Source organism: Janthinobacterium sp. SUN100 (assembly GCF_030397705.1).
In the GTDB taxonomy this organism is placed as follows: domain Bacteria; phylum Pseudomonadota; class Gammaproteobacteria; order Burkholderiales; family Burkholderiaceae_D; genus Janthinobacterium; species Janthinobacterium kumbetense.
The window spans coordinates 230,686-288,356 of sequence record NZ_JAPUBU010000005.1 but is presented as its reverse complement, the minus strand read 5'-3'; the positions used below and the strand labels follow the sequence as shown (position 1 = coordinate 288,356).

Genomic DNA, 57,671 nt, shown 5'->3' with positions numbered 1-57,671 from the left:
GATCTCGTCCGCGCTGCTGGTCGTGTCCGTCCTGCTGATGCGCGCCACCACCCCGGCGCCGCAAGTGGTGAAACGCGAACCCGTCAGCTGGCATACCCTGCTCGAAGGCTTGCGCTTCGTCTGGTCGAAGCCCATCGTGCTGGGCGCCATTTCGCTCGACCTGTTTGCCGTGCTGTTCGGCGGCGCCACAGCCCTGCTGCCGGCGCTGGCGCATGACGTGCTGCATGCCGGACCCAGCGGCCTGGGCCTGCTGCGCACGGCGCCGGGCGCGGGCGCCGCCCTGTGCTCGATCGCGCTGGCCATGTTTCCCATCACGCGCCGCGTGGGCGCGTGGATGTTCGGCGGCGTGGCCGTCTTCGGCCTGGGCACCCTGGTGCTGGGCAGCACCAGCTATTTCCCGCTGGCCCTGGCGGCGCTGTTCCTGATGGGCGCCGGCGACATGGTCAGCGTCTACATCCGCCACCTGCTGGTGCAGTTCGAGACGCCGGACGAGATCCGCGGCCGGGTCAGCGCCGTGAATGCCGTCTTCATCGGCGCCTCGAACGAGCTGGGCGAATTCGAATCGGGCTTGACGGCCGGCTGGTTCGGCCTCGTGCGCGCCGTGCTCTTCGGCGGCGCCGCCACCCTGGCCGTGACGGGTATCTGGGCCGTGCTGTTCCCCGTGCTGTCGCGCATGGACCGCTTCCCCCACCACGAGAAGGAAGCAGCCGCCAGGACGGCCACCACGGCGAGCGCATAGGGTCTAAGATGCGCTATCGCCACTGACACGAATCCGCACCATGAAAATCACGCTTCCATTCCACGGCTTCATCCGCAGCCGCCCCCACCTGAGCATGGCCACGGCCATCGGCGTGGCGGCCGGCCTGCTGCTGCCCGCATCCTGGCAACAGATGACGCGCCTGCTGACGGCGTGGAATGTCGCCGTCTGGTTCTACCTGGCAACGATGGCCTGGATGATGATGCGTGCCAACCACCACAAGGTCAAAGCCATGGCGGCGCGCCAGGATGAGCGGGCGGCAACCGTCCTGTCGGCCCTGTCCGTCGCATCCGTGATGAGCCTGGTAGCCATTGTCTCGCAGCTATCCTCGATGAAAGACATGGCGCCGGACGAGCGCGCGCTGCATTACGGCCTGACGATCCTCACCCTGGTCGGTTCCTGGTTCCTCGTCGGCACCCTGTTCTGCTTCCACTATGCCCACCTGTACTACCAGGCCGATCCCGCGCTGCGCCCCCTGAAGTTTCCCGACGACGAGCAAAGCCCCGATTACTGGGATTTCCTGTATTTCGCCTTCACCATCGCCGTCGCCGTGCAAACGTCGGACGTTTCCGTGCAGACACGCATGATGCGGCAAATCGTGCTGGGACAATCCGTGCTGAGCTTTTTCTTCAACCTGGTCGTGCTGGGGCTGTCGATCAATATCGCGGCCGGTCTCATCAATGGCTGAGGGTAAATAATTTCGTAGTGGAAACTTGACCTGGCTGAAGGGTTAAGCTCATCTTAATCGTGCGCACCCTCTTGAAATACTGGAAAGAGGAGTAAGATAAGTCATGCACAGGGATCAAGTGCATGAGGCAAGAACCAGGCGCCGACGCGCCCTGGCAGCGGATTTGACCACTGCCATGCAAGGCGCCTGAGATGGGTTTTTTTTGAATTGACAGGAGTAAGCATATGCAAATCAATATTCATACCGACAGCACCATCGCCAACACCGCTGGACTGAACGAACATGTGCAATCCGTACTTGAAAGCGCACTGAACCGCTTCCGCGACAACCTGACCCGCATCGAAGTCCACATCAGCGACACGAATGGCCCGAAAGGCGGTGCCGACGATATCCGCTGCGTTATGGAAGCACGCGTTGCTGGCTATCAACCGATCGCCGTGACCGAACAGAACGCCACCGTGCATCAATCCGTTGCCGGCGCCACCGACAAACTGAAACGCGCCATCGATAGCGCCCTGGGCCGCCTGCAAGACAGCAAGCGCCACGCCACCGGCAAGAATGCCGTGATCGATACGGCCGAAGCGGAAGAAACCGCCGAGTAATCCCCACCTGCAGGATTTCCAGAGACCAAGGCAGCCGTTCAAGGCTGCCTTTGCACATCCGGCCCGCCTTTCGCGCGCGGCAACATCCATAACAAAACCGCAAGCATTCCTGCGTATTGACGCGGCAATGAAATAATTGTCGTATTTCTCACAGTAAGTGACCTCAAGCAAGCCTTTGGCGTTACAGCCAAGGCCGCTTTACGCTATCATGAAGCTACCGGCCCCCTGCTCGCGCGCCGGCTTTTTGAAAGTGTGATTGTGGAACAGATCGGCAACTTCGGCGCTTCAGGCTGCAACATCGGCGATTTACAGCTATTTCGCGATGGGGCGGATAGCCAGACGGCCGCCATGCTGGCGCCCTGCCCCGTGATGCGCCTGGAAGCGGGCGAAGCCATTGCCGACACGCAAGGCGCCAGCCTGTACATCGTCCTGCGCGGCTCGCTGGCCGTGGCCGCCGACACCCACACGGGCATGGATGACGGCACCGTCAGCAAGGTCTTGCCCGGCGAAAGCGTGGGCGAACAATCGGTGCTCGATGAAGCGAGCAACCTGGCCGCCATTTCCGCCCTGGAAGAAACCGATTTGCTGGTGATCGACGCGGCCATCGTCTGGGAATTGATCGAACAGTCGAACGGCCTGGCGCGCAACCTGCTGCGGCTGCTGTCCTTCCGCATCCGCGCCGCCAATGCCTTGCTGCGCCGGCGCCAGAAACTGGGCGAATTCTACCGCCAGCTGTCGATGGTCGACAGCCTGACGGGCTTGTACAACCGCGCCTGGCTGACGGATTTACTGCCCAACATGATCGTCACGGCCCACGCCAGCGGCTCGCCCCTGTCGCTGGTGATGATAGACCTCGACCATTTCAAGCGCTTCAACGACACGCACGGCCACCAGGCGGGCGACCAGGCACTGCGCATCGCCGCGCAAGTGCTGGGCGCGGCCCTGCGGCCCACGGATTTTGCCGTGCGCTACGGTGGCGAGGAAATGATGGTGATCTTGCCCGACACCAACGAACACGTGGCCTTGCGGGTGGCCGAGCGCTTGTGCGAGCGCATGCAGCTCGCCGTCATCTTCGCTGACATGCGCAGCGCCTTGCCGCACATCACGGGTTCCTTCGGCGTGGCCAGCCTGGCGGCCGAACAGGACGACCATGCGCTGATCGCCGCGGCCGACGCGGCGCTGTATCGCGCCAAAGCATCGGGCCGCAACAGGGTCATGCTGTAGTTCAGGCAGCCTTGCTGTCGGCCGGCTTGCTGGCATCCGGCTTGGCGGCATCATCCTTCTTGCTGCTGTGCGCGGCGATGAAGTCGGCATAGCCCTTTTGCACCAGCTCGTACGTCTTGTCGATATTGCCGGCGATGTCGCCATTCAGCACTTTCAAGCCGCCGAGGATGTCGCGCGCTTCCTTGAAGCCTTTTTCCATGCCGCCGCTGATGGTGTCCATGAACTTGGTCAGGGCCGTATCGTCGTCCAGGCCGGGATTTTGTTTCTTGAAGGCATCAAAAAATCCCGTCGACAGCGATACAATGCGGTTCGCCGTCGCTTCGGCGCTGTTATCCTGCGAAGCCGCGTTCTGGATCGCATCCTCGCCGTACTGGCCCTTCAGCGCTTCATTGATGTTGGTGATGGCCGTCTTGTACAGCAGCGCCAGCGGCTCGTTCTCGGAACCGATCGACACGTTCAGCGACGCCTGCATGATGGAAGCGTTCAATTGCAGCTTGGTGCGGTCATTCACGCTCATTTCAGCGTTGACGCCGTCCTTTTGCTGGACTTTATCGTCCTTGCCGGCAACGCCCGTACTGACGGAAGTCACGGAAGGGGTGGAATTGCCGCTTGCGGCGATGGGAATTGACACGATAGACCTCCTTGAACGGGCAATGTATGCCACCATGCGGGAAACGCGATGATGACCATCCTCTCGTGTAGTATCGGCAGGTTTTCAGAAAACTGTAGCAGCGGCCGCTTTTGGCGGCCCGGATAACCAATCAAGCAACGACCATCAATGACTAACCAGACCTTTCTTTGGCACGACTACGAAACCTTTGGCGCCCAGCCGCGCCGCGACCGCCCGGCCCAGTTCGCCGCCATCCGCACGGATGCCGACCTCAACGAGATCGGCGAACCCATCATGCTGTATTGTCAGCCTGCCAATGATTTCCTGCCCGACCCGCAATCGTGCCTGATCACGGGCATCACGCCGCAGCAGTGTCTGCAGCTGGGCGTGCCCGAACACCAGTTCGCCGCCACCATCGAAGCGGCCTTTTCGGAGCCGGGCACCATCGGCGTGGGCTACAACACCATCCGTTTCGACGATGAAGTCACGCGTTTCCTGTTCTGGCGCAACCTGATCGACCCGTATGCGCGCGAATGGAAGAACCATTGCGGCCGCTGGGACATCCTCGACGTGGTGCGCATGACGCACGCGCTGCGCCCGGAAGGCATCGAATGGCCAAAGCGCGACGATGGCCAGACCAGTTTTAAACTGGAACACTTGAGCAAGGCCAATGGCCTGGCCCACGAAGCGGCGCATGATGCACTCTCCGACGTGCGCGCCACCATCGCCCTGGCGCGCCTGATCAAGGAAAAGCAGCCGAAACTGTTCGAATTCTGCCTGGCCCTGCACAAGAAGGACAGGGTCGCCAGCGAAATGGGCATGCACCTGGCCGCCGGCGAGCGCCAGCCTTTCCTGCACGTGTCGGGCATGTTCCCCGCCGAACGGGGTTGCCTGGGCGTCGTCTGGCCGCTGGCCACGCACCCGAGCAATAAAAATGAAATCCTCGTCTGGGATTGCGCCTACGACCCGCGCGAACTGTTTACCCTGGCCGCCGACACCATCCGCACGCGCCTGTTCACGCGCAAGGACGCCATGCCGGAAGGCATGACGCGCCTGCCCGTGAAAAGCGTGCACCTGAACAAGTCGCCCATGCTGGTCGGCAATTTAAAAACGCTGTCGCCGGCCATGGCCGCGCAGTGGGGCATCGATCTGGACGCGGCGAAGGTCAACGCGCAATTCGCCGCCGCGGCGCCGAACATGGATGCCGTCTGGGCCGAAGTGTTCCAGCGCCCGGGCGCGAATGCCGCGCTGGACGTGGATGAGGATTTGTACAATGGTTTCGTCAGCAACGACGACCGCCGCCTGCTCGAATCCTTGCGCCGCGACACGCCGGCCAAGCTGGCCACGGCCCGCCCCTCGTTTGCCGATGAGCGCCTGCAGGAACTGCTGTTCCGCTACCGCGCCCGCAATTTCCCGCAAACCCTGAGCGAAGCGGAAAGCCTGCGCTGGGAACAGCACCGCGCCGCCCGCCTGTTCGACGGCGACGCCGGCGCCCGCACCATCGAAATGCTGTTTACGGAAATCGACGTGCTGTCGGAATCCGTCGATGAGCGGGGCGAGGAAATTCTGGGCGAGCTGTACGACTATGCGGAGATCGTCGCACCACAACGCGACTAAATGCAAAATGCCGGGCTAGCCCGGCATTTTTTATGGATGACAAACAACAGTCATCACGGTGCCTGACAGAAGCGTAGCGAGCGGATGGGAGTTGCGGCCGAGAAGCGCAACTGTGCTATAGCACAGTGAGCATCGCCGGCCGCAAATCGCGACGCGCAGTAGCTTATGTCAGCCACCATCAGACGCGCGGTGCGCGTTGATGGCATCGCGCGTTTCAATGGCCACGCGGCGCGCCGCGTCGGCGAAGTCTTCGCCCGCCTGCGGCGTGGCGTAGATGATGGCGCGCGACGAGCTGATCATCATGCCCATGCCGTTCGCCGTCTGGCCCGCGCCGACGGTGGCGGCGATGTCGCCGCCCTGGGCGCCGATGCCCGGCACCAGCAGCGGCATGTCGCCGACGATGGCGCGCACCTGCGCCAGTTCTTCAGGGAAGGTGGCGCCGACGACGAGCGCGCACTGGCCGTTTTTATTCCACTTCTCGGCCACCAGGCGCGCCACGCGCTGGTACAGCGGTTCGCCGTCCGTATTCAGGAATTGCAGGTCCGAGCCGCCCGGGTTCGACGTGCGGCACAGGATGATCACGCCGCGGTCTTTCCACGCCAGGTAGGGATCGAGCGAATCCTCGCCCATGTACGGATTCACGGTAACGGCGTCGGCGCCGTAGCGCTCGAACGCTTCGCGCGCGTATTGCGTGGCCGTCGCGCCGATGTCGCCCCGTTTCGCGTCGAGGATCAGGGGGATGTGCGGATAATTCTCGCGCACGTAGCGGCAAATGTCTTCCAGCTGCTTTTCCGCGCCCAGCGCGGCAAAATACGCGATCTGCGGCTTGAAGGCGCAAGCCAGGTCGGCCGTGGCATCGATGATGCGCGTGCAAAAGGTGGTGATTCCATCAGGCAGGTCGCGCAGTTCGGCCGGCAGTTTCGCCAGGTCGGGGTCCAGGCCCACGCACAGCAGGGAATTATTGGCCGTCCACGCGGCGGATAATTTATTGATGAAATTCACGGCACACCTTCTCTATATTCAGTTGCAAACCCCGTATTGTAACGCGGCGCAGGCTTGCCACGGCGTCTCTAGGCGGTCGGGGCCGGCGGCCGACGCTTATTAAACCGACATTACGGGCCGTTTCAGGTATATTTGCCTCACCTCCCTTACTCTGCACGGAACCCATCATGCAAATCACCAATCAATTCACCAAATGGCTGCGCCTGGCGCTGAGCGTCACCGTCCTGGCCGGCATCCTGACGGGCTGCGGCTACAACGACTTCCAGAGCAAGGATGAAGCCACCAAGGCCGCCTGGGGCGAAGTGGTCAACCAGTACCAGCGCCGCGCCGACCTGATCCCCAACCTGGTGAACACCGTCAAGGGCTACGCCACGCATGAAAAGGAAACACTGGAAGCGGTGACCAAGGCGCGCGCCGCCGCCACCAGTTTCCAGATCACGCCCGAAGTGCTGAACGACCCGGCCGCGTTCGAAAAATTCCAGCAAGTGCAGGGGCAGCTGTCGTCGGCCCTGTCGCGCCTGATGGTGGTGTCCGAGAAATACCCGGACTTGAAGGCCGACACCAGCTTCCGCGACTTGCAGTCGCAGCTGGAAGGCACGGAAAACCGCATCACCGTGGCGCGCCAGCGCTACATCGTTGCCGTGCAGGATTACAACGTGCATGCGCGCAGCTTCCCGAACAACCTGACGGCCATGGTCTTCGGCTACAAGGTCAAGCCATCGTTCACGGTGGAAAATGAAAAAGCCATCTCGACCGCACCGACCGTCAACTTTGGCAAATAAGATGAAAGCCTGGTCCTATCTCGCGGCGCTGGCGACGGCGCTGCTGCTGTGGTCGATGCCGCCAGCCGGCGCACAGGGCTTGCAGCCCGTGCCGCCGCTGGCCGCGCGCGTGACGGACAACGCCGGCATGCTGGACGCCAAGCAAAAGGCGGCGCTGGAAGGCGTGCTGGCCGATTACGAAGCCAAGACGGGCAGCCAGATCGCCGTGCTGCTGGTCAAGAGCACGGAACCGGAAGCCATCGAGCAATACAGCATCCGCGTGACGGATGCCTGGAAGCTGGGCCGCAAGGGCGTCGATGACGGCGTGCTGCTGATGGTGGCGAAGGACAACCCCTCGTCCCTGCGCCGCCTGCGCATCGAGGCGGGCCGCGGCGTGCAGGGCGTGCTGACGGATGCGCAATCGAAACGCATCCTGCAAGACGTGATCGCCCCCCATTTCAAGCAAAACGATTACTACGGCGGCCTGGTGGCCGGCGTGGGCTCGATTGCCACCCTGCTGAACCAGGAGCAATTCCCCGCTGCGGCGCAGCAGAAGGCGCCAGCCACCGTGGAAGCGGGCGGCATGACCTTTTGGCTGCCGCTGCTGTTCTTCGGCTTCCTCGTCGTGCTGACCCTGTTCCGCTCGCGCGGCGGACCGACGCGCCTGCAGCGCGGCAGCAACTGGTCCAGCGGCGCCACGGGCGTCGTGCTGGGCAGCATCCTCAGCCAGGCGCTGAACAACCGCGGCGGCGGCGGCTTCGGCGGCGGCGGTGGTGGTTTTGGCGGTGGCAGCGGTGGCGGCGGTGGTTTCGGTGGCGGCGGCGGCGGTTTTGACGGCGGCGGCGCCTCGGGAGATTGGTAATGACGAAACAACTGACATTCGGACAACGCTGCGGACGGGCATTGAAACATTTGCGGGGCACGCCGGCGACGGCGCGCCACGCCTTTCCGGAACGTACACTGAAAGCCATCGAGACGGCCATCGCCGGCGGTGAAGCGATGCACCAGGCGGAAGTGCGCCTGATCGTCGAAGCAGCCCTGACGCCGGGCATGGCGTACCAGGGCGTGAGCAACCGCGAGCGGGCGCGCGAACTGTTCGCCCAATATGGCGTGTGGGATACGGAAGACAACGTCGGCGTGCTGATCTACATCAACCTGGCCGAGCACCAGGTCGATATCGTGGCCGACCGCAACGTGGGCCGCCGCGTCACGCCGGAACAGTGGCAAGCCGTGTGCCGCACCATGACCAAAGGGTTCAAGGATGGCAATTACCACGACAGCACCCTGGAAGCGCTGGCGCAGCTCAATACCCTGCTGCAAAGCCACTTCCCCGCCAACGGCACGCGCGGCAACCAGTTGCCGAACGAGCCCATCCTCCTCTGATTCCTGCCCAGGGATTAAAATCTGCCCATTGCCGCGCGGGCCGGTGTCCCTGGCAGCGCGGCCCCCATACCTCGCCGAGGAGCACACATGAAATTAGTCAATAAAACCGCCATCGTCACGGGCGCCACGCAAGGCATCGGTCTGGCTTGCGCCACCCGCCTGATCGCCGAAGGGGCGCAAGTGATGCTGGTCGACATCAAGGAAGAAGGCGCGCAGGCGGCCGCTGCCCTCGGCCCGCAGGCGCGCTTCTTTTGCGCCGACGTCAGCCAGAAGGCGGACGTGGACGCCATGCTGAAGGAAACCCTGGCCCAGTTCGGCCACATCGATATCCTCGTCAACAATGCGGGCGTCACGCACGCGGCCGGCTTCCTCGACGTCTGCGAAGACGATTTCGACCGGGTCATGCGCATCAACCTGAAATCGATGTTCCTGTGCGGCCAGGCCGTGGCGCGCGAAATGGTCAAGCGCAACAGCGGTTGCATCATCAACATGTCCAGCGTGAATGCGGAACTGGCCATTCCGAATCAGGTACCGTACGTGGTGTCGAAGGGCGCCATCAACCAGCTGACCAAGGTCATGGCCCTGAACCTGGCCTCGCACGGCGTGCGCGTCAACGGCATCGGGCCGGGCACCATCCTGACGGAACTGGCCAAGCAGGCGGTGCTGTCGAGCCCGGAAGCGCGCCACACGATTTTGTCGCGCACGCCGCTGGGCCGCTGCGGCGAACCGGAAGAAGTGGCCGGCATCGCCGCCTTCCTGGCCAGCGACGACGCCACCTACATGACGGGCCAGACCATCTATGTCGATGGCGGGCGCATGGCGCTCAATTACACGGTGGCCGTGAAGGAATGAAGGCAGGCGCGGTAAGTTATATCAAAAAAGAATAATAGTTATCCGAAAAGATCATTAGACACATATCGTGCAACGCAGCATAATGCACCTGTCTCCACTATTCTCCTCCAAGAAAATAGTTTTAAGCCCGCTTTCACCAGCGGGCTTTTTTTTCGCTATCAGTCTTGAAACATGGCTATTCTTGCCATGCTCCACACTCTTTCCGACAATTTGCGCTGCCGCAAAAAAATGTTGCGGCGTGTCATCAGGCCGTCATCTTCGCCCCCTATACTTGCTTCATCTGCTGTACAGGCAACCGATATGCCTGACTACAGACAGGTGTGCCGCGATGGCACACCACTCCCCTTTCATGACCGTGGCGGGCGCCCGCAAGGCGCGCGACATGGTAAGTACCGAGCAACTCTCAACTCTTGACCCATTTCATTTGGGTTTTTGGCCCGCGCCCCCGCGGGCCTTTTTTTTGCCTGTCCAGCAAGCTCTTGCGCAAAAACACGGTGGCCCGCCCTGCCCATGATATTGTGGCGTCCTTTCCACCTGTCCTGACGCCTCATGCCCGTACCCTTGCCCGAACTGTGTTTTGCCGACCGCTACGAACGCCTGCGCTACCGCACCGCGCTGGTGCTATATGTGCTGGTGATCCTGATCGGCGACATTCCCGGGGTGCGCGCGGACGTGGGCCAGTATGCGTCGGGCGGCGTGCTGCATTCCTTCGGTTATGGCGTGCTGGCCCTGATCCTGTTCAGCGGCACGGGCGGCGGCATGGCGCGCCGGGCGCTGCTGTCGGTGCTGATGGTGGCGGCCATGGGGGCGCTGGACGAATTCATCCAGAGTTTCCTGCCCTACCGCCATGGCGCCGTCAGCGACTGGGTGGTCGATGTCACGGCCGCCGCGGCGGTTTGCCTGCCGCTGTATTTCCTGTGGCCGAAAATGGTCGCCGCTGCCCTTGGCAAGGACGCGCCGCTGCCCGAAGCCTGAACGGGAGATGGCTCGCGCCCGTCAGGCGCGGTCCGCTTCGCTATCCTGCAATGCCAGCCGCAACTGTCCCTGGCCCCGCTTGCCCAGGCGCCGCATCAGGGCGCGCGTCTCGCGCCGGCTGCCGGCCCCCATGGCGCGTGCCGTATCGCGCTGCATCTCCAGCAACTGTTCCGAACGCGCCAGCCGCACCAGGCCATGCAAGGCCTGGGCCAGCACATGGCGCGCACGGACATCGTGCGCAGTGCCGCCGATGGCCAGCACCAATTCATCGATCAGTTTTGCTGTAGGGCCAGATGACATTTTTTCTCCCGATTGAACAGTGAGGAAACGTGCAGCCGCACGAAGTGGTAATTGCCAGCATCGTTTATACCAAGCACGGCAATTAGACACTTGATCTAGCTCAATCGACAATGACGGCCGCCGAACATCCCTGTTCCGCCATGCTCTTACATGCAGCAATCGCCGCCATCCGCATCACCGCGGGTGCCGATCCTGAGTGTGCGACCATGAGGAGACCAAGATGAGATCAAAAACCACCCTGCTGCTGACCGGCCTGACATGCGCCTTGCTGGCAGCCTGCCATTCCACGGACAAAACCAGTCTGGCGCGCAGCAATAGCGGCGAAACCTATGCCGCGCCGGCCAGCACGACGCCGCAAAGCAGCACGGCCAGCAGCACGGCCGCCGATACCAGCAACGCCCAGAGCAGCATCAGCAGCGACATGCGCAACGACGCGAACCAGTCCACCATGAACATCAGCTCGGCCACGGTGCAGTCGATAGAAACCGTGCCGCGCAGCATGGAGCAAGGCAGTGGCGACATGCAGGCGGGTACGTCGGGCACGGCCGGCAGCACTTCGGGGGCGGCGGGCAACATGCTGTACCGCGTCACCTTGCGCCTGGACGACGGCACGACGCGCACCTTTGTGCAAAACACCCAGCCCGCCTTCCAGATCGGCGACAAGGTCAGCGTGCAAAAAGGCGTGATGCAGCGCTATTGATCGGTATATTGATCGATATCAACGCTGGCCGGCGCTGGCCGATTTTCTTCACGCCTGGCCGCATTTGGCACGCATTTGGCACGCACTTGATACGCATTTGGCACGCAGTTGCCACGCAGTTATCATTTTCAAGCCAAGGCCAGGGTCAGCGGCCGGCTGCGCCCCTGCACCAGGGCCGAGGGCCAGGCCGGGTCATGCGTCAGGTTGTGCAATTGGCTGCCGTCGAGCAAAAACGTGTCTTCCACCGTACTGCCGGGCAGGCTGGGGTGGAAGGCCAGCGCCATGCCCCGCTTGAGGATGATTTCCGTGTGCGCGCCGGCCGCCACTTCGGGCGCCAGGTAGCCGTGGATGCCGCCCTGCCGGCTGGTGCGCACCGTGTCGGGCTGGCCTGCATACGCGTAGGCGCTGTCGAGCGCGTGATACACCATGCTCAGCGCATGACCCGTTTCGCAAGCGTCGAGCGCCACCGCTTCCAGCGCCAGCATGGCCGCATCGGCATCGTCCATGACGACCGCCGCGCCATCGGCACGATGCTGCGCCGGGCCGAAGCGCCGTTGACGGCTGAGGCTAGCGCACAGGCCGAAACGCCGCGCGCACAAGGCCAGCACGGCTTGCGGGCCCAGCTCCACCTGGGCTGGCGGTGCGCGCCGGTAACGCTGTTGACGCTCCGCCCCGCTGACCAGCACGTGCACGGCCTGCAAGCCCCGCAGCCACAACGCCCGCGCGCAGGCGGCAGCCAGTTCCAGCTCGCTCCAGTCGGGGCGGGCCTGGCGCAACGCATCCGCGGCCGCGCGGGCAGCCAGCTGCCCCACCTGCCGGTAGCGCAGCTGTTCCGATTCCAGCAGCACCAGGCGCTCTTCGCGCAAGGCCACGGGCAGGCTGCGTTCGTGCAAACCCGGCCGGTCGGACAGGACCGGCGCGCCACCGGCCGCATGCTGCACGAAATGCTCGCGCAATTCATACAGCTGCGGCTGCATCCAGGGCGACACTTGCCACGTCCATGGCCCGCGCACCTCTTCCTCGCGCATGCGCATGGCTTCGGCTTCGTCCGTCAAGATATAGGCGGCGTCGCGCGTCACCAGCACTTCCGCGCAGCCGCACTCGGCGGTATGGTAGTGGCTGTTCGACGCGCCCGCCGTGGCCCACGCAAACCAGTCCCCGCCGCGCAGGCGCACGGCGCCGGCACGCTGGTCTTCCAGCCAGCCCCGCATCTGCGCCAGCTTGTGCGCCACTTCCAGTTCCAGCGGCCAGTTCATGACCGCCCCTCGTGCGGGCGCCGGCGCGGCGCCACGCCACCTGCCCTGCCTGGCGCCAGCCGGGTCTCCTGTTGTGCATGCATAGCTGCTCCCTTCCTACATGGAAACGTAAGACCGGCGCCCCCATCAAAAGTTCAGTGCCCGGATGCGTCTCAGGCTTGCAGTCTATGACTTCCCTCTGTTTTTGCAAGCCGCTATTTCGCCAGCTCGATCAGGACAGCCGTGTACATCTGCAGATTCAGCAGCAGCTGTTTTTCCGTGATGAACTCGTGTTCGGAATGCCCCGTGTACACGGTGTGCGGCATGGCCGGGCCGAAGCTGACGGCGTTCGGGAACAGGCGCGAATTGGTGCCGCCGCCGATGGCGACCGGTTGCGGATGCGCGATGCCCGTGTAGTGCCCGAACACGGACAGCAGGGTGGGAATCTGCGGCGCGTCCGTCTGCAGCCACGGTTCGCCGATCTGCACCTGCAGGGTAGCGGGCACCTGGCGCCGCGCCTTCCAGCCATCGAAGGCGGCCGTCACCTGCTGCTGCAGCACGGCCGCCGTCTTGCCTTGCGGACGGCGCAGGTTGATGTTCAGTTCCAGCGCGCCGCCATCTTGCTTGAGCACGGTGGGCGCTACCGTCATCGGCCCCATGAAGCCGTCGCGGTAAGCGATCTGGCCGAAGCGCTCGCCGTAGATGCCGGTGCCCACCAGTTCATTCAGGAACGACAGCATGTCGGCCGCCTGCGTGCCCTGCCAGGGCTGCACGGCCAGCGCGTCGGCCAGCATGCTGATGGCGTTGACGCCGTCTTCCGGCTTCGACGAGTGGGCCGACACGCCCAGCGCCGTTACCGTCAAGGTATCGCCAGTGCGCGCGTAGCTGTAGCGCACGCCCTGCTGGCCCTGCGCGCGGGCGCGGATGGCCGCTTCCAGCGCTGCTGGCGCGTGGTCGATCACGGCTTGTGCGTCTTCCGGGATCTGGCTGCCGAAAAAGCCGCCCGCCAGCTTCGCCAGCACGGGTCCGCCCTTGGCCGGCAAGGCCGTGCGCGGCGGCAGGGTCAGCTTGATGGAACCGTAGCCCTTCTCGGCCGTCACCACCGGGTATTCCGCATCGATGGTGATGTTGACCTGCGGCGGCGTATGCGTTTTCAGGAACTGTTTCAGCGGTTCCCAGTCCGATTCCTCGGCCATGTACACGTACAGCTCGATGCGCTTGCTCAGCGGCACCTGCTTGTCCTGGATGGCTTTCATCGCGTACAGGGCCGTGGCGATGGGCCCCTTGTCGTCTTCCGTGCCCCGTCCCAGCAGCTTGCCCGGTTCGCTGCTGCGGTCCAGCTCGAACGGCGAACGGGCCCATTTCGCGGGGTTCACAGGCTGCACGTCGCCATGCGTGATCACGCCCACCCGTTCGCTGCCACTGCCCATACCGATGATGAGCACGTGGCCGTGATCCTGGAAATCGAATCCCAGGCGCTGCGCCTCGGCCGCCAGGTAGCGCTTGAAGCCCGTGTGCTGTGGATTGTCGGCAAAGGGCACGGCCGGGTCGGCCACCGTGTTGTAGCTGATCATCTTCGCCAGGCTGGCGATCAGCGGTTCCGGATAGGTGGCCAGCGCGTAGCGGGCCGTGTCCTGCGCCTGCTGGCTGACGGGCGCGGCGTGAACGGAGGGCTGCAGCAGCAGGCTCATCAAAGTCAGCAGGATGGGTTTCTTGAACATGGCGGGACGCATAAAGTGGGGAGGCCAACTCTAGCATCGCCCGCGCCGATTTCCAATCGATACGAGTTTTTTACCGATCAGTACGCAAATTCCCGATTCGCATTATCATGTGCACAGCCTGTCATCCCTGCCGCTTCCAAGGCCGACCCTACTGGGGTCAGGGGATAGACAAATCGTCCATTGTGATTTTCCACCACGTCCCGATATCGCTACCATGATTCCATTTTCCATACTCGACCTGGCCCCCATCGCCGAAGGCAGCGACGCCAGCCAGTCGTTCAAGAACACGCTCGACCTGGCGCAGCACGGCGAACGCTGGGGCTACAACCGCTACTGGCTGGCCGAACACCACGGCATGCCCGGCATCGCCAGCGCCGCCACGGCCGTCGTGATCGCCCATGTGGCGGCCGGCACGACCAGCATCCGCGTGGGTGCGGGCGGCGTGATGCTGCCGAACCACTCGCCGCTGGTCATCGCGGAACAGTTCGGCACCCTGGAAGCGCTGCATCCAGGCCGCATCGACCTGGGCCTGGGCCGCGCGCCCGGCTCCGACCAGACGACGGCGCGCGCCCTGCGCCGCGACCTGCAATCCGATGCGGAACAGTTTCCGCAAGACGTGCTGGAATTGATCGACTACATGTCCGACGAGCCGCGCCAGCGCGTGCTGGCCGTACCCGGCAAGGGCGCGAAAGTGCCCGTGTGGATACTCGGGTCCAGCCTGTTCGGCGCCCAGCTGGCCGCCCACCTTGGCTTGCCGTACGCATTCGCCTCGCACTTCGCGCCGCAGATGATGATGCAAGCCGTGGCGTATTACCGCGAACACTTCAAGCCGTCAAAACAATTGGCGAAACCATACGTGATGCTGGGCTTTAACGTGTTTGCCGCCGACACGGATGAGCAAGCGCACCTGCGCGCCACGTCGATGCAGCAAGCGTTCGTCAACCTGCGCACGGGCCGCCCGTCGCGCCTGCAGCCGCCCGTGCCCGGTTATCTGGAGCAATTGGGTCCGCAGGAACGCGCCATGCTCGATTCCGTCCTGTCGTGCACGGCCATCGGCGCGCCGGACACCGTCAAGGCGAAGATGGCCGCCTTCATCGCCGAAACGGGCGCCGACGAGCTGATGATCACTTCGCAGATCTTCGACCACCAGCACCGGCTGCGCTCGTATGAAATCACGGCGCAGGTGCATGCGGAGCTGGCGAGCGCTCGTTAAGTTTTAACTCTCCCCCGGTATATCCCCCTATACCCTTTTCCCGGCCGTCGGCAACGATCGCCGGGATTTTTTTGCCTGGCGTGTTTAGCTGCCGTTTTGCCTGCCGTCTTGTCTACCCACTGCCGCAAAATCGGCCCTGCCCGGCAGGAAATGTGCAGCCCCGCTATCATGCTCATCCAAAAGCATTATTCCAAGAAAGCTGTACCGCATGAAATCTGCAAGCTCTTCCGTCGATGCCAGCACCCTGCTGAGCTCCACCCGCATCCTGTTATTCGCCCTGTCCGCCGGCGTGCTCGTCGCCAGCCTGTATTACGTGCAGCCGCTCACGTCCATGCTGGCCGCCTCGTTTGGCGTCAGCGTGCCGCAAGCCGGTTACCTGGTCACGGCCACGCAGATCGGCTACGTGCTGGGCATCGTATTCCTCGTGCCCCTCAGCGACGTGCTGAACCGCCGTCAGTTGCTGACGTGGATGCTGATCGCCAAGATCGGCGCCCTGCTGTTGGCCGCTACCAGCCAGAATATTATCGTCTTTGCCATCGCCAGCGTCTTGATGGGGATCACGTCCAGCGCATTGATGGTGGTCACGGCCATGGTGGCGTCGTATGCGCCGGATCACAGCCGGGGCCGCATGGTGGGCACCGTCATGACGGGCTTGTTGCTGGGCATCTTGCTGGCGCGTACCGTGTCCGGCACGGTGTCGCAGATCAGCGGCGGCTGGCGCACCGTCTACGTGCTGGCCGCCATCGTCGTGGCCGCCCTGCTCGTCATGCTGCGCCGCATCCTGCCGAACGAGGCGCCACGCGGCAAGCTGCAATACGGAAAATTGATGGCCTCGCTGGCCGACATCATCCGCCAGGAACCGCTGCTGCGCCAGCGCGCCCTGTTCTCGGGTCTGGGCCTGGGCACCTTCAGCGTGTTCTGGACAGGGCTGACCTTCTTGCTCAGCGGCGCGCCGTATCACTACTCGGAAATGCAGATCGGCCTGTTCGGCCTGGCCGGCGCCACGGGCGCCTTTGCGGCCAACACGGCAGGCCGCATGGCCGACCGCGGCTATGCGCGCCAGGCCACCTGGCTGCTGGCCGTCGCCTCGATCGCAGGCTGGGCCTTGATCGGCTTTGGCGCCCATTCGCTGGTGCTGTTGTTGATCGGCATCGTCCTGCTGGACATGGGCGTGATGGGCCTGCAGGTAACGCACCAGTCCATCATCTATAAACTGGCGCCGCATGCGCGGGCAAGGGTCACCACCGTCTTCATCGCGGGCGGCTTCATCGGCGCCTCGGCCGGTTCGGCCCTGGCCAGCGCCAGCTTTGCCGCCGGCGGCTGGCCCGCCCTGTGCATGGTGGGCGGCGCCATGCCGCTGCTGATGCTGCTGGTGTGGAGCAAGTATCGCCACACGCAGCGCAGGCTGGAACGGGCAAGCGCCACCTGAACCAGCGCGAAAAAAAACCGCTCGGCCGAGCGGTTTTTTTACGTCCCTATTTCGCCGGCGCGCGCGCCTTGCCGAACGCATCGCCCGCCTTCCAGGCCGGCATCTTCGCGCCATTTGCCACGGCTTGCCCCAGGTTCAGCGTAAATTGCGCCTGCTGCGTCATGCCGGACAAATCCCAGCTGGCGTCGTACTCATCGGTGACCTGATGGTAGCGGGGACCGTAGGCGGCCGCCTTGACTTTCGATGCCTCGACATCCTTGATGTACTCGCGTCCGCCATTGATGGAAAACGCGGGCACGCCCGCCTTGGCAAAACTGAAATGGTCGCTGCGGAAATAACCGCCCGCCAGGTCGGGACGGGCTGCCGCGATATGCATGCCCATGGCTTTCGCCACCGTGGCGGCGATCGCGCCCAATTCCGTGCGCTCGCTGCCCTGCGCGCCGATGTCGCGCGTGGCGCCCACGAAATTCAAGCTGTCCAGGTTCAGCGCGGCCGCCGTCTTGTCCAAAGGCCACAGCGGGTCGGCCGCGTAGGCGGCGCTGCCCAGCAGCCCCTGTTCTTCGGCCGCCACCCACAGGAAAATCTGCGTGCGCTTCGCGGGTTGCTTGACGGCTTCCTGCGCCATGGCCAGCAAGCCGGCCGTGCCCGACGCATTGTCGACGGCGCCGTTGTAGATGGTGTCGCCCGCTTTTTCGTCATCCTTGCCCTGCTTGCCCAGGTGGTCCCAGTGGCCGCTGTAGATGACGGCTTCATCCTTCAGTTTCGGGTCCGTGCCCGGCACCATGCCGGCGATATTGAATTGCTCCACCTTGCGCACGGCCGATTTCATTTCGCCCGACAGTTTGGCGTTCAGCGCGACGGCCTTGAAGTCCTTGTTTTCCGCCTGCGCGCGCAAGGCGTCCAGGTCCTGCCCGCCAGCCGCAAACAGACGGCGCGCCGCGTCTTCCGCGATCCAGCCCTGCAGCGGCGTGCCGGCAGTGCGGTCCGCCAATTGGAAGCGCTCGCTGCCGCTCCAGCTGTTCTGCACCACGCTCCAGTCATACGAGGCGGACGGTTTCGTGTGGATCAGCAACACGCCCGCGGCGCCCTGGCGCCTGGCTTCCTCGAATTTGTACGTCCAGCGGCCGTAATAGGTCAGCGCCTTGCCGGCGAAACGGTTCGGATCAAGCGCGGTCGGTTGCGGGTCGTTGACCATCATGACGACGATCTTGTTTTTGACATCGACACCCTTGAAATCGTTCCAGCCTTCTTCCGGCGCCGTGATGCCGTAGCCGACGAACACGAGCGGCGCATCGAAGGTATGCGCGGCAACGGAGTCGCCCGTGGCCCACACCCAGTCCGGGCCGAACGCCAGCGGCACGGCCTTGCCGCCCGCCACGGCTTGCAGGCTGCTCTCTTGCGGCAGGGATTTCACGCCGGCAATTTGCACGCTCTGGCGGTAGCTGTTGCCGCGCACGGGTTTCAACCCGGCCATCTGCGCCTGGGTTTCCAGGTAAGCCACCGTCAGGTCGGCGCCGCGCTGGCCCGTGCCCCGGCCTTCCAGCAAATCGTTGGACAGGAAGGCCAGGTGGGCGCGCAGGGGCGCTTCCTGCACGATGGGCAAACCACTGGCGGCTTGGGCGGAAAACGCCAGCGCAGTCAGGGCGAGGGAAGAAAACAGCTTCTGCATAATATCCTTTGGGTAAGAGGAGGAAAGCGGTCCGGCGGATGGCCGAGCCGGCGATTGTATGCCATGGGGAAAGATGGATCAAAATGCGGACGAAAAAAATCCCCGCGGCAAGGGCGGGGATGGGCGATGGAAGCTGCGTCAGACCAGCAATTACACGAGCAAGGCCGCCGCCAGCGATTCGATTTCCTCGGCCGATTCGTCGAGGATGGTGTGCAAGGTGCTGCCGCCGATGCCGAAATCGATCTTCGCGGCCGCCTGGCGCCGCGCGGCGCTTTCCGGCGGATGCAGGGGCGAGCCGACAGGCGACAGATCGTTGGCCAGCACCAGGGTCGCGCCCAGGGTGCGGGGCGGGAACGGGCTGCCGCCATGCCACATGCCTTCCACGGCCTGCAAGACCATGTCCGGCACTTGCAGCTGGCGCAGCACGCCGCGGCCGATCAGCTTTTCGCCGTATTCGATCCAGTCTTCCGTATTGTCGTCCAGCAAACCAGGATATTCCTCGGCGCGCGACAGCAGATAAAAGCCGCCCACTTCGTGCACGATGGCGGCGAACATGGCCGTTTCCACATCGACATGCGTGACTTTCCGCGCGATCACCTGGCTCAGCGCGGCCACGTGGGCCGTGTGTTCCCACAGCTTGGCCGCCTTGGCGCGCAATTGCGGGTCCGTGATCTGGCTGCCCAGCTGGCGCACGATGACGGACGCCACCATCGATTTCAAGGTGGCAAAGCCCAGGCGCGAGACAGCCGCGCGCACGTTGGCGATTTCATTGCCGGAACGGTTGTAGGCGGCCGAGTTGGCCAAGGCCACGACCCTGGCCGACAACAACGGCTCGGCCATGACCATGCGGGCGGCCGCTTCGATATGGCAATCGGGGTCGTCCAGCGCTTCCTGCAGCTTCAAGGTGGCCTTGACGTTGGCGGGGAACGTCAGCTCGCCCTTGCTCGCTTGCAGCGCGATAATCTTGAATACTTCCAGTCTATCCATGGGTCAATCTCCGGTACGGGCTTGTTCAAGCTCTGCTCTGTGGGTGGGCCGGGAACGCGCATGTATCCCCGGCCCTGCTCCCGTTTCCGGCAATATTACAGCAAGTTTATACTCAAACCTATTACTTTCCGGAAACTTTCCCTGCCACGCCTTCGACAAAATAATCCATCTTCGTCAGCGCTGCATCGTCCAGCACGCCTTTGTCCAGGCGCACTTTGCCATCGTTATCCTTGATCGGCGCGCTGAAAGGATTGAGCTTGCCAGCTACCAAGTCTTTCTCGCGCGCCAATACAAACTGTTTCACGTCGGCGGGCACGGCGGCGTTGATGCCTTCCAGCTTGACCATGCCATCCTTGATGCCGCCCCAGGTGCTGCTGGACTTCCACGTGCCGTCCAGCACGGCTTGCGCCTGCTTCGTATAGTAGTCGCCCCAATGGTGGGTGACGGCGGCCAGTTGCGCCTTCGGACCGTACTTTTTCATGTCCGAGTGGTAGGCGATCGCATACTTGCCCTTCTCTTCCGCCGCCTGCACCACGGCGGTCGAGTCCGTGTGGTGGGTGACCACGTCGGCGCCCTGGCCGATCAGCGTGATGGCCGCGTCGCGCTCCTTGCCCGGGTCGAACCAGCTATTCACCCACACCACTTTCACTTCCGCCTTGGGGTCGACGCTGCGCATGCCGCGCGTGAAAGCGTTCACTCCCTGCAACACTTCGGGGATCGGGAACGCCGCCACATAACCAGCCACATGGGTCTTGCTCATCTTGCCCGCCAACACGCCTGCCAGGTAGCGGCCTTCATAAAAACGCGCATTCGTGTTGGCCACGTTGACGGCGGTCTTGTAGCCAGTCAGGTGGATGAACTTCACATTAGGAAATTGCTTCGCCACTTTCAAGGTGGGATTCATGTAGCCGAACGAAGTCGTGATGACGAGCTTGCTGCCCGTTTGCGCCAGGTCGCGGATCACCCGTTCCGCATCGGCGCTCTCCGGCACGTTTTCCACATACTTGGTGGTGATCTTGCTGCCCAGCGCCTTTTCCATTTCCTTGCGGGCCAGGTCATGCTGGGTGGTCCAGCCCGCGTCGCCGATGGGGCTGATATACACGAAGCCGACATTCAGCGGCGCCGTCGCGGGAGCGGCGGCCATGACGGGCATCAAAACAGCACTGCAAACGGCGGCGCATACTAGTTTCTTGGACATGGTTTTCCTTGTGGTGAGTGATTAATTTCCGGGATTGAAATTTTTCCCCAACGAAGCGGGCATGTTGAGCTTGATGTAATTGGCATTGCTGGAAATGAGCACGAGCACGACGATGGCCGCCAGGTAGGGCAGCATCGACAGCAGTTGCGACGCGATGGGCACGCCCAGCGCCTGCGCGTGGAAGGTCAATATCGTGATGCCGCCGAACAGGTAGGCACCGCCCACCACGCGCGCCGGTCGCCAGGTGGCAAAGGTGGTCAGCGCCAGCGCGATCCAGCCCCGCCCCGCCACCATGCCCTCGACCCACAGGGGCGTGTAGACGAGCGACAAAAAAGCACCGGCCAGGCCGCAGCAGGCGCCGCCGAACAGCACGGCCGCCAGGCGGATGCGCCGCACGGGGTAGCCGAGCGCATGCGCGGAAGCGGGCGACTCGCCCACGGCGCGCAGCACGAGGCCCGCCCGCGTGCGGTACAGGAACCAGGCGATGGCCACGCACAACAGCAAGGACAGATACACCATGGCATGCTGGCGGAACAGGGCCGGTCCCAGCACGGGAATGTCTTCCAGGTAAGGGATGCCGAAGCGACCGTTCTGCAAGCTGTTGCCCACATATTTCAAGCCGATGTACGTGGACGCGCCCGCGCCGAACAAAGATAAAGCCAGGCCCGTCGCATACTGGTTCGTGCCCAGCCATACGGTCAGCCAGGCAAAGAAGCCCGACAGCACCATGCTGGCGCCTGCCCCGGCCAGAAAGCCCAGGGTGGGACTGCCTGTATTGACGGCCACGGCAAAGCCCGTGATGGCCGAGACCAGCATCATGCCTTCCGCGCCCAGGTTCACCACGCCCGCCTTTTCATTCACCAATAAACCGAGGGCGGCCAGCATCAGCGGCGTGCCCGCATTGATGCTGGCGGCGATCAGGGGCGCGATGGTGAAAGCCAGGTTATCCATGTTTCCTCCAGCGCAATTTGTATTGGATCAGCACGTCGCAAGCGAGCAAGGCGAACAGCAAGATGCCCTGGAACACGCCCGTGATCGCGCTGGGCAAGCCCAGGCGCGATTGCGCCAGTTCGCCGCCGATATAGAACAGGGCCATGACGAAGCTGGAAAAAATCACGCCCACGGGATGCAAGCGCCCGACGAAGGCGACGATGATGGCGGCAAAGCCGTAGCCGGGCGACACCGTGGGCGTCAGCTGCCCCATCGGTCCCAGCACTTCGCAGGCGCCCGCCAGGCCGGACAGGGCGCCGCAGATCAGCAAGGACGACCACAAGGTCTTGCGCGAGGAAAAGCCCGCATAGCGGGCGGCGGCAGGCGCCATGCCGCCCACGCGCAGGCGGAAGCCGGCAATGCTTCTGGATAAGTACAGCCAGCCGCCCAGCGAGGCCAGCAAGGCAAACACGATGCCCACGTGCAAGCGCGTGTCGCTGATCACCATCGGCAACAGCAAGCCGTCGGACAGCAGTTTCGACTGGGGAAAATTAAACCCTTCCGGGTCGCGCAGCACGCCATACACGAGATAACTGAGCAGCAATTGGGCGATGTAGACCAGCATCAGCGAGACGAGGATTTCGCTGGCGTTGTAGCGGTCGCGCAGCCAGGCCACCAGGCCCGCCCACACCATGCCGCCCGCCATGCCGGCCAACAAGGACACGCCGATGATGGCGGTACTGCCCACGCCGTCGTCGAGGTACAGGGCGGCCGCGCCGCCGCAGATGGCGCCCAGGGTCAGCTGCCCTTCCGCGCCGATGTTATAGATGTTGGCGCGCAAGCAGATGGCCAGGCCCACGGCGATCAAGAGCAGGGGCGCCACCTTGATGCCCAGCTCGGACCAGCCGTGCGCGTCGCGCAAGGGTTCCACGAAGAAGACGGCAAGACCGGCCAGCGGATCGTGTCCCAGCGCAAGAAACAACAGCGCGCCGCACAGCACCGTGAGCAGCACGGCCAGCACGGGCGACAGCCACGACATCAACCGCGACGGTGTGGGACGGGCTTCCAGCCGCAAGGCGAACTTAGCCATGGATGGCCTCCTGCGGCCACAGCCCGCTCATCCATTGTCCCACCTGCGCCACGCTGGCTTCGCCCACGTCGACGGACGGTGAAATTTTCCCCTTCGCCATCACCAGCAGGCGGTCGCTGATGTCGAACAATTCATCGAGCTCCTCCGACACGACCAGCAGCGCGCAACCCGCGTCGCGCAAGGCCAGCAATTCGGCGCGGATTTGCGCGGCAGCGCCCACGTCCACGCCCCAGGTCGGCTGCGCCACCACCAGCACGGTGGGTTCGCGCATGACTTCGCGTCCGACTATATATTTCTGCAAGTTGCCGCCCGACAGGCTGCGCGCCAGCGCCTGCGGCCCGCCCGCCTTCACCTGGAAGCGGGCGATGATGGCGGCCGCCCGCTGCGCGATCGCGTCACGGCGCAGGAAGCCGTGGCGGATGGTGGCGGGCGTCTGCAAACTCAGCAGCACATTGTCGGCCAGCCCCATGTCGGGCACGGCGCCCCGTCCCAGCCTTTCCTCCGGCACGAAGCCGAAACCCAGGGCGCGCCGGCGTCCCGGCGGCAAGCGGCCCGCCGGCGTGCCGTTCAGCACGATGCTGCCGGCGGCCGCGCGCATGTCCTCGCCAGACAAGGCCGCCAGCAATTCCTGCTGGCCATTGCCGGACACGCCCGCGATGCCGACGATCTCGCCTGCGCGCACGTCGAAATTGATATCCGTCAATTGCGTGGCGAACGGATGGCTCTTCGGCAGATCCAGATGCCGCACGCTCAGCATGGCAGCGCCCGGCGTGCGCGCCACGCGCGTGACGGCGGGCGGCTCGGCGCCGATCATCATGCGCGACAGGCTGGCCGCCGACTCTTGCGACGGGTCGCACACGCCCGCGTTCTTGCCGGCGCGCACCACCGTGCAGGTATGGCACAGGGCGCGGATCTCGTCGAGCTTGTGGCTGATATACAGGATGCTGCAGCCTTCCGCCGCCAGTTGGCGCAAGGTGGTAAACAGTTTTTCCACGGCGCCCGGCGTCAGCACGGACGTCGGTTCATCGAGGATCAGCAGTTGCGGCTTGGCCAGCAAGGCGCGCACGATTTCCACGCGCTGGCATTCGCCGACGGAAAGCGTGTGCACGTGGCGCTGCGGTTCCAGGTCCAGGCCGTACTGGCGCGCCGTCGCTTCGATGCGCTGCGCCAGCTCCGCCATGTTGGTACCGGCCGGCAAGCCGAGGGCGATGTTTTCCGCCACCGTCAAAGTGTCGAACAGGGAAAAGTGCTGGAACACCATGGCGATGCCGAGCGCGCGCGCGGCCGACGGGTTGGCAATTTCCACTTCACGGCCATTCCACAGGATGCGGCCGCCATCCGGTTGCACGGCGCCGTAGATGATTTTCATCAAGGTCGATTTGCCGGCGCCGTTTTCGCCGAGCACGGCGTGGATCTGTCCGGGCGCGACGGTGAGGCAGATGCCGTCATTGGCCACCACGGCCGGATAGCGCTTGCTGATATCGAGTAATTCCAGGCGTGCCGTCATTGTTTTTTTCGTGCCTCGCTGCAAGGTCGCCGGCATCGTCGCCGGTGGAGAAATTCAAGCTGTTGTCTCTATCGTATCGGCATCCGCGACGCTTGGGGGATGGCGCGGCGGCGCGCATTTCTATTTCCACAAAAAAACAACACCTGTATACAATTTTGAAAAAAATTATCAGCTTTACAGCGGCCGCCTTGCCCCGCAAGGGCGAGAAGGTGCGATGATTATATGCAAGAACTGATAGTAAGTATGCAGCCAAGACATATCGCCCGACGCGGCGCTTCTCGCATCATGGATTGAACGGCGCGCAATATGCCCCATCGCAGCGCTTCATGTGGGCTACGCCCCCTGCTATTTCATTTCCCGTTTTCCAACACCGCCATCAGGAGCCGAAAGTGCCAAAAACCATACCGTGTCTGTTGCTCTGCCTCACTACCACCCTGGGCATGGGCGCGACCGCCCAGGCTGCCGAATGGAGCGATACCGCGCTGAGCTGGCGCGCCGGCAATGACTACCGCGAGCCGTTCAATCCGGACGACATCAAGAAAAACATCTTTGCCATCACGCACGCCAGCGGCTACAAATACGGCAGCAACTTCGTCAACCTCGATTTCCTCATGTCCGACAGCAAGGACCCTGGCGCGCTGGGTAAAACCTCCGGCGCGCAAGAGGCGTACCTGGTCTACCGCAACACCATCGACATCGGCAAGGTGCGCGGCAGCGACATCAAGTTCGGCCCCGTGCGCGGCGTCGGCGTCACCCTGGGCTTCGACGTCAACACGAAAAATGACGTCGGCTACAACTCGCGCAAGCGCATGCTGGTGGCCGGCCCCACCCTGATGTGGGACGTGCCCGGCTTCTTCAACACCAGCCTGCTGTTGCTGCGCGAAAGCAACGCCCCCAGCGGCGCCTTCCCGCCCATCTCGCAAGTGACGGGCCGCTACACGTATAAAACGCACGCCATGCTGACGGGCGCCTGGGGCATTCCCCTGTCGCCGCTGTTCTCGTTCGAAGGTTTCTTTAACCTCATCGATTCAAAAGGCAACGATGAAGTGGGGCGCAAGACGGCGGTGGAAACGAATATCGACATGCAAGTGATGTTCGACGTGGGCGCGGCCCTGGGCAGCGCCAAGAACACCTTCCGCGTGGGCCTGGAATACCAGTACTGGAAGAACAAGTTCGGCAACTCGCCCGCCACCACGGGCAACGTGGGCCAGACGGCGAAGACGCCGATGATACGCGCGGAGTACCATTTCTAAAATTTATTGTTACGCATCAACACACACGGTCGCGCCTGATGCCAGCATGGAGCTTTCCTGCTGGCGGAGAGCGCGACCGTGGAACAACTATTGCCGTATTACGAGCGTGAGCTGGGCCTGTTCCGCCAGTACACGCGCGAGTTTTCCAGCCGCTATCCGAAGGCGGCCGGGCGCCTGCTGATCGCTGGCGAGACGTGCGAAGACCCGCACATCGAGCGCCTGATCCAGTCCGTCGCCCTGCTCACGGCCAGGGTCGCCAAGCGCCTCGACGACGCCTATCCGCAATTTACCCATTCCCTGCTCGAAACACTGTATCCGCACTATCTGCGGCCGTTTCCCTCGTGCTCCATCGTGCGCATCGCCGCCGACGAAGCGCCGGGCGGCGGCCAGCTGGCCCAGCTTGCGCATGTGGCGCGCGGCACGGTGCTGCGCTCGCAGCCCGTGCAGGGCGTGGCTTGCAAGTTCACCAGCGCGTATGACGTAACCCTGGCGCCGCTGACCATTTCTCACCTGCATTTCTCACCGCTCCTCGACGCGCCGCCCGGCCTGCGCCTGCCCGCCGGCGCCAGCGCCTTGCTGAGCATTCAGTTCACCAGCAGCAACGAGCAGTACCACCTGGATCAGGCCGGCTTTTCCAGCCTGCGCCTGTTTGCCGATGGCGAACCGTCCGTGCGCGCGGCCCTGCTCGACGCCCTGTTCCTGCACGGCGCGGGCGCCTACGTGGCGCTGGACGAACACGGGCCGTGGCAAGCCGTCAATGGCACCTTGCTGGCGCCGGCCGGCTATGCGGACGACGAGGCGCTGATCCCCATTTCCGCCCGTTCGCACCCGGCCCTGCGCCTGCTGACCGAATACTTTGCCTTTCCGGAAAAATTTCACTTCATCGATATCGGATGGTCGCTGCTGGCGCCCCTGCTGCCGAAACAGTGCCGCCAATTCACCTTGCACCTGCCGCTCAAGGGCGTGCGCAGCGACAGCCACGAAGCGCGGCTCTTGTCCGGCGCCAGCCGCGACAACCTGCTGCTCGGCTGCACGCCCGTCGTCAACCTGTTTGCCAAGTCCGGCGTGCCGATTCGCCTCACGCATACCGAGCCCGACTACGCCTTGGTGGCCGATGCCACGCATGCGTTTGCCTACGACATCCACAACATCGAAGCCGTCACCGTGGTGCGCAAGGATCAGGCCGGCGATCGCCTGAGCGCCTTCCTGCCGCTGTATGCCTCGCTGCAAGGCGCCCAGGCCGAATATGACCAGGAGCGTGGCCAGGAATATGGTCAATACTGGCTGGCGCGCCGCGACGAAGCCGTGGCCGCCATCAGCCCCGGCCATGAAATGCGCCTGAGCCTGATCGACCCGCAATTCTCCCCGGACAGCCCGGCCAGCGCCACCGTCTCGACGCAGCTGCTGTGCAGCAACCGCGACTTGCCCGTGCAGTTGCACTACGGCTTGCCCGGCGGCGACCTGCTGGCCGAAGACGTGCCCGACGGCATCCCCGCGCGCTTCCTGCGCAAGCCCACGCCCAGCGTGCGTTTCTTGACAGACACGCACTGGCGCCTGATTGCGCACCTGTCGCTCAATTACTCGAGCCTGACGCAAGCGGGCCTGGGCGAATTCCAGAAAATGCTCAGTCTGTACGACCTGCCCCGCTCGCCCGCCACGCAGCGCCTGATCCAGGGCATCGTCACGCTTGAGCACGGCAGCACGCGCGCTTGGATGCCCACCGTACCGTTTCCCACGCTGATGCCCGGCATCGCCATCCGCCTGGGCATCGACGAGCAAGCTTTCGTCGGCTGCAGCATCTATATTTTTGCCCAGGTGCTGCAGCGCTATTTCGCCCTGAACAGCCAGCTCAACTGCTTTAGCCAACTGACGCTGCGGTCCCAACGCAGCGGCGAGGAAATCCTGCGATGCCCGGAACGCAGCGCCGACGCCACGCCAGCGTGATCCAGCAATTGCTCGACGCGCCGCAGCGCTTCGAGTGCTTCCAGGCACTGCGCCTGCTGCTGGCGTGGCTGGCCGCACACGGCGTCGACGAGCACACGGCGCTGGCAAAGTTCGTGCGCTTCGACAATAGCGTCTCGCTGCGCTTTCCCGCCAGCCAGGTCGAGGCGCTCACGACCGGCGGCATAGCCGATGCCGATGCCCTGCTGCAAGCGCTGCTGTCCGGTCAGGGCCAGCCCATCCACCTCACGCCCGCCTTCATGGGCCTGCTGGGTTGCCAGGGCAGCTTGCCCAGCCACTATTCGGAGCGCATCGCCGCGCACCAGCATAGCGAACGCGAGAATGGCCCGCGCGCTTTTCTCGACCTGTTTTCCAGCCGCGCCGTCGCCCTGTTTTACCAGGCCTGGCAAAAATACCGCATCGAACAAGCCGGCCATGCGGGCGACTTCCTGTCGCGCCTGCTGGCCCTGGCCGCTTGCCGCCCGGGCCAGGACGAGGCGGCGGCCGGCCTGTACAGCGGCTTGCTCCAGCAACACGACGTCTCGTCCATCGTCATGGCGCGCATTCTCGGCGACCATTTCGGCGTGCCCTGCCACATCGACGAGACGACGGGCGCCATGGACGTACTGGTGCCGCGCGAACAAACGGCGCTGGGCAGGGAGAACGCCGTGCTGGGCCAGCGCGCCCTCGTCGGCGCGCGCTGCCGCCGCCCCGACCTGGCCGTGCGCCTGCGCCTCGGCCCGCTCACGGCGCAGCAGCACGCCAGCTTCCTGCCCCGTGCCCCGGCCAGCCAGGCGCTGCGCCACATGCTGATGCTGTTCGGCCAGCCGCTCGTGCGCTACGACATCGTGCTGGTGCTGCGCGCCAGCGAGGTGCGGGGAATGGCGCTGACGGCCGCGCGACAAGGCGGCCTCGGTTGCAACAGTTTCCTCGGCGATACGGCAGCGCCGCGCCACCGCGATGACATGCACTACGAAATGCAATTGATGCCCTCATTCAACGATTGAACCTTGCGGTCGCGCAAAACGCTTGTGTTCGCTATTGCTACAGTCGGCCAACGATCCCTACCGTGAAGCGATGCACGATGAGCCAGTTCCCCGATACGACGGCGGCATGGATGGCAATAACGGGCGACATGCAGGGCCAGCGCCTGCTGCGCCTGCACTTTCCGCAGGGCGATGGGCCCGCCGGTATCCAGTTCCTGGCCAACAGCCTGGCCGCGAGCGAAAGCCTGTCGCGCGACTTTTCCTATGTGGTGGAAGTGCTGTCCGACGACGCCGCCATCGCGCTCGACAAAGTGATGGGCAAGATGGTGACCGTCGACCTGGTGCGCGAAGACGGCACCTTGCGCCACTTCAATGGCTACGTATTTGAATTTCGCTTCCTGCGCACGGACGGCGGTTTCGCGTTTTACGAGATGGTGCTGGAACCGTGGCTGTCGCACCTGCACTTGCGCCAAAACAATGTCGCCTTCCACGGCTTGACGGTGGCGGCGCTGACGGACAAGGTCTTCGATGATTACCTGATGCGCGACTACAAGCTGGCCGCCGGCGGTCCGGATCCCGCCATCACCTACACGTGCCAGCACAACGAGAGCGACCACAACCTGTTGCACCGCCACTGGGAACAGCTGGGCTGGCACTACCGCTACGAACACCGCCTTGACGGCCACACCTTGTGGCTGTCCGACGACAGCACATCCGGCAAGCCCATCGATGGTGATCTGAGTGAAATCCCCTTCCAGCATCAGGCCGGCTCCCTGGAAGACGATGGCGTGCATCAATGGAGCACCGTGCGGCGCATGGCGCCAAGCCAGATGACGGTAGCCAGCTTCAATTTCAAGAACCCGCGCAGCGCCCGCGCCAGCCGCGACTCGCTGAACCGGCAGGGCGCCGTGCCATCGCTGGAAGTATATGAAAACACGGGCAGCTACGGTTTTAAAAACATCGACGATGGAGAACAGCTGGCCCGGCGCCGCATGGAAGAGCGCGACGCCCAGGGACAGCTGTTCGAGGCGCAAGGCAACGATCGCACGGCGCAACCGGGACGCTGGTTCACCCTGGGCGGACATTTCGACAACGCAGCCAGCGAATACCTGATCCTGTCCGTGCACCACTACGCCAGCAACAACTATCAGCAAGGACACGGCGCCACTTCGCACTACAGCAACACCTTTACCTGCATCGCCCGCGCCATCCCCTGGCGCCCCGGCCGCAATTTCCACAGCCGCGAACCGAAGATCTACGGCGTGCAGACGGCCACCGTCGTCGGGCCGCCCGGCGAGGAAATCCACACGGACGGCTACGGGCGCGTGAAGGTGCAATTCCACTGGGACCGCCTGGGTACCTTCGACGACAAGAGTTCGCCATGGATACGCGTGATATCGAACTGGGCCGGCCCGAATTTCGGCCACATCAGCCTGCCCAGGGTGGGCATGGAAGTGGCCGTGCAATTTCTCGACGGTAACGTCGCCATGCCCCTCATCATCGGCTGCGTCTACAACGCGCGCAACATGCCGCCGTGGGAGCTGCCGGCGAACAAGACGCAGAGCGGCATGCTGAGCCGTTCCTCAAGGAAAGGTTCGACCGCGCACGCCAACGCCTTGCGCTTCGAAGACCGCAAGGATGCGGAAGAGCTGTGGCTGCATGCGGAAAAAGACCAGCGCATCGAAGTCGAGCATGACGAATCGCACTGGGTGGGCAATGACCGCCGCAAAACCGTCGACCGCGATGAAACCGTGCACGTCAAGCGCGACCGCACGGAAACGGTGGACCACGATGAAGACATCACCGTGCACAACAACCGCCGTGAGCGCGTCGACCATGACGAACACATCGACATCGGCGACAACCGCCGCGAACACGTGGGCGGCAACGAGCAGGTGCAGATCGACGGCCACCGCTCGGAACGGGTGACCCTGGCCAAGGACGAAACCATCGGCCTGGCCAAGGTGCTGACCATCGGCGCCGCCTACCAGACCACCGTCATCGGCGCCATGAACACCACCGTGGTGCTGGCGCAGGCCGAGCAGATCGGCCTGGCGAAAAGCGTCATCGTCGGCGCCGACAGCACACTCACGGCCGCCGACTCGCACACGATGACGGTGGGCACGTCCAGCATCACCATCACGCCGGGTCGCATCGAACTCGTTGCCGATGAAATCATCATCCGCGGCAGATCGAAGGTACAGATCCATGGCGATGACATCGACAACAATCCGGGCTGACGATGAACGACGCCGGCACAGCCCATTTCGATATTCCCAACCTGCTGTTCGACAACCGCACGCCGCACGCGGCCAGCCAGTTCGACATGCTCGACCAGTTTGGCGAGGCCTTCCATGTGGTGGTGGCGCGCATGGGCTACACGCTTGGCCCCTGCGGCGCGGACGGCCTGGCCAGCCTGCTGCCCATGGCGCGCCAGTCGCCGCTGGCCACGCAAGACCTGCACCTGGACGACGACACGCAGGCGGGCACCGTGCAGGAAAGCGACTTCGCGCCCTATAAACCGCGCTGCGACGTGATCGTCAATGGCGTGGCGCACGCGCCGCGCGGCCAGGCGATGCCGCAATTTCTCGTCAACCTGAAGGTGCAGTCGGAAAAGAAGACCCTGATCGACAAGACCCTGCAAGTGTGCGGCGAACGCGCCTTCCGCAAGAAAGCCGTCCTCACGCGCCTGGTGCAAGGCTGCGCCCGCATCGCCACCGTGGGCTTGCTGCGGCCCAATCCGTGGCAGCTATCTGCACCGGTAGCGTTCCTGCAATTGCCGCTGCACTACAGCTACGCGTACGGCGGGCAATGCCGCATCGAGGCCGATGACTGCAACGCGGCGGCGCACGACTCCTGCCAGGCCAATCCCCTGGGACGCGGTTTCGCGCGGCACTGGTACCTGGATGGAAAACATATCGATGAGGTGCCCGCGCCCCGTATCACGCAGCCGTCGCTGCCGTGCACGGCCGCCCAGTTCTGGCAAGGCGCCGGCGGCAAGGAACTGCCGCCGCCGGCGGGGCTGGCCGTTATCGGCCGTGGCTGGCTGCCGCGCCGCGCGCTGGCCGGCAACATCGTCGTCAAGGATCAATGGGATGCCTCCGACATCCCCGCCCTGCCGGAGGACTTCGATTTCGCGTACTGGAACAGCACGCCGCCCGACCAGCAATGCCCGCATCTGGCGGGACGGGAACAATTCACCTTGACCAATCTGTGCCGTCACGACCATCGCTCGGCCCGCATCGACCCGCGCGGCAACACGGTGCTGCGCTTTTCCCTGCCTCGGCAGGTGCTGTGTTTGCTGCTGGCGGACAAGAACGACCAGTTGCTCGTCCGGCGCCTGGCCATCGATACGGTGCTGGTCGATCCCGAGGCAGGCACCGTGGAACTGGTGTGGCGCGCCATCGTACCGGCCGACGCGGGCCAGGTCGCGTCGCGCCTGCTGCACGTGATGGAGCCGGCGCAGATCGCCCGCATCGAACTGCTGGAACAGGCGCAGGAAGCGCTAAGCGAAGCCGCCAGGCAAGGCAAGAAACCATGACGAATGAAACCGTCACCAAGGCCTCGCGCTTCTATTGTGTCAGCCTCAGCCCTGACATTTGCAAGACACCCGTCGGCTCCAGCACGCCCCCTATTCCCTACAACATCATCGGCGAATTCTCGGAAGCACAGAACGCCTCGCCCAACGTCAAGTCGCACAGCGAACCCGTCATCCTGCACCAGCGCAGCACCATTCCCACCGTCAAGGGTGACGCGGCCGGCAAGGCGGGCGGCATCAAGAGCGGCACCGTCGGCAAGCAGGTCGACACCAAGGTGGCCAGTCCCATCCACCGCGCCAATGGCGCCAAGCTGGTGCAGATGGGGCGCGAAGTGTGGATGAATTCGCGCAATACCGTGGGCAAGATTTATGAACGGGGTGGGGAGGCGGCGAAGCCCGTGCTCAAGGAACTGAAGACGGCGATACGGGAAGCGGCACAAGATTACAAGGATCATGGCTCCAGGAAAATGCATGGCGCCGCCGAAGATCTGGTAGACGTGGGCGGCACCGTGCTGACAGGCAGCGCCGTGCTGGGAGTCGCCGGACTGGGCGTTGCGGCAACGGGAGTCGGCGCCCCCGCTGCCGCCGCGATGGAAGCGGGCGCGGCAGCGGGCGCTGTGGCCGGCACGGCGACCGTTGCGACAGGCACGGCCATGGATGCATCGGCCACGGTGCTCGACCAGGCGGCCGATTACATATTGACAGGCAAGACCCCTGATTTACTCAATACGGCCTCGGACATCGTCACGAATGCGGCAGGCACATTACTGCAAACAGCGGTGTTCAGCAAGATTCCTGGTGGAAAAATACTGAGCAAATTCCTCGGCAAAAAAGCGGCGCCGACCATCAACAAGGTGAAGGACAAGCTGGTCGGAAAAAAGCCGGACAAGCCACCGCCAAAACTCGACAAACCGCCCCCGAAAAACGGCGGCGACGACGGCAAGAGCCGTGGCAAGAAAGAACCGAAATCGGAGCCGCCGTCCGACTGCTGCCCCAAGGATAGCGGGCCCGCGAAAAAACCCGTCAAGGGCCGCAAGCCCGTGCATTTCGGCACGGGCCAGGAAATCCTGTACCAGACGGATTTCACGCTCGAACGCAGCATCCCCATCGCCTGGACGCGCTGCTACCGTTCCGGCGCCGCATGCGAAGACGGGGGCTTGCTGGGCGCGCGCTGGTCCACGCCCTACACCACCAGCCTGTCGCTGTGCGATGCAGGCATCGTCTACCACGACGACAGCGGCCGCGCCCTGCGCCTGCCGCACCTGGAACCGGGCCAGCGGCACGACAGCCGCAAGGAAGGTTTTACGCTCACGCGCGACGGCGCCGACACCTTTACCGTGCTATGGCGCGACGGCAGCGTCGACCGCTACGCGCACGCTGAAGGCGGCTGGCTGCCGCACGGCTACGACGGCGTCAACGCCATGCTGGCCCCGACCGCTCCCGTCGCCACGCAACGCTTTGCACTCGTGCGTAGCGAAGGGCGCGACGGACGCGGCATCAGCATCGACCGCTTGATCGATGCCAAGGCGGGCGAAGTGCTGCTGCGCCTGCGCAGCGACGATGGCTGCGTGCTCGAAGCCATGCGCGGGGAGTCGGAAAAGGCCATCCACATCGGAAGAGTCGACGAGGTGTTGCCAGACGGCAGCCGCCTCTGCCACGTCCGCTACGCCTATGCCATCGAGACGAACGATACCCTGGCGCCCTTCGCGCCGCGCCACAACCTGGTCAGCCAGTCGAATGCGCTGGGCGACACGCGCAGCTATGCCTACCGTCACCATTTGCTCACGTCGTGCAGCAGCTACACAGGCTTTGCCTACGAACTCGATTGGATCAGCTTGGATGCGCTGCGCGCCCGCTGGAGCGGTTCTCCATTGAGCGAGCCGGAGCTGGACGAACGTTTCCCCGTCTCCTTGGCCAACAGCTACCAGGCGCGCGCCATCGCCACGCTCGCCCAGGACGGCAGCGAGCACACGCGCATCGATTACGTGGACAACGACACCAGCCGCGTCACGGAAAACGGCGGCATCCTCGAATACACATTCGACGCCAACTGGCTAGTCACCGAAGTGCGTCGCGTCATCGATGGCAAGGCTGCCTCGCTGGGCCGGCGCGAATGGGACCGCGATGGCATGCTGCTGGCCGATATCGACGCCAACGGCGCCGCCATGCGCTATGCCTACGATGCAGCCGGCAACCTGACCCGCAGCACCGATGCCAAGGGACACAGCAGCAGCATCGACTACGATGCCGGAAATCAACCTATCGCCTTCACGGATGCGCTGGGCAACACCACCTTGCGCGAATACGACGCGGCAGGCCGTCCCGTCAGCATCACGGATGCACTGGGCCACGCCACGCGCTACCGCTACGACGAGCGCGGCCAACTGGTGGAACTGATCGACGCCAGGGGCGGCAGCAAATATTTTCAGTACAACCGCCAGGGTTCGCTGACCAGCTACACGGATTGCTCCGGCCACACCAGCGAATACCGCTACGATGCGCTGGGGCGGCTGGCAACAGCCCGCGATGCACTGGGCCATGCCACCCGCTATGAGTATGACGCGCTGGGCCGGCTGATCCGTCTCACGGCGCCCGATCAAACTTGGGAGCAATACGCCTACGATGAGGACGGCAATCTGCTCCTGCACGTGGATGCGGCCGATCAGCAGACGCGCTACCGCTACAACGGCCAGGGCTTGCCCGTCGAACGCACGGACGCCATCGGCCAGACCTTGCAGTATCGCTACGATGGCGCGCTGCAACTGACGGAATTGATCAATGCCAAGGGCGAAAGCTACCGGCTCGCGTATCACGCGGAAGGCTGGCTGACGTCGGAAACAGGCTTCGATGGCAAGCGCACCGAGTACAGTTACGACCAGGCCGGCAACCTGACCGCCACCGAGTGCGGCAGCCAGCGCACGCAGCTGCTGCGCGACGTGCTCGGTTTGTTGCAAGTCAAGGCCACGGCGGATGGCGTGGTGCGCTACGCCTACGATGCGCTGGGCCGCCTGACGGCCGTGTCCGCGCCACAAGCCGAACAACGCTTTGTCCACGATGCGCTGGGCCAGCTGATCGAGGAGCGCAGCGCCTGCTTCCTGCAAGACTTGCCAGAGACGGCACGGTTGCCGAACGCCCCGCGCGTACCGGACGCCAGCTTTGTCATGACGCATGCCTATGACGAACTGGGCAACCGCATCCAGACGGTCTTGCCGAACGGTCGCCGCATCGATACCTTGCGCTACGGCTCCGGCCACTGGCATGGCGTGCTGTGGCAAGGCAAGGCCGTGGTCGACGTGGAGCGCGACAAGCTGCACCGGGAAAAGCAGCGGCAGCTGGGCAGCAGCGGCTTGCTGGCCACGCGCCAGTACGACCCGCAATCGCGGCTCACCCAGCTGACCCTGGCACGCGGCGCCAATGCGCCCGCCCCTGTGCGCGAACGCCGCTTCGACTACGATGCGCAAGGCAACCTGACCACTATTTTCCAAACGGGTTCCACGGCTGCCGCCCCGCTCGGCAAACTCAGCTACGCCTATGACCCCGTCGGCCAGTTGCTGTCCGCCGTGCAAGCGGGCCTGGCCGAACACTTCACCTTCGATCCGGCCGGCAATCTGGTCGACACTGCGCCCGCTACCGGCAACGTCCTGCAACGCTACGGCGATACGGAATACGACTACGACGAGCAAGGCAATGCCACCGGCAAGCGCTTCCATCCACCGGGCAGGGAATCGACGTGGAGCGACCTGGCGCTTGAATACGACGCCGAAAACCGCCTCAGCCACACCACCAGGACAGAACGCCAGTCGCGCCACCGCGCCCGCTATTTTTATGACGCCTTCAGCCGCCGCATCGCCAAGCGGGTAGAAGAAGCACACTGGAGCAATCGGCAGGACATCACCAAAGACCAGCCCGCACGCACTAGCGCCGCCACCACATTCTTCGTCTGGGACGGCGACACGCTGGCACAGGAACTTGGGCACGAAGAAACGGTCACATATTTATACGAGCCGGACAGCTTCGTGCCGCTGGCCAGGATCAGTTCGCCAACCTGCCGCCAGGCAAGTGCGGTCTACCTGCCGCGCATCGCGCAGTGGGATTTACCCGCCACCCGGCACGACGTCGAACTACAGGCAGCCATTGCGCAAGAACAGGCGGACATTGAAGCGCATCATGTATCGGCATGGCAAGGTATCCAGGCAGCAGCCGGCGACGCGGCAGCACACGACCGCATCACCCACTACCACTGCGACCACCTGGGCACGCCACGCGAGTTGACGGATGCGCAAGGGAGCGTGGTCTGGAGCGGGCGCTACAAGGCTTGGGGGCGCTTGCTTTATGTGGAAGGGGAAATCGAGCAGCCGCTGCGGTTTCAGGGGCAGTATGAAGATCAAGAGACGGGACTGTTTTATAACCGGTATCGCTACTATGACTCGGATGTAGCTCGGTATGTGACGCAAGATCCGGTTGGCTTGCTTGGTGGACTGAACAGCTATCAATACGCGCCAAACCCGATTTTATGGATTGATCCATTAGGACTGGCGAAAAACGCAAAGAATTGTCTTAAAAATCCGATTTGTAACGCATGTACAGGTCGTGATCCGGCTAGTGAAGCAAGAAATTGGCAAGGTCCGCATAATTATCCATATTTAGGTCAAGATATTTATACTAATGTTGTCGTAAAAAAGGGAACCGTGTTATTTACTTTATATCCACATGGACCTGCACCGGGAAACTACTTCTCCAAGGCGGATGCAGTTTTGGCAAACGGTGAGGCGAGAAAATTCAACGACGCGGTACAGGTAGCACATGCAGATAATTCCAAGCATAAAGGGGTTCGCCCCATGCGTACAAAACTTCATGTATATGTATTAAAGGAAGATACTTGCATGGCAGAGGGGATATCAAGAAACAATCCAAATTTTGGGCCAGGAGGTGCGCAGCAATTATTTTTAGAAAATAGAAATAAAAAAAATCTAATTGATACTGGAAAAATAATATCTTTAAAAAAATGAAAAAAATATCCTTCGACACAAAAAATGGTTATCTACTATTAGATAACATAATAATTGCGCCACTTAAAGAATATGAATTTACCAAAACCGCAGAAGAAAATGACATCAAAATAGAAAACAATCAAACAAACACCTATATGCATAATTTATCAACGTGCGGAAGCTTGAATGAATTTGAATTTGGCATAAATTTTACTTTTGAAAATTATTTCATGACGAGTGTTTGGCTATCGTGGGATGGAGGAAACACAAAAAAATATGGATACAACATAACAGAAAACCAGCTAATAGCCGATAAGAACAACCTAGCCAGATTACTTTCTGAAGTCTTTGGCAAAAATCCTGATGAGATAAAAAAATCATTTTCTTCATTTAATTTTCCGTGGGGCAACATTTCAGCTTCAGCATCTCCTCAATCTGCGATGGCGTCAATTGGAATGTCTTGGAAAAGAGTTGATTAATCTGAAAGGGGTAGCAGCATGGTGAAATTTAAAAAAAATTATTCGGCCTCTACTACAATGTCATTCATGGAATCCAGAAAAGAAACTCCCATTTTAGATACCATCAATATAGGAATATATTGCCTGAATTTTGACGAGGCAAAAAATTTTTACATTGAGAATCTAGGATTTTATATTACGATGGATAGCACTATTCAATGTGATTCAGGTACCAGTCGTCGACTGATGATGGCGCACGAATCCAACAAAAATTTCTCAATAGAATTCATCCATCCTTCAAGCATTGAGCAAGCACATCACGTAGGTAGCAAAGGTGGTACGATTAATTTATTTACTTTACCAACGAAAAATATTGACATACTCAAGGAGCGACTGGGGGAAAATGCTTTTTTCGTCAATTACGTAGAGACTCCCTACGCGAGTTTTCTAAGCGTGGAAGATACGATGGGGAAAATTATTTGCCTCTACGAACCGTGCTGACCACTGCGATCATTCGTTTCAAGATGCATGATTAGAAATCATGCATAATAAAGTGAAAAAATTTGAAATAACAGGCTCTTTTTTTTGACTTCATTGATGGATCACTGATCATCAATGGAAAGGTTACATTATCGAAAAAAGCTCCAGCAGAACATTTCATGAACAACATTGTCAATATATTTCATATCGAACCCAGGACAAAAGGGCCAGGAATATATGTTTTTGACATTAATGACTGGATAGGCGACCACATTGTCGAGTTAATTATTGCAAAAGAAAAGCTCCTCAAGATAGATTGCATATTAATTAATTATTTTGAAAATAATTCTGTGGGCAACGGCGTGAGTGAATCATCATTAGTCAAAAAAATTCAACTAAAGTCTGGCATTCCCGGTCAGATGAAGGGACTATCAGAAATAGTATTTCAATTTTCGTGGGGAAGCATTATCGTACGACATGACATTAAAGCATCATCTTCCTGCATAATCTTGCGGTACAAAACAGCCTGAAAATCAGCCATCATGTCGAAAATAAATGAGGATTGCAAATCGCACGTCAATATAGAAAAATCGATAGAGGTGCAGCAACGAATAATGGAGTTTATAAAAAATAGTGCAACTTTTTTCCCAAAATCAAGTGATATACGATGGCTGATTTTATTGAAGAAACTACCTCTAAAATTAAAAATATGTATCTTTGATGAAATTTCTTTTGGAAATTGCTTGATAGCATTGCATTCTTCCGGCTGGCCAGAGAAGGGGAGCGTTGTAGCGCTGTTAAATAGCAAGTTCAGAACGAAGGAATTCGACAAGGATTTTCATTTCAGAGCGCTCAACGATCCGCATTACTGTAACGAAGAAATTTCATATGCGGAAGATAACGTTACGTATTTGATTATAAATTAGATAACAACAAGAATAGGCCAAGATTTGACTTGACCGACGCCCTGCACGATACTTGCCGCTGTCGCCAAAGCTCTCCGCCCGGAGCAATCAACCGTCAGCAACTGTCACCACCATCCACACTCACCGCATGCCCTCCTCCCCCTACATCGGCCGCTTCGCCCCCTCGCCCTCCGGCCCACTGCACATGGGTTCGCTCGTTGCCGCCATGGCCAGTTATCTCGATGCGAAGGTGCATCATGGAACGTGGCTGCTGCGCATCGAGGACCTGGACTATGACCGCAATGTCGAGGGTGCCGATCGGGGCATCCTGGCCAGCCTGCAGCGCTGCGGCATGCAGTGGGATGGCGAGGCGACGTGGCAGAGCAAGCGCTTGCCGCTGTACGAGGCGGCGCTGAAGCAGTTGCAGGACGATGGCCTCGTGTATGCGTGCGGCTGTTCGCGCAAGGAAATCCAGGATTCGGTGTTGCTGGCGGGCGGGCCCAAGGGTGGGGCCGCCGTGTATCCGGGCACTTGCCGCCATGGCTTGGCGCCGGGCAAGGCGGCACGGGCCTTGCGGCTGCGGGTGCCGCAGGGGGCCGAAGCCGTGTACGCTTTTGCCGACCGCTGGGCGGGTCCGCAGCGGCAGGACCTGGCCAGCGAGGTGGGCGACTTCATCGTGCTGCGCGGCGATGGTTACTGGGCGTATCAGCTGGCCGTCGTGGTCGACGATGGCGCGCAGGGCATCACGCAGGTGGTGCGCGGCGCGGATTTGCTCGATTCCACGCCGCGCCAGCTGTACCTGCAGGATGTACTGGGCTTGCCCCATCCCGGCTTCCTGCACGTGCCTGTCGTCACGAACGACAGCGGCGAAAAGCTGTCCAAGCAGACGGGCGCCCTCGCCTTTGATACGGCAAGCAATGCCGCCGACCTGCTGGCGTCGGCGCTGCTGCCGGCGGCCCGCTTCCTCGGCCTCGACGTGCGTGCCGACAAGGTGGAAGACTTCTGGCGGCAAGCCATTCCCGCCTGGGCGCAGCGGCTGGCGCAGCTTCCCGAGCATCCATAAAAAAACCCGCCGCGGCGAACCGGGCGGGCAGCAATGCAGGCGCCAGCACATGGCCGGCACCTGGTATCAGGCAATTAGAAGTTGCCCTTGAACTGCACACCAAACTGACGTGGCTCATTGATGAAGCCCGTGCGGTTGTTGAAGTCGATGGCGCCCGTGATACGCTGGGTGTCGGTGATGTTGCGGCCAAAAACGGCCATTTCATACTTGCCGGCATCCCAGGTGTAGCCCACGCGCAAGCCACCTTCGACCATCGGCTTGCCGGTGAACTCGGTGGACTCGTACAGGAAGAAGTTGATCTTGCTGCGGTAAGCCCAGTCCGTGAAGACGAAGAATTCGCCGTTTTCCATCGGGATCGAATAACGGCCCGTGGCGGTAACCGTCCACTTCGGCGCTTGCGGCAACGGATTGCCATTGATGATGGCGAAGCCGGCGGCGTTTTTCGGATCGGTCACGGTGCAGCTGCGGCATGTGGCCACCGACAGGCTCGGATCCTTGATTTCCGTGAAGTTGTAGCTGCCGCCCAGGGACATCTTCAGGCTAGGCGTGACAAAACCTTCCAGTTCCAGTTCCGCGCCGCGGCCATTCGTCTTGGCTGCGTTGATCAAACGCGTCACGTTCGAGGTGCCGCCAACGACCGTCAGTTGCTGGTTTTTCACCTGGTAGTTATACAGGCTGAAAGCAACGCGGGCACGGCGCTCGAACAGGTCGGCCTTGATGCCCGCTTCGACCGAGGTAATGGTTTCCGCATCGGCCACGGTCACAGATACATCCTTGCTGGCTGGCGCGATACTTGGCGCGCGGAAACCGGTAGCGACACGGCCGTAGAAGTTCACGTCCTTGTTGTACTTGTAGGTACCGCTCAGGTCCCAGTTGACCTTGGCTTTGCTGACATCGGCGCTGGTCGGGTTGATTTGCGGGACGTTGGTCGCAATCACCGTGTTGAAATCCTTCTTGTCCTTGGTGTAGCGCAAGCCGGCACGCACCATGAAGTCATCGTTGACGGCGTAGTTGACGGAACCGAAGGTGGCCCAGGCACTGTTTTTCTGGCGGCTGGCCAGGTGCGAAACGAGCGCATGGTCGCTACCGCCGAAATTATCCGTGTAGCCGTTGGCATCTTCGTTGAAGTAGTACACGCCAGCCTGCCAATTGAGCGGACCGGCATTTTTCGATTCGGCGCGGAATTCTTGCGAGTACTGTTTCACGCTGCTGATGCCGCCAGCCGTTTCCACCGGGAATGGAATCGCTGGCACCATGCCTTTTGCGCCACCGTCGATGTCGCCATGCGACACATACTTGCCCACGCGTTCGAAACCGGTGATCGAGTACAGCTTGACGCCGTCGAGTTCCCAGCTCAGGCGGGCGCTGGCGCCATTGGTGCGCAGCTCCTGGAAGTTCAAGGCATCGGTGTAGGATTTGGTCGGATTGAAACCGTCGACCAGGTCATTCGTGCCCAGCTTGATGGCGTTGGCGAAGAACACGCGCGCGCTGCCCGTGGTGCTGCGCTGATGCACGTTGAACAGGGCGTTGAACGTGCCGTTCGGCGCATACATCAGTTGCACGCGTTCCGCGTGTTCGTTGTAGCCGTCCAGCGCGTTTTTCTGGCCCGTAAACGTGTTGTCGACGTAATCGTCACGGTGCTGGCGCAAGGTCGAGACACGCATCGCCCATTCTTTGCTCAGCGGCACGTTGACGGCACCGTCGAAATTGGTGGTGTTGTGCGTGGCGGCGGAAACGTTGTAATAGCCTTCAACCTTGTCCAGGTTCGGCTTGACGGATTCGAACTTGACCACGCCGGCAGGCGTATTGCGGCCGAACAAGGTGCCTTGCGGGCCGCGCAGCACTTCCACGCCAGCCACGTCGAAAATCGGATAGCCCTTGAGGATAGGGTTTTCTTGCACGACATCGTCGTAAATCAGGGAAACAGGTTGCGATGCAAAGATGTTGAAGTCGGTATTGCCGTAGCCGCGGATGTAGAAGCGGGGGAAGGTGCGGCCATTCGACGATTCCACGTTCAGGCTCGGCACTTTGCCGGCCAGCACGCGAATGTCTTGTCCACCGGACACCAGCACGTCGAGCTTTTCATCACGCAGCAGCGACACGGAGACGGGCACGTCGCGGATATTTTCCTTGCGGCGCTGCGCCGTCACGGTCACGGTTTCCAGCTGGCTGGCGGCAGGGGTCGTATCAGCAGCGACTTCATCAGCATAAGCCGAGCCGATAGGCAAGGCAGCGGACAGTGCCAGCATAGCAGCGCTTTTGGCGCACAAACGCTTGTGCATCTTGGACATCTTGATCATGTTGTTTCCCAGAAGTTTAAAAAAGAATTGCGAAACCTGTCTCCGGGTTATGTACGGCGCTGGATGATCGTTTGCACCATTTCGGTGCAACAGCGCGAGCGGATGTCTCTCCGCTCTCGGCGTCACTGGCTCTGCCCTGGCTGTCGTTCAAGCTGACAGCGGTTCTGGCCGCATCTCCGGGATGTCTGATGAACACCAACTTTTAAGTAAGGCGCCAATTTAATTCAAGCGCCTTATGCGCTGCAAGAATATTGTTATGTAAAATATTCATTCATCAACATAAAGGCCAGACTAGTGGTTATTCAGCCACAATAGCGTGCTCGCCTTGCTATTTCCTCCGATGCCATGCCGCCTGACGCACCTTTTCGCCAGGCCAGCCGAAAGCGGAATTGCTGCCCTGCGAGACAGCCCCGAGGGTAAAAATAGTTGTAATATCGCCAGAATGAAGTTGCCAGGCCGCCCCATTCCAGTGCGGCGGCGGCCCCCTGCACCATCATCGATAGCCTCCATGTCCGAACCCAGCCAGCCCAGCAACGCCGTTCCGTCCTCCACCGTCGCCGCCCAGGCGGCGCATCTGCTGCTGAGCGCCCATTGCGACATCGTCTGGAGCACGAAAACCTTCGGCCTGTTCGATGCCGACCAGCCGTCCTGGCGCGCCTTCACGGGCCAGACCGAAGCCGAACTGCTGGGCCGCGGCTGGGTCAATGCCCTGCATCCGGACGACCGCAACTTGCCTTACGTCATGCCATCGCACCTGACCAGCGTGTTCGAAGCGGAATACCGGCTGCGCCACGTCAGCGGCGCCTACCGCAACATGCTCGTGCGCATGTTGCCCGTGCTGGCGCCCGACGGCAGCATCGTTGAATGGCTGGGCTCGCATAGCGACGTGACGCGGCAACGGCAGACGGAACAGCGGCTGCGCCTGGCCATGCAGGGCGGCCGCATGGGTACGTGGGAGATCGACCTGGGCAGCGGCAGCATGGCCGGCTCCGACGCCTTCAAGGCGAATCTGGGCTTGCCGCCTGACAGCCGCATCGATTACGCGCAGCTGACGGGCGCCATGCTCGACGGCGACCTGCAGCACTGGCAAACGGTGGTGCACGCGGCCATCGCCAGCGCCAGCGATTTCGAAATCGACATCCGCGTGCGCTGGCCCGACGGTTCACTGCACTGGGCGCACATGCGCGGCACCTGCGCCAGCGATGGCGCCGGCAACGTGATCGCCCTGTCCGGCATCTCGCTCGACTTGACGACCAGCAAGCAGAACGAGGAAACCCTGCGCCTGACCCTGGCGGCCGGCGAAGTGGCCACCTGGAACTGGGACATCGTTGCCGACCGGGTCACGGCCGACAGCAATATGGCGCGCTTGTTCCCCGTCAATGCCGATGCGGCCACGGCGGCGCCGCTGGCGCGCTACCTGGAGATCATCCATCCCGATGACCGCGAGCAAGTCAGCGCGCAGATTGCCCAGGCGCTGCAGGCGCACACGCCGTTCGAGGCCAGCTACCGCGTCGGCGCCGGCGATGGCCAGTACCGCTCGGTCATCGCGCGGGGCCGCGCGGAATACGCGCCCGATGGCACGCCCCTGCAATTGCCCGGCGTCTTGCTCGACATCACGCGCCAGAAACAGGTGGAAGATGCGCTGCGCCGCAGCGAGGAACGCTACCGCACCCTGATCGAGCTGATGGACCAGGCGTTTTGCGTCATCGAAATGCTGTACGACGAGCAAGGCCGCCCCGTCGATTTCCGCTACCTGGAAGGCAACCCCGCCTTCGTCAAGCAATCAGGACTGGACAATGCCATCGGCAAGACCATCCGCAGCTTCGTGCCCGACCACGACCAGCACTGGTTCGACCTGTACGACCAAGTCGTCAAGACCGGCGAGCCCGTGCGCTACGAAAACGAAGCCGTGGCCATGGAGCGCTGGTTCGAAGTCTTCGCCGCGCGCCTGGGCGGCCCCGGCAGCCGCCTGCTGACGGTATTGTTCAGCGACATCAGCGAGCGCAAGCGCTCTGAGCAGCAATTGCGCCAGCTGGCCGACAACCTGTCCGAAATGGACCGGCGCAAGACGGAATTCCTGGCCACGCTGGCGCACGAACTGCGCAACCCGCTGGCACCCATCCGCAACGGCTTGCAAATCATGCGCCTGGCCGCCGACAAGCCCGCCACCGTGGCGAGAGTGCGCGACGTGATGGAGCGGCAAGTCAATCAGATGGTGCATCTGGTCAATGATTTGCTGGACGTGGCACGCATCACGCGGGGCCAGATCGAACTCAAGCTGGAACGCGCGGACTTGAAAACCATCATCGCCAGCGCCGTGGAAACGAGCATGCCGCTGATCGAGGCCAGCCGCCATCAATTGCAGGTGCAAGTCGATGAACAAGCGCTGCCGCTCGAGGCCGATCCCACGCGCCTGGCGCAAGTACTGGGCAATCTGCTCAACAATGCCGCCAAGTACACGCCGGCCGGCGGCCAGATCAGCTTGCGCGCGCGGTGCGATGGCAATGAGGCATTGATCGAGGTCAAGGACAGCGGCGTCGGCATCCCCGCCGAGTCGATCACGACCGTGTTTGACATGTTCACCCAGGTGGGGCAAAACATGGGCCGCGCGCAGGGCGGGCTGGGCATCGGCCTGTCGCTGGTGCGGCGCCTGGCCGAGTTGCATGGGGGCAGCGCCACGGCGGCCAGTCCCGGCGCCGGCCTGGGCAGCACCTTCAGCGTGCGCCTGCCCCTGCTGGCGGAGGCAGCGGCAGCGCCCGCAACAGTGGCCACGCCCGCCAGCGCGACCGGCGGTCCGCATTTCCGCGTGCTGGTGGTCGACGACAATGTCGATGCGGCCGATACCCTTGCCGCCGTGCTCGACATGATGGGCCATGTCACGCAAGTGGCCCACGACGGCGCACAGGCCCTGGCCGTGGCGCCGCAATTTTTACCGGACGTCATCTTCCTCGACATCGGCTTGCCCGGCATGAACGGCTACGAAGTGGCGCGCGCGTTGCGCCGGATACCGGCCGGCGCCAACGTCGTGCTCGTTGCCTTGACGGGCTGGGGCGCCGAAAACGACCGCAGCCAATCGAGTGCGGCCGGCTTCGACCACCATCTGACCAAACCGGCCAACCTGCTTGCCATCGGCGAACTGCTGGCCACCCTTTCCACTCCAACAACACTGACCGACCATGACTGAATCCCTGAACCACGTCCGCCGCCACCTCCTGCTGGCCGGCGGCACCGCCCTGCTGTGCCCGACACCGCTGCTGTTTGCCGCGCCCGCCACCGGCATCGCCGCCGCCCAGACGCAGCTGGCCGCGCTGGAACAGGCCGCAGGCGGACGCCTCGGCGTTGCCGCCTGGCGCCACGGCAGCGAACAGCGCGTTGCCTATCGCGCCGACGAACGCTTCCCCCTGGCCAGCACCTTCAAGGCGATGCTGGCGGGCGCCGTGCTGGCCCGCAGCGTCAGCCAGCCGGGTTTGCTGGACCAGCACGTGCGTTACGAGAAAAAGGAACTGGTCACGTATTCGCCCATCACGGAAAAGCATCTGAGCGACGGCATGAACGTGGCCGACCTGTGCGCCGCCACCTTGCAGTACAGCGACAATAGCGCGGCCAATTTCTTGATGACAATATTGGGCGGACCGCAAGCCGTGACGGCGTTTGCGCGCAGCATCGGCAATACGGTATTCCAGCTGGAACGCTGGGAAACGGAATTGAATAGCGCCATCCCCGGCGAAGTGCGCGACACGGCCAGCCCCGCGTCCATGGCGCACAGCTTGCAGCAATTGTTATTGGGAAATAGTTTGCCAACACCGCAGCGCCAGCAACTGGATGCCTGGATGCGCGGCAACACGACGGGCGACAAGCGCATCCGCGCCGGCGTGCCTGCCGGCTGGCAGGTGGCGGATAAAACGGGTTCGGGCGCGTATGGCAGCGTCAACGACATCGGCGTCGCCTACCCGGCCAGCGGCGCGCCGCTGATCATCGCCGTGTACTACACGCGCGAACAGAAAAAAGCGGACACGAACCAGAACATCATCACGGCCGCCACGCGCATCGTGGCCGCCGCATTGACGTAATTACTTCGGTAACGCGGCCATGAAGCCTGCATACGTGGACCAGGCGGGGTCGGCCGCGCTGCGGATTTCAATCGGGAACTTTGGACGCGGCGCCAGCGCCGTGTTCAGGCGATTGAAGAATTCTTCGCCCGACTGCGTGTAATAAATCCATTCGCGCAAGTTCTCGCCCGTCGACACCAGCGCCAGCGTGGCGAAGCCTTGCTCTTCCACCACGGGCGCCAGCGCCGCTTCCAGCTCTTCCATGTGCTCGCGCTCGTTCGGCGCGGGCATGCCCGTCTCGTCCTCATAGCGCCAGGCGATGATGATGCGGTCCGGCTGCGACGACAGGTCCCAATCGTCATGGAAGGTGTCGACATAGCGGTAGATGATGGCCATCTCGTCGCTATGCGTGACGATGGTGCCCCAGCTGCGGGCGGAAGTGGAATTTTCGTTCATGGTTGCAACAGTCAAAAAAACAATCGAGGGGGCGCAGCTTACAGCACTGGCGGGCAAGTCACATTCCACGCGTCATACTGGGCACCGCTCTTGCGCAGCCAGACACGGGCGTAGCTGTCGCGGTCGCTCTTGAACACGAGCGCATAGCGCTCTTCGGCGCGCGGTGCGGCGGCGCCCACGTCGACGGCCGCCAGCGCAAACTTCAGCGCGCGCAACGGGGCGCAGGCCGTGTTACCCGCCATCAATAAGCGCGCCCGCTCCAGCAGCGGCTTCTGGTACAGCAGCACGCTTTCCAGTTCCGCATCGGGGACGCGCTGCAGCATGCGCACGGGTTCGGCCACGGCGCGGCAAGTGCCGCGGTCGAGCCAGGCGTAATACTCCATGCCCGCCTCTTGCCAGAGCGCCAGCTTGCCCTCGCCGTGCAGCACGAACTTGGTGCGCTGCGTACGGCACAGCGCGCCATGACCGCGATACGGCGCCGTTTCCACGCTGCCCACCACTTCGCTGCCGCGTCCGCCCACCACGGGCACGCTCTCGAACACGGTGCGCGCAGCCGGCTCGCCCGGATATTGCTGCGCATAAAACTCCAGCAAGGACGCGCGCTGCTGCGCATCCACCGCCACCGCCTCGGCAGCACTGGCAGAGAGGCACACAGCCGACACTACGCACAGCGCCAAGGGGCGCACGATATATCTAGGCATGGATCCAGGCATGGCATTCCTTCATCGACGTTCAAGGGCGGGTATCGCCCAAGCGCAGATTATATAGTTACCAGGAAATACCAGGAGGAGCGGACGTCAGGACGTGCGGAAGCTGGCGCCGCCAGCGAGCAACTTGGCGCCACAGGTGGTGCTATCGCCTTCGAAGGCGATAGCGATGCCATTGATGCTGTGCCGGGATGAGCCGCTGGCAATCTTGCAACCCTGATGTCCCTTGATGGGGCAGCTGCACAAGTCCCCGACGCAGGCGACAGGAATCCCATTGACCGTAAAATGCGTGGCGGCACAACTGAGCACCTTGCCGCCGTGCGAGGTGGCGTCTCCCAACCGGATGACTTTGCGCATACTGCCTCCAGAATCATTGTCCCGCCTGGCTTTCCAGGATGGCTTCCACCGATGGCGCCGCGTAGTTTGCGGGGTCGACGGCTGGCGTGATACGGCTGCGGAAGATATCGCCGCCGGCATCCTGTTTCTTGCGGGTTGCGTCCGATGGCGGCGTAATGAAGATAATGCTCGCCTCGTTATTGTCGCGCAGATTGATCGCCGCACTGGCGCCACCGTCGCGATAGCTGCCCAGCACGCCGATGGCCATCTGCACGAACCAAGTGGCCGCACCGGTATTGCCCAGGCGATGATCGGTATTGATGAACTGCGCGCTCTTGCCGCTGTCGATTTCCGGGCCGCCCTGTGCCGCGTAGTCATGCAGCATGCTTTCCAGCATCAGCAGCTGCTCCGGATGCTTGCCCGTACCGGCCACGATGCGCGCCGGCCCCTTGCCGCGTTCCGCTTTCGGCAAGGTCCGCAGCGCCTGCTGCCAGCCCGCATTGAGTATCTTCTGGCGCGCATCACGCCGCGTGACGGGCTTGCCTTCCTCATCCGTAAATTTGACGAATACGGGCCGGTGCACGAAACCGAACGAGGGCAAGCGGTCGAAGGTTTCCATCTGTTCCCGGTTCCATGGAATGGGGAACCACGGCGTCGGTTTCCAGTCGCGCGGCGGACGATTTTCCCATGGGTTGAGTTTATCGAAAGTATGCAAGCCCACGCCGCGGATATCGGGCCGCTGAGCGAAGGCGGCGGCGGCGGCGAGCCATTCGGCGACGGTGGGTTGACGCTCGCTGAAGGCGTCAGGTCGTTTCTGTTTCTCGCGTGAGGGAAGCGATTGCATCAGTTCGTTGTACATGGCACGGAGTTGTTCCCTAACGAATTTATTCGCTGGGTCATCCCATACAAAAGGGCGCAACGGTTCTATTCGCTCTCGGCGCGCAAGGATAAATACTGCCGTGGCATCGGGCATATCTGGAATGAAATATCCGTTTACCAATTTCCTTGCAGTACCTGGCTTCCGGTTGCCATCCCGCGTGCCAACGCTGTCCTCCGAGTGTAAGGCGACGTAGGGTACGTCAGGATGCTTATCGAAAAAATCAAAAACATCAATCAGCAATTGATCGGGATGTTCATCCAACTTCCATGAAGCCACGGAAAATAGATGCAAGGGCATGCCCCCCGTACCAGCGCCAGCCACGAGTCCCGCCATCGGCTCTATCAAGCTCGGTTGTGCGGCCGGGTCGAGGATGGGAGTACCTGCATAGAAGGATGGCAAGCCCCAGTTCATCGGAGTGAAATTGATGCCATTTTCCAGCGCATCGTAGGCCCTACTGCCGCCCTCCCCATCCTTGTCATCACCCGTCCATGGGTATTTCTTGGGGTCTTGTTCGCGTATGCTGGTATAAGCACTTCCTTTTTGCAAAGCTTCCCACAATTTACCCTGACGGTATTTGTCCACTGTCACACCGAATCCGATCACTTCCAGCACGTATTCTTGCCCAGATTCCACAGGTTTCGTTGGCTGTTGCGCCTGCAACTGGGATGCAATTTCACGCGCCTGACTCTTCGATAAGGCATTGAGCCATAAAAAACCAAAAAATAAAATTACAACAACTAATGATATTCCCAACCAACGAAGCGTCATCATAGCTATCACCTTTTGGTCTGCAATTCCGGCGAGACAATATTCGGCCCAGGCAAGTTGCTACCGACGGGGATTCGACAATTCTTTTATTTTGCTTTTTTCACTCACTATTTTTATGTTTTTTGTTTGTGACACTACAATTTTCCACAACGGCCCTGATAGCAAGGGCAATCCTACAGGCAAGATCCCAGTGTTGTAATAGTCAATGCTGCCATTGATCGCAGCACTTCTCCATCCAGGTTCTACGGATAAATAGGGAGCAAACTCCAATATGAATTTATCTTTTATCCGTATTCCCTTACGCCCTTTTTCGTTGCTCTTCAGGTTCTTCACCCGCCAATCCGCCACCGCACACAGATACGCATAAAACTGCGGATCCGACGACGCCTTGCCACTGCCAATGGCCACGTCATACGCCGTCACTTGGCGATGATTCTTCGCGCTACCGATAATGGAACTGTGGAAAGATTTGGCACTGACCTCGCGCTGCCAGCGCAAGCGCGCCTCGTTCGGACTTTCCTGAATTTTCGCCACGACGTTGCTGTCAGGGTAGCGTAGCGCGGACACGATTTCACGTTGATCAAGCTTGTCTTTCACGTGCAGTCCCTGTTCTTTGTTGTAGCTTGCCGTCATCAATGCCAACTCTCGTGGATTAAGGTGTTCTAGCCGCTCGGGAAACTTTTGATAGCCTCCCGGATCAGGACGATATTCGCTACGTAACTGCATGCCAGTCCCGCTCGTCAGTGCGACCGTAGCATCGCAAGGATCAACCTCCTCCGCGGGTCCCTGATCGGCAACAGGACGGTTTCTCATCATGGACGTTGCCGGGATATTCGCAGGATCGATTTGCGACATGCCGCGTAAATCGGCGGCCACCGGCTGCTTCAATGCTTCGCCCGTAATGGTGCGTATGCCATTGCGCTGCTCCATCTTTCCCAACCGGGCATTGACAGGCCAGGCCACCGCCTGATGTTGTGCACGGTGTTTTCGCAGCGAAACCTCCACGTGCGACTGCTCCGTTTCCGTCGGCAGGCGCAACGGAAAATCAAAAGGCGGCGGCTTGCCCACCAATGAAACCGTGGTCTTGCCAGTGGCCGGATCCAGCCTGGTCTTCTCGCTGAATACGCGCTGATAAAATCTGCCCCCCAGTTCCGCCAGCGCGCCGCGTACCTGCTTGTGTTCCACCATCTTGGTATGTCCGGAAGAAATACTGTACCCATCAAGACTGGATGTCTCCTCTTCTTCCATCAATTCACTTCCCGACGCATAATCGGGGACGCCATCCCATCCTATGCCCTGGATGTTATCCAGGGCCACGGTCATATCTTCAGGGCAAAAATACAGATAGACCTTGCGGCGATTGTCGCGGTCGTCGGCACTCTGCCAGCGGCTGCCGACCATGCCACGATGTTCGTCCTTTTTCAGGTCGGAAAACGGCGGCTTGCATGCCTGGCCGTTGCCCTTCGCCACGCCGGTAACTATATTCACCAAGGTCTTCAGGCGCGCGCCCAAGGTCTGCGCACCACTGAGCAAATGGTAGTAGGGCTTCATTGCCGCATCCTCGCCGCCATCGAACCAGGCGGCACCTCGCATCAACAGAGGCAGGCTGTCCACCAGGCTGTACGGCGGATGCGTGAGTATCAGATTATCGGCCGGCGCCAGCCCCTTTTCCATCAGCATGGCTTGCGCCAGCAGCGACAGCAGGCAACCCTGGCTGTGAGCAACGATGCTGACAGTGTCTTCCGCGTCATAATCGCGGATCATGGAAATGAGTGCGGCCAGGCGCTGCGCCGCCAGCACCATGTACATACGCCCGGGCGCCGTCCTCAGTGGCCGCAAAGCATCGCCCATGGGATCCGCAGGTGCATACATGCCCGGGCGCCACATGTCGGGCAAGCTGCTGGTGGCGTTGCCGAACGGCCCGCCTTCCTTGGATAAATCCTTGTCCAGGCGGTTACCGTAGCGATCAACAAACTGTCCATTGACGACATCAATTTTGTCCTTCACTTCACGGTAGCCCCAGTAAAATGGAATCACGGGACTGTTAGTATTCTTGTCGATGGTGCGCTTGAAGAAGACGGCGTCGGGATCGTCTTCCAGCCTGTCCTTGTCCGCCGCCACAGGCATGCGGTAAGACGCGGCCGTAAAGCCGCGACCCAGCCTTTGCGTCAGGCCTTCGCACAAGCCATCTTCCACCGCCTTGTAGCTGACGCCCACATCGTTGACGCCATGAATGACGATGATATTGCCCGGCAGATTGCGGCGTATCTTGACCTTCTTGCACACGCTGCGTTCGCAATGCAGGATCGCCACATCGTCGCCCACGACATACGGCACTGTCGGATAACTGCCCATCGCACTCTCCTGGCGTCATCAATCCTTGTTGTTGAACACTTCGATGGCCGCCAGATGCATCGCCGTGCGCTCCAGCACGTCCGTCTTGCCGTTCCCATCGCTGCGGCCATCCGTCGCTGAACCATCGCCCAGCTTCACTGCAAAGTGCGCCTGCGGCGCCAGCTGCGGTTCTTGCGGCACGCCATCGACGGGACTGTCGTCGCCCTCGTATTGAAAAATGAATTGCTGGTCGGTCTTGCCCTCGGCAAAGTTTGGCAATTGCACCGCCATGCTCTGCGGATCATTGAAAACGAAGTTGGGTGCATTGAAATTCAGCGGCGACTTGCTGCCGAAGGTGATGCCATCGGCGATGCGGATAAAGGCGCCGTGCTTGGAGATCAACACGATTTCATCGGCCATGCCAGTCAGCTTGCCGTCGCTGGCCGTCAGTTTCAGGTTTTTCCCCGCATTCAGTTCCATGTCGTCATGCTGGCTTTGCAGCAGGAACTTGCCATGGTGCGCGATGGCGCGGATGCCGTCCGCATGGGAAAACAGCGAGATGCCCTTGCCCGCATTCACGCTATAGCGCTGGCCCGCGACCGTTTGCAGATGCTGCTGCGCCACCGTATCGATATTGCTGGCGGCGTAGCTGACGATGGCCTTCGAACTGGCAAAGCTGATGCCGGCGGGCGCCGTGACGGCAATCGCCGCCGCACCGCCCAGTTCGGCGCGGGGCTCCGTATTGCTGCCGCCTTCCCAATTTTTTAAACTTTGCTGCAATGCCTGCTGCGCCTGGTCTTCCTGTTCCAGTGCCTGATGCGCCACCGCATAGCTGCCCAGCGAGCGAAACAATTCCAGGCAGTTTTCCATCAGGCCCAGATATTCGCTGCGCGCCATATGGTTGCCATCGCCATTCAGGCGCTTCCAGGCCGAAATCAGCATGCCCTTGCCCGCCCGCATAGCCATTTGCTCGTCGGTACGCAACTCGGCACCCTCGCCGCGCGCCGTGCCCTGGCCGTTGCGCCTATCCTGCGTCAGCCAGCCCAGGTTGAGCTGAGTGGAACCATGATCGCTGGCAAGCTGGGCATTGATTTGCCCATGGACATCATCAAAACGCAGCTGGTTGCCACGCGTGCCCTTGATTTCGCGGCTCTTAATGCCGGACAAGTAACGGTTACCGGGCAAGTCGCCTGCCTTGCTCAGGGCGATCGGCTGCGCGTTGTGGTTGTACAGCTGGCCGACGACGATAGGCCGATCCGGATCGCCCCCCAGAAAGGCCAGCAGGACTTCGCTGCCCACGCGGGGCAAGCCCAGGTAGCCGCATTGCTGCATGCTGCCAGGTCCGTTCCCCGCCCAATTCGACGCGACGCGTATCCAGGCCGAATCGGCATCCGTGTCGGAGGCGCCCGTGCCGCCCGCATGCTCGTGGTCCAGCTTGCGCGTGGCGGGAAAACGAACCTTGACCCGGCCCATCGCGTCGCAATGAACTTCCTCATTCGCCGGTCCCACCACCACGGCGCTTTGCATGGCGACTGACGGCAGGTCGATGCGCGTGTCATAGGATGGGACGATGGGCACGCCGCGCCGCACGGCAGTCAGTGCAATATGCATGCGCAGGGGGCCATCATCCACCGCCGCCGCCAGTTCGCGCTGCGGCAGCGCTATGTCATCGGCCAGCCAGCGGTTGCGCGCAAACAGGCGTGCTACCCTGGCGGCAAGCTCTCGGGGTAGGTTATTTTGCGCTGCCACCTGCAGCGATGTAACGACAAAATCACGCTCGGCCGCCGGCAAGGCGTCAATGTCCGGGTGCTCGGCCAGGCTGAAGTATTCGCCCGGGCACAGGTCGCGCACGCTGCCTTCGGCATGAAAGCAATGGCTCTCGTAATCGTGCTGCTGCATGGCCAGCATGCCCAGCTGGCACAAGGCCTCATGATCGATGCCCGCGCGCGGCGGCAGCACGCGGTAATCATCAAGCGTGGCGGCAACGGCATTGCCATGCATGCCCTGCTGTCCACGCCCCAAGGCATCGGCAGTCATGAACGGCCGCGCGCGCGGGTGTTCTTCATTCCAGCTATGGCGCGTTACCTTGCCCGCCTGCAGCTTGCGCACTTCGCTCCACGACGTCAGGGTGTCGCGCTGTTCCGTCGCGCGGTCCGCGTGATAGCGCACGGTATCCGCCATGTTTTTCCGCAAGCCATCGGCATGGTTGAATAGCACCAGGGTATGCGCCGGCTCTGCATGCGTATCCGTATTGCCCGCCGCACGAAAAAACCAGGCGACGCCGCTACGCTTGAGCAAGCGGCGCACGAAGGCTGCATCGGATTCATTGTGCTGCATGACAAATTCACGCTGCGGATACGTTTGCGCCTCGAAGAAATCGGCAAATGCATACTGGAAGGCGTGCGCCAGCACGGTATTGCTGCGTATCCACTCGTCGAGCAGGGTCTTGACGATCTCGATATCCGTCAGGCGCCGGAAGACGCGCATATTGCAGCGCTTCTCCATGATGGCGAAGGCATCCGTCAGCACCAGCTGGTAGCTGGCCAGCCCACCGTCGCTGTCGCCGGCGCTCGCTTGCGTGACGAGGCCGCAGATACTGCGCAGCCGGCCCTGATCCGTCACGATATCGATGGCGGCTGGCAAGGCAATCAAACTACTGAGCGGCAAGTCGGCATGTGTCGAGACACACAGTACACGGTACTCGATACCGCCACAGATCGCCTCGCTGCCGGCGATACGCTGCGGTATCAGCACGCCGGCAGGCACCTTGGGCGAGACACCCAGGCGCAGGCGCAAGGGACGCTGGGCACCCGATATCGACTCGTCACCGTCCATGGAGCTCTCCTCATTCGCACTTGCATTTAGAGCCTATCCCAGTAGATGAATACATCTCCCGCTGGCGCGCCTCAGAAGCGGGGACTGCGTTGATCGTCGTTGCGTGGCTCGCCACGCGTCCTCCTCACGCCTTGTCCGCGCTCCTGATGTGCTGCCAGCAGAAGACGCTCCCTACTGGGATATGCTCTTAATCAAGCTGGAGAACCGACAATGCCATGAGATGGCAAGGAAATACTTGATATTTAGTAAGAATCCGCCAAGGTTCCCACTACTTCCGTCAAGCTTTGCCGCTTGGCCGCCAGCGCCGCATCCGCCAGACTCCATTGCTCCAGCCGCAACGCATACGCGGGCGTCATCATCCAGCCGAACACTTCCGCCTTGTCTTCCTCGGGGCCGTAGGCCGCGTACAGGCTCACGAGGCCCGGCTGCGGGTGGCCCAGGTTCTGGAAACCCTTGCCATAGGCCGTGGCGCCGCCCTGGCCGTAGGTTGTGCCGGGCGGGTTCAGGGCCAGCCAGGCGGGGTCGCGGTAATAGAAATCGTTGAACAGCCGGTATTCGATGAAGTGGTAGTACTCGTGGTGCACGCGCAGCTCCATGCCGGATGGACACATCGCGGCCAGCAAGTTATCGGCGTAGACGACGCTGTCGATTTCCGGCGCCGGCATGGCCAGGCGGCGCTGGCCATCCACGCTCAAGTCCTTGACCAGGACGACGTGGCGCAAGCCCGTGCGCGCGAAGACGCCGGCCGGGTAGCGCTCCATGGCCGGCAAGACGATGCTGAGAAGCAATTGCAGCCCGGCGCGGTCTTGCTCCGACTCCGTAAAGGCGTTCGCCGCGCTGCCGGGCATGGACAAGGTCCAGGCGGGCGCCAGTTGCAAGGCCGCCAGGCGCGCCGTAGCGATGGCCTGCAACTGCGCCACGCTGGCGTCCCTGGGCGCGACGGGGGCGTAGCGCACATTCCAGTCGCATTCGCTGCGCATGCTGTCTTGCTGGGCGGCGCGCTCGAACGCCAGTGCGTAGGCCGCCGATGGGGCGGGCGGACCGCCACTGGCGCAAGCGGACAGCAAGACGCAGGCAAGGCAGGACAGCAGGCGGCAAGCGGGCATGGGAATCTTCACAGGAATAAAAATAGGGCGCAATCGCGGCGCCCCATTCTACAAGCTTCAGTTCCCTACGCCATCAGCGCTGGTAATTCTTGAAGAAATTCCAGCTGATCGCGGTGGCGTCCGGGCCCAGCTCGTCGCTGAATGGCCAGCCGGGAGGGCCGCCACTCCACGCGTGGTTCATGCCCTCGACCGTGTACTTTTGCGCGATGACGGCGCCGTTGTGCAGGTAGGTGTCGATGGAATAGCTGCGGCCATACGGCACCGTCTGACGCACGATGCTGTCGGCACGGTAGCGCACGCTGTCATTGTCGAAGCCATCGTCGCCGTAATCGCTCGTTTGCAGGAATTGCTCGATGGTTTGCTCGCCGTTGATCGGGTTGACGACGATGTCGGAAGTGCCGTGGAACACCATCGTCGGCATCAGCCGGCGCGGCGACCCCGAGCAGCGCCAGGCATCCTTGCCGCGCACTTTCGGATCGAAGGAACTGCCGTTGAACAGGGAATCGGCGGCCGTGATCATGCCCGTGGCACCCTTGTACATGCCGCCCGAATGCACCATCACGGCGGCGAACACGTCCGAATAGCAGGCGGCCATGATGGACGCCATGGCGCCGCCGGCCGAGATGCCCGTCACATACACGCGGCTGTCCTGCACCGCATACTTGCTCTTGACCTTGTTCAAGATGCCCATCAGCACGGCCGGTTCGCCCGTGCCCCGCTCCTGGTTCAGCGGCAACATGAAATTCCAGCAGCGCATCGGGTTGGCCGTGACGTTCTGGCGCGGATAGACGACGATGAAGTTTTCGCTGTCGGCCAGCTGGTTGTAGCGGCTGACGGCGGCCATGCTGTTGGGCTCGGAGCCGCAGCCGTGCAGCATCAACACGACGGGCAGCGGCGTGTTCGGATTGTAGTTGCTCGGTAGCCAGACCTGGTATTCGCGCGAGCCCCACAGGCTCGCGTACAGGCCGAAGTCCCACTGGCCGGCTGCGGCCGGCAGCGCGGCCAGCAAGCCGCAGGCGGCGATGAGTGCAGATAATAAGTGACGCAGTTGCTGATTCAGATGTGCCATGCCAGTCTCCTGATTATTATTAAGGACGAAAACAGCGACAACAAACCGGCTTGATGCATATCAAGCCGGCACTTCTACAAGCGCTTAAAATTTGTAGCCTGCCTTGGCGATGATCTGGCGCGGCGGGCCATAGAAACCGTCGAGGATGAACAGCGCAGGAATGTTGTAGCCGTCCGTGCGGTAGCGTTTATTGCCCAGGTTGCTGCCATGCAAACTGAAGGTCCAGTTCTTCGGCGCTTCCCAGACGACGCCAGCCGTCCACATGCTGTAGCCACCCTGCGCCAGGGTTTCGCTCAAGTCCGTGGTCGGATACACCTTGCTGCGGTAGCCGTAGCCGACCATGCTGCGCAGGGCGCCGCCAAACACGTCGCGGTCCGTGCGCGTCAGGTTCAGGCCCACTTGCCGGCGCGGCGTATTGCTGAACTTTTGCGTGTCCGCAATGTTCTTGCCACCGCTCATGAACTCGTCATAGCTGGCGTTCAGCAAAGCGAGGAAGCCGTTGACTTCCCACTGGCGGTTCGGCCGCCACGAAAATTCGAACTCCGCGCCCTTCACGGTGGCCTTGCCCGCATTCGTGAAGTCGCCATAGAAACCGGGCAAGCCGCCCGGCTGCACGTAGCTGGTGAAGACGGACAACTGGATATCCTTGTAGCGGTTGTAGAACAGGGCCACGTTGGCGTCGAACGTATCGTCCGGCGCCGCGTACTTCATGCCCACTTCCAGCGCGTCGAGTTTTTCATCCTTGTACGGGCGCGCGGAATCGGGT

General features: G+C 62.0%; 46 protein-coding genes (2 of these 46 only partly in view). 25 read left to right on the top strand and 21 right to left on the bottom strand.

Translation table 11 applies throughout. The features are described from left to right. The 4 genes from O0881_RS24145 to O0881_RS24130 all read left to right on the top strand — a co-directional run. Positions 1–739, top strand: partial view of an MFS transporter gene (locus O0881_RS24145; RefSeq protein ID WP_289913378.1) — the 3' portion only. The gene continues 533 nt to the left of window position 1, outside the view; only the last 739 of its 1,272 coding nucleotides appear in the window; the start codon falls outside the window, past its left edge; the stop codon is at positions 737–739. A gap of 40 nt (positions 740–779) precedes the next feature. Next, positions 780–1,445, top strand: coding sequence for a DUF1345 domain-containing protein (locus O0881_RS24140; protein WP_099665226.1), 666 nt, complete (start codon positions 780–782; stop codon positions 1,443–1,445). A 224-nt stretch (positions 1,446–1,669) separates the two neighbouring features. Further along, entirely contained in the window at positions 1,670–2,047 is a 378-nt protein-coding gene (locus tag O0881_RS24135; protein WP_034781728.1) for an HPF/RaiA family ribosome-associated protein, read from the top strand. Between the two features lie 258 nt (positions 2,048–2,305). Further along, a complete protein-coding gene (locus O0881_RS24130) occupies positions 2,306–3,271 on the top strand; it encodes a GGDEF domain-containing protein (RefSeq protein ID WP_099389628.1) in 966 nt (321 codons plus the stop codon). A 1-nt stretch (position 3,272) separates the two neighbouring features. Here the strand turns inward: O0881_RS24130 and O0881_RS24125 are convergent, their stop codons facing one another. Beyond that, positions 3,273–3,902 carry a DUF5610 domain-containing protein gene (locus tag O0881_RS24125; RefSeq protein WP_289913377.1) on the bottom strand — a complete coding sequence of 210 codons (630 nt, stop codon included), beginning with the start codon at positions 3,900–3,902 and terminating at the stop codon, positions 3,273–3,275. 147 nt (positions 3,903–4,049) lie between these two features. Here O0881_RS24125 and sbcB point away from each other — a divergent pair, with 147 nt between their 5' ends. Then, the gene (sbcB, locus tag O0881_RS24120; protein ID WP_289913376.1) at positions 4,050–5,498 is read left to right on the top strand and encodes an exodeoxyribonuclease I; all 1,449 of its coding nucleotides are present in this window, start codon (positions 4,050–4,052) and stop codon (positions 5,496–5,498) included. Between the two features lie 168 nt (positions 5,499–5,666). Here sbcB and pyrF read toward each other — a convergent pair whose 3' ends face one another. Next, entirely contained in the window at positions 5,667–6,500 is an 834-nt protein-coding gene (gene pyrF, locus O0881_RS24115; protein WP_289899918.1) for an orotidine-5'-phosphate decarboxylase, read from the bottom strand. A 167-nt stretch (positions 6,501–6,667) separates the two neighbouring features. Here pyrF and O0881_RS24110 point away from each other — a divergent pair, with 167 nt between their 5' ends. The 5 genes from O0881_RS24110 to O0881_RS24090 all read left to right on the top strand — a co-directional run bounded on the left by O0881_RS24110 (position 6,668) and on the right by O0881_RS24090 (position 10,471). Continuing rightward, a complete protein-coding gene (locus O0881_RS24110) occupies positions 6,668–7,282 on the top strand; it encodes a LemA family protein (RefSeq protein WP_077400485.1) in 615 nt (204 codons plus the stop codon). A gap of 1 nt (position 7,283) precedes the next feature. Further along, the gene (locus O0881_RS24105) at positions 7,284–8,123 is read left to right on the top strand and encodes a TPM domain-containing protein (protein ID WP_289913375.1); all 840 of its coding nucleotides are present in this window, start codon (positions 7,284–7,286) and stop codon (positions 8,121–8,123) included. After that, complete coding sequence (locus O0881_RS24100) at positions 8,123–8,644, top strand: TPM domain-containing protein (protein ID WP_251349873.1); 522 nt, start codon at positions 8,123–8,125, stop codon at positions 8,642–8,644. Before O0881_RS24105 ends, O0881_RS24100 begins: the two co-directional genes overlap by 1 nt. A gap of 87 nt (positions 8,645–8,731) precedes the next feature. Then, entirely contained in the window at positions 8,732–9,496 is a 765-nt protein-coding gene (locus O0881_RS24095) for an SDR family oxidoreductase (protein ID WP_289913374.1), read from the top strand. Between the two features lie 549 nt (positions 9,497–10,045). Continuing rightward, positions 10,046–10,471, top strand: a complete 426-nt coding sequence (locus O0881_RS24090) for a VanZ family protein (RefSeq protein ID WP_289913373.1) — start codon at positions 10,046–10,048, stop codon at positions 10,469–10,471. A 21-nt stretch (positions 10,472–10,492) separates the two neighbouring features. Here O0881_RS24090 and O0881_RS24085 read toward each other — a convergent pair whose 3' ends face one another. Beyond that, the gene (locus tag O0881_RS24085; protein WP_143451371.1) at positions 10,493–10,771 is read right to left on the bottom strand and encodes a hypothetical protein; all 279 of its coding nucleotides are present in this window, start codon (positions 10,769–10,771) and stop codon (positions 10,493–10,495) included. A gap of 220 nt (positions 10,772–10,991) precedes the next feature. Here O0881_RS24085 and O0881_RS24080 point away from each other — a divergent pair, with 220 nt between their 5' ends. Further along, complete coding sequence (locus O0881_RS24080) at positions 10,992–11,471, top strand: hypothetical protein (protein ID WP_289913372.1); 480 nt, start codon at positions 10,992–10,994, stop codon at positions 11,469–11,471. Positions 11,472–11,599: 128 nt separating this feature from the next. Here the strand turns inward: O0881_RS24080 and O0881_RS24075 are convergent, their stop codons facing one another. Next, positions 11,600–12,727 carry a M24 family metallopeptidase gene (locus tag O0881_RS24075; RefSeq protein WP_099665235.1) on the bottom strand — a complete coding sequence of 376 codons (1,128 nt, stop codon included), beginning with the start codon at positions 12,725–12,727 and terminating at the stop codon, positions 11,600–11,602. A 194-nt stretch (positions 12,728–12,921) separates the two neighbouring features. Continuing rightward, the gene (locus O0881_RS24070) at positions 12,922–14,427 is read right to left on the bottom strand and encodes a dipeptidase (protein WP_289913371.1); all 1,506 of its coding nucleotides are present in this window, start codon (positions 14,425–14,427) and stop codon (positions 12,922–12,924) included. Positions 14,428–14,641: 214 nt separating this feature from the next. Between O0881_RS24070 and O0881_RS24065 the strand changes: the two genes are divergently transcribed. Both O0881_RS24065 and O0881_RS24060 read left to right on the top strand, forming a co-directional pair. After that, positions 14,642–15,640 (top strand): LLM class flavin-dependent oxidoreductase, encoded by a 999-nt coding sequence (locus O0881_RS24065; RefSeq protein ID WP_289913370.1) that lies wholly within the window; start codon positions 14,642–14,644, stop codon positions 15,638–15,640. 208 nt (positions 15,641–15,848) lie between these two features. Continuing rightward, entirely contained in the window at positions 15,849–17,069 is a 1,221-nt protein-coding gene (locus O0881_RS24060) for an MFS transporter (protein WP_251349868.1), read from the top strand. A 46-nt stretch (positions 17,070–17,115) separates the two neighbouring features. On the opposite strand, the gene O0881_RS24055 is transcribed toward O0881_RS24060, so the two are convergent. The 6 genes from O0881_RS24055 to O0881_RS24030 all read right to left on the bottom strand — a co-directional run bounded on the left by O0881_RS24055 (position 17,116) and on the right by O0881_RS24030 (position 24,450). After that, complete coding sequence (locus O0881_RS24055) at positions 17,116–18,738, bottom strand: M28 family peptidase (protein ID WP_289913369.1); 1,623 nt, start codon at positions 18,736–18,738, stop codon at positions 17,116–17,118. 150 nt (positions 18,739–18,888) lie between these two features. Continuing rightward, entirely contained in the window at positions 18,889–19,725 is an 837-nt protein-coding gene (locus tag O0881_RS24050; protein WP_077400451.1) for an HDOD domain-containing protein, read from the bottom strand. Between the two features lie 121 nt (positions 19,726–19,846). Then, positions 19,847–20,923 carry a BMP family ABC transporter substrate-binding protein gene (locus tag O0881_RS24045; RefSeq protein WP_099665240.1) on the bottom strand — a complete coding sequence of 359 codons (1,077 nt, stop codon included), beginning with the start codon at positions 20,921–20,923 and terminating at the stop codon, positions 19,847–19,849. Between the two features lie 21 nt (positions 20,924–20,944). Beyond that, positions 20,945–21,874, bottom strand: coding sequence for an ABC transporter permease (locus O0881_RS24040; protein WP_289906291.1), 930 nt, complete (start codon positions 21,872–21,874; stop codon positions 20,945–20,947). After that, on the bottom strand, positions 21,867–22,943 hold the full coding sequence (locus O0881_RS24035) for an ABC transporter permease (protein WP_289913368.1): 1,077 nt from the start codon (positions 22,941–22,943) through the stop codon (positions 21,867–21,869). Before O0881_RS24035 ends, O0881_RS24040 begins: the two co-directional genes overlap by 8 nt. Beyond that, the gene (locus tag O0881_RS24030; RefSeq protein WP_289913366.1) at positions 22,936–24,450 is read right to left on the bottom strand and encodes an ABC transporter ATP-binding protein; all 1,515 of its coding nucleotides are present in this window, start codon (positions 24,448–24,450) and stop codon (positions 22,936–22,938) included. The genes O0881_RS24035 and O0881_RS24030 overlap by 8 nt, the downstream gene beginning before the upstream one ends. Positions 24,451–24,890: 440 nt before the next feature. On the opposite strand from O0881_RS24030, the gene O0881_RS24025 reads away from it, so the two are divergent. From O0881_RS24025 to gluQRS, 10 genes are all read left to right on the top strand, one after another. Continuing rightward, positions 24,891–25,703, top strand: coding sequence for an outer envelope protein (locus O0881_RS24025; RefSeq protein WP_081922859.1), 813 nt, complete (start codon positions 24,891–24,893; stop codon positions 25,701–25,703). A 78-nt stretch (positions 25,704–25,781) separates the two neighbouring features. After that, complete coding sequence (tssF, locus tag O0881_RS24020) at positions 25,782–27,647, top strand: type VI secretion system baseplate subunit TssF (RefSeq protein WP_289913365.1); 1,866 nt, start codon at positions 25,782–25,784, stop codon at positions 27,645–27,647. After that, a complete protein-coding gene (tssG, locus tag O0881_RS24015; RefSeq protein ID WP_289913364.1) occupies positions 27,611–28,651 on the top strand; it encodes a type VI secretion system baseplate subunit TssG in 1,041 nt (346 codons plus the stop codon). The genes tssF and tssG overlap by 37 nt, the downstream gene beginning before the upstream one ends. A gap of 77 nt (positions 28,652–28,728) precedes the next feature. After that, the gene (gene tssI, locus O0881_RS24010) at positions 28,729–30,870 is read left to right on the top strand and encodes a type VI secretion system tip protein TssI/VgrG (RefSeq protein ID WP_289913363.1); all 2,142 of its coding nucleotides are present in this window, start codon (positions 28,729–28,731) and stop codon (positions 30,868–30,870) included. A 2-nt stretch (positions 30,871–30,872) separates the two neighbouring features. Then, the gene (locus O0881_RS24005) at positions 30,873–32,171 is read left to right on the top strand and encodes a DUF2169 domain-containing protein (RefSeq protein WP_289913362.1); all 1,299 of its coding nucleotides are present in this window, start codon (positions 30,873–30,875) and stop codon (positions 32,169–32,171) included. Then, on the top strand, positions 32,168–37,177 hold the full coding sequence (locus O0881_RS24000) for a PAAR-like domain-containing protein (protein ID WP_289913361.1): 5,010 nt from the start codon (positions 32,168–32,170) through the stop codon (positions 37,175–37,177). The genes O0881_RS24005 and O0881_RS24000 overlap by 4 nt, the downstream gene beginning before the upstream one ends. After that, positions 37,174–37,638 (top strand): hypothetical protein, encoded by a 465-nt coding sequence (locus tag O0881_RS23995; RefSeq protein ID WP_289913360.1) that lies wholly within the window; start codon positions 37,174–37,176, stop codon positions 37,636–37,638. The genes O0881_RS24000 and O0881_RS23995 overlap by 4 nt, the downstream gene beginning before the upstream one ends. A gap of 18 nt (positions 37,639–37,656) precedes the next feature. Continuing rightward, positions 37,657–38,118, top strand: a complete 462-nt coding sequence (locus tag O0881_RS23990) for a hypothetical protein (RefSeq protein WP_289913358.1) — start codon at positions 37,657–37,659, stop codon at positions 38,116–38,118. 158 nt (positions 38,119–38,276) lie between these two features. Continuing rightward, positions 38,277–38,627, top strand: a complete 351-nt coding sequence (locus O0881_RS23985) for a hypothetical protein (protein ID WP_289913357.1) — start codon at positions 38,277–38,279, stop codon at positions 38,625–38,627. A gap of 523 nt (positions 38,628–39,150) precedes the next feature. Further along, positions 39,151–40,065, top strand: a complete 915-nt coding sequence (gluQRS, locus tag O0881_RS23980; protein WP_289913356.1) for a tRNA glutamyl-Q(34) synthetase GluQRS — start codon at positions 39,151–39,153, stop codon at positions 40,063–40,065. Positions 40,066–40,139: 74 nt separating this feature from the next. Here gluQRS and O0881_RS23975 read toward each other — a convergent pair whose 3' ends face one another. Then, a complete protein-coding gene (locus tag O0881_RS23975; RefSeq protein ID WP_289913355.1) occupies positions 40,140–42,365 on the bottom strand; it encodes a TonB-dependent receptor in 2,226 nt (741 codons plus the stop codon). A 508-nt stretch (positions 42,366–42,873) separates the two neighbouring features. Between O0881_RS23975 and O0881_RS23970 the strand changes: the two genes are divergently transcribed. Next, positions 42,874–45,549 (top strand): PAS domain-containing protein, encoded by a 2,676-nt coding sequence (locus tag O0881_RS23970; RefSeq protein WP_289913354.1) that lies wholly within the window; start codon positions 42,874–42,876, stop codon positions 45,547–45,549. Next, a complete protein-coding gene (gene bla / locus O0881_RS23965; protein ID WP_289913353.1) occupies positions 45,542–46,435 on the top strand; it encodes a class A beta-lactamase in 894 nt (297 codons plus the stop codon). Before O0881_RS23970 ends, bla begins: the two co-directional genes overlap by 8 nt. Here the strand turns inward: bla and O0881_RS23960 are convergent, their stop codons facing one another. The 9 genes from O0881_RS23960 to O0881_RS23920 form a co-directional block, all read right to left on the bottom strand. Further along, entirely contained in the window at positions 46,436–46,870 is a 435-nt protein-coding gene (locus O0881_RS23960; RefSeq protein ID WP_289899900.1) for a DUF695 domain-containing protein, read from the bottom strand. Positions 46,871–46,908: 38 nt separating this feature from the next. Next, positions 46,909–47,571, bottom strand: a complete 663-nt coding sequence (locus tag O0881_RS23955) for a hypothetical protein (protein WP_289913352.1) — start codon at positions 47,569–47,571, stop codon at positions 46,909–46,911. A gap of 96 nt (positions 47,572–47,667) precedes the next feature. Then, on the bottom strand, positions 47,668–47,934 hold the full coding sequence (locus O0881_RS23950; RefSeq protein ID WP_099665253.1) for a PAAR domain-containing protein: 267 nt from the start codon (positions 47,932–47,934) through the stop codon (positions 47,668–47,670). 13 nt (positions 47,935–47,947) lie between these two features. Further along, positions 47,948–49,564: a DUF2875 family protein gene (locus tag O0881_RS23945; protein WP_289913351.1), complete on the bottom strand. Its 1,617-nt coding sequence runs from the start codon at positions 49,562–49,564 to the stop codon at positions 47,948–47,950. Positions 49,565–49,621: 57 nt separating this feature from the next. After that, positions 49,622–51,916 (bottom strand): DUF3274 domain-containing protein, encoded by a 2,295-nt coding sequence (locus tag O0881_RS23940; protein ID WP_289913350.1) that lies wholly within the window; start codon positions 51,914–51,916, stop codon positions 49,622–49,624. Positions 51,917–51,934: 18 nt separating this feature from the next. After that, on the bottom strand, positions 51,935–54,730 hold the full coding sequence (locus O0881_RS23935) for a type VI secretion system Vgr family protein (protein WP_289913349.1): 2,796 nt from the start codon (positions 54,728–54,730) through the stop codon (positions 51,935–51,937). A gap of 242 nt (positions 54,731–54,972) precedes the next feature. Further along, positions 54,973–55,836: a hypothetical protein gene (locus O0881_RS23930; RefSeq protein WP_289913348.1), complete on the bottom strand. Its 864-nt coding sequence runs from the start codon at positions 55,834–55,836 to the stop codon at positions 54,973–54,975. A 73-nt stretch (positions 55,837–55,909) separates the two neighbouring features. Further along, complete coding sequence (locus tag O0881_RS23925) at positions 55,910–56,905, bottom strand: PHB depolymerase family esterase (RefSeq protein WP_289913347.1); 996 nt, start codon at positions 56,903–56,905, stop codon at positions 55,910–55,912. A gap of 84 nt (positions 56,906–56,989) precedes the next feature. Further along, positions 56,990–57,671, bottom strand: the end of a protein-coding gene (locus O0881_RS23920) for a TonB-dependent receptor (RefSeq protein WP_289913346.1). 1,523 nt of this gene lie beyond the right edge of the window; only the last 682 of its 2,205 coding nucleotides appear in the window; the start codon falls outside the window, past its right edge; its stop codon occupies positions 56,990–56,992.

Bases quoted from the DNA above. Each gene is read 5' to 3' on its own strand.
- O0881_RS24025 (WP_081922859.1), top strand. From the start codon at position 24,891: ATGGGCGCGACCGCCCAGGCTGCCGAATGGAGCGATACCGCGCTGAGC.
- O0881_RS23985 (WP_289913357.1), top strand. From the start codon at position 38,277: ATGAACAACATTGTCAATATATTTCATATCGAACCCAGGACAAAAGGG.
- O0881_RS23940 (WP_289913350.1), bottom strand. From the start codon at position 51,916: ATGGGCAGTTATCCGACAGTGCCGTATGTCGTGGGCGACGATGTGGCG.
- O0881_RS23990 (WP_289913358.1), top strand. From the start codon at position 37,657: ATGGTGAAATTTAAAAAAAATTATTCGGCCTCTACTACAATGTCATTC.
- sbcB (WP_289913376.1), top strand. From the start codon at position 4,050: ATGACTAACCAGACCTTTCTTTGGCACGACTACGAAACCTTTGGCGCC.
- O0881_RS24070 (WP_289913371.1), bottom strand. From the start codon at position 14,427: ATGTTCAAGAAACCCATCCTGCTGACTTTGATGAGCCTGCTGCTGCAG.
- O0881_RS23935 (WP_289913349.1), bottom strand. From the start codon at position 54,730: ATGGACGGTGACGAGTCGATATCGGGTGCCCAGCGTCCCTTGCGCCTG.
- O0881_RS24095 (WP_289913374.1), top strand. From the start codon at position 8,732: ATGAAATTAGTCAATAAAACCGCCATCGTCACGGGCGCCACGCAAGGC.
- O0881_RS24060 (WP_251349868.1), top strand. From the start codon at position 15,849: ATGAAATCTGCAAGCTCTTCCGTCGATGCCAGCACCCTGCTGAGCTCC.
- O0881_RS24040 (WP_289906291.1), bottom strand. From the start codon at position 21,874: ATGGATAACCTGGCTTTCACCATCGCGCCCCTGATCGCCGCCAGCATC.
- O0881_RS24075 (WP_099665235.1), bottom strand. From the start codon at position 12,727: ATGAACTGGCCGCTGGAACTGGAAGTGGCGCACAAGCTGGCGCAGATG.
- O0881_RS24100 (WP_251349873.1), top strand. From the start codon at position 8,123: ATGACGAAACAACTGACATTCGGACAACGCTGCGGACGGGCATTGAAA.
- O0881_RS24000 (WP_289913361.1), top strand. From the start codon at position 32,168: ATGACGAATGAAACCGTCACCAAGGCCTCGCGCTTCTATTGTGTCAGC.
- O0881_RS24005 (WP_289913362.1), top strand. From the start codon at position 30,873: ATGAACGACGCCGGCACAGCCCATTTCGATATTCCCAACCTGCTGTTC.
- O0881_RS24035 (WP_289913368.1), bottom strand. From the start codon at position 22,943: ATGGCTAAGTTCGCCTTGCGGCTGGAAGCCCGTCCCACACCGTCGCGG.
- O0881_RS23925 (WP_289913347.1), bottom strand. From the start codon at position 56,905: ATGGCACATCTGAATCAGCAACTGCGTCACTTATTATCTGCACTCATC.
- O0881_RS24135 (WP_034781728.1), top strand. From the start codon at position 1,670: ATGCAAATCAATATTCATACCGACAGCACCATCGCCAACACCGCTGGA.
- gluQRS (WP_289913356.1), top strand. From the start codon at position 39,151: ATGCCCTCCTCCCCCTACATCGGCCGCTTCGCCCCCTCGCCCTCCGGC.
- O0881_RS24050 (WP_077400451.1), bottom strand. From the start codon at position 19,725: ATGGATAGACTGGAAGTATTCAAGATTATCGCGCTGCAAGCGAGCAAG.
- O0881_RS24140 (WP_099665226.1), top strand. From the start codon at position 780: ATGAAAATCACGCTTCCATTCCACGGCTTCATCCGCAGCCGCCCCCAC.
- O0881_RS23970 (WP_289913354.1), top strand. From the start codon at position 42,874: ATGTCCGAACCCAGCCAGCCCAGCAACGCCGTTCCGTCCTCCACCGTC.
- O0881_RS24090 (WP_289913373.1), top strand. From the start codon at position 10,046: ATGCCCGTACCCTTGCCCGAACTGTGTTTTGCCGACCGCTACGAACGC.
- O0881_RS24110 (WP_077400485.1), top strand. From the start codon at position 6,668: ATGCAAATCACCAATCAATTCACCAAATGGCTGCGCCTGGCGCTGAGC.
- O0881_RS23975 (WP_289913355.1), bottom strand. From the start codon at position 42,365: ATGATCAAGATGTCCAAGATGCACAAGCGTTTGTGCGCCAAAAGCGCT.
- O0881_RS23945 (WP_289913351.1), bottom strand. From the start codon at position 49,564: ATGATGACGCTTCGTTGGTTGGGAATATCATTAGTTGTTGTAATTTTA.
- O0881_RS24085 (WP_143451371.1), bottom strand. From the start codon at position 10,771: ATGTCATCTGGCCCTACAGCAAAACTGATCGATGAATTGGTGCTGGCC.
- tssI (WP_289913363.1), top strand. From the start codon at position 28,729: ATGAGCCAGTTCCCCGATACGACGGCGGCATGGATGGCAATAACGGGC.
- O0881_RS24105 (WP_289913375.1), top strand. From the start codon at position 7,284: ATGAAAGCCTGGTCCTATCTCGCGGCGCTGGCGACGGCGCTGCTGCTG.
- tssG (WP_289913364.1), top strand. From the start codon at position 27,611: ATGCCCGGAACGCAGCGCCGACGCCACGCCAGCGTGATCCAGCAATTG.
- O0881_RS24080 (WP_289913372.1), top strand. From the start codon at position 10,992: ATGAGATCAAAAACCACCCTGCTGCTGACCGGCCTGACATGCGCCTTG.
- O0881_RS24065 (WP_289913370.1), top strand. From the start codon at position 14,642: ATGATTCCATTTTCCATACTCGACCTGGCCCCCATCGCCGAAGGCAGC.
- bla (WP_289913353.1), top strand. From the start codon at position 45,542: ATGACTGAATCCCTGAACCACGTCCGCCGCCACCTCCTGCTGGCCGGC.
- O0881_RS23995 (WP_289913360.1), top strand. From the start codon at position 37,174: ATGAAAAAAATATCCTTCGACACAAAAAATGGTTATCTACTATTAGAT.
- O0881_RS24045 (WP_099665240.1), bottom strand. From the start codon at position 20,923: ATGTCCAAGAAACTAGTATGCGCCGCCGTTTGCAGTGCTGTTTTGATG.
- O0881_RS23930 (WP_289913348.1), bottom strand. From the start codon at position 55,836: ATGCCCGCTTGCCGCCTGCTGTCCTGCCTTGCCTGCGTCTTGCTGTCC.
- O0881_RS23950 (WP_099665253.1), bottom strand. From the start codon at position 47,934: ATGCGCAAAGTCATCCGGTTGGGAGACGCCACCTCGCACGGCGGCAAG.
- O0881_RS23960 (WP_289899900.1), bottom strand. From the start codon at position 46,870: ATGAACGAAAATTCCACTTCCGCCCGCAGCTGGGGCACCATCGTCACG.
- O0881_RS23955 (WP_289913352.1), bottom strand. From the start codon at position 47,571: ATGCCTAGATATATCGTGCGCCCCTTGGCGCTGTGCGTAGTGTCGGCT.
- O0881_RS24055 (WP_289913369.1), bottom strand. From the start codon at position 18,738: ATGCAGAAGCTGTTTTCTTCCCTCGCCCTGACTGCGCTGGCGTTTTCC.
- O0881_RS24030 (WP_289913366.1), bottom strand. From the start codon at position 24,450: ATGACGGCACGCCTGGAATTACTCGATATCAGCAAGCGCTATCCGGCC.